This window comes from Pantoea sp. GABEPS69, assembly GCF_045780835.1.
Taxonomy (GTDB): Bacteria; Pseudomonadota; Gammaproteobacteria; order Enterobacterales; family Enterobacteriaceae; genus Pantoea; species Pantoea septica.
In genome coordinates this window covers 3,167,678-3,225,348 of record NZ_CP118618.1, presented here as the reverse complement: position 1 = coordinate 3,225,348, position 57,671 = coordinate 3,167,678, and the positions used below count along the sequence as shown (strand labels likewise).

49 protein-coding genes and 3 tRNA genes (2 of these 52 running past the window's edge) are annotated in these 57,671 nt (G+C 61.1%); 33 read left to right on the top strand and 19 right to left on the bottom strand.

The annotated features are described in order from the left end of the window. Window positions 1-423 carry the 5' portion of a peptidoglycan meso-diaminopimelic acid protein amidase gene (dpaA, locus tag PVE98_RS15810; protein ID WP_033752847.1) on the bottom strand. Its footprint begins 324 nt before the window's first position, so only the first 423 of its 747 coding nucleotides appear in the window; the start codon lies at window positions 421-423; its stop codon lies off the left edge, out of view. Between the two features lie 309 nt (window positions 424-732). On the opposite strand from dpaA, the gene dinB reads away from it, so the two are divergent. Beyond that, on the top strand, window positions 733-1,764 hold the full coding sequence (gene dinB / locus PVE98_RS15805) for a DNA polymerase IV (protein ID WP_033752901.1): 1,032 nt from the start codon (window positions 733-735) through the stop codon (window positions 1,762-1,764). A 184-nt stretch (window positions 1,765-1,948) separates the two neighbouring features. Here dinB and PVE98_RS15800 read toward each other — a convergent pair whose 3' ends face one another. From PVE98_RS15800 to mutH, 4 genes are all read right to left on the bottom strand, one after another. Next, on the bottom strand, window positions 1,949-2,989 hold the full coding sequence (locus tag PVE98_RS15800; protein WP_096072633.1) for an NADP(H)-dependent aldo-keto reductase: 1,041 nt from the start codon (window positions 2,987-2,989) through the stop codon (window positions 1,949-1,951). Between the two features lie 140 nt (window positions 2,990-3,129). Next, the gene (locus PVE98_RS15795; protein ID WP_033752845.1) at window positions 3,130-3,348 is read right to left on the bottom strand and encodes a YgdI/YgdR family lipoprotein; all 219 of its coding nucleotides are present in this window, start codon (window positions 3,346-3,348) and stop codon (window positions 3,130-3,132) included. A gap of 161 nt (window positions 3,349-3,509) precedes the next feature. Beyond that, the gene (locus tag PVE98_RS15790) at window positions 3,510-4,220 is read right to left on the bottom strand and encodes a TerC family protein (protein ID WP_033752844.1); all 711 of its coding nucleotides are present in this window, start codon (window positions 4,218-4,220) and stop codon (window positions 3,510-3,512) included. A gap of 60 nt (window positions 4,221-4,280) precedes the next feature. Next, entirely contained in the window at window positions 4,281-4,958 is a 678-nt protein-coding gene (gene mutH / locus PVE98_RS15785; protein ID WP_096072634.1) for a DNA mismatch repair endonuclease MutH, read from the bottom strand. 686 nt (window positions 4,959-5,644) lie between these two features. On the opposite strand from mutH, the gene rppH reads away from it, so the two are divergent. The 12 genes from rppH (at window position 5,645) to recD (ending at window position 23,948) form a co-directional block, all read left to right on the top strand. Next, entirely contained in the window at window positions 5,645-6,175 is a 531-nt protein-coding gene (rppH, locus tag PVE98_RS15780) for an RNA pyrophosphohydrolase (RefSeq protein ID WP_033752842.1), read from the top strand. An 11-nt stretch (window positions 6,176-6,186) separates the two neighbouring features. Further along, window positions 6,187-8,433 carry a phosphoenolpyruvate--protein phosphotransferase gene (ptsP, locus tag PVE98_RS15775; RefSeq protein WP_096072635.1) on the top strand — a complete coding sequence of 749 codons (2,247 nt, stop codon included), beginning with the start codon at window positions 6,187-6,189 and terminating at the stop codon, window positions 8,431-8,433. A gap of 119 nt (window positions 8,434-8,552) precedes the next feature. Beyond that, a complete protein-coding gene (gene lgt, locus PVE98_RS15770) occupies window positions 8,553-9,434 on the top strand; it encodes a prolipoprotein diacylglyceryl transferase (protein WP_033752900.1) in 882 nt (293 codons plus the stop codon). After that, the gene (gene thyA / locus PVE98_RS15765) at window positions 9,431-10,225 is read left to right on the top strand and encodes a thymidylate synthase (protein ID WP_048785758.1); all 795 of its coding nucleotides are present in this window, start codon (window positions 9,431-9,433) and stop codon (window positions 10,223-10,225) included. The genes lgt and thyA overlap by 4 nt, the downstream gene beginning before the upstream one ends. A gap of 187 nt (window positions 10,226-10,412) precedes the next feature. Then, window positions 10,413-10,883: a prepilin peptidase-dependent protein gene (locus tag PVE98_RS15760; protein WP_033752839.1), complete on the top strand. Its 471-nt coding sequence runs from the start codon at window positions 10,413-10,415 to the stop codon at window positions 10,881-10,883. Beyond that, window positions 10,874-11,407 (top strand): prepilin peptidase-dependent protein, encoded by a 534-nt coding sequence (locus PVE98_RS15755; protein WP_033752838.1) that lies wholly within the window; start codon window positions 10,874-10,876, stop codon window positions 11,405-11,407. The genes PVE98_RS15760 and PVE98_RS15755 overlap by 10 nt, the downstream gene beginning before the upstream one ends. After that, entirely contained in the window at window positions 11,404-11,802 is a 399-nt protein-coding gene (locus tag PVE98_RS15750; RefSeq protein WP_033752837.1) for a DUF2509 family protein, read from the top strand. The genes PVE98_RS15755 and PVE98_RS15750 overlap by 4 nt, the downstream gene beginning before the upstream one ends. 124 nt (window positions 11,803-11,926) lie before the next feature. Further along, window positions 11,927-12,088, top strand: coding sequence for a hypothetical protein (locus PVE98_RS15745; protein ID WP_407568598.1), 162 nt, complete (start codon window positions 11,927-11,929; stop codon window positions 12,086-12,088). Window positions 12,089-12,190: 102 nt separating this feature from the next. After that, the gene (recC, locus tag PVE98_RS15740) at window positions 12,191-15,568 is read left to right on the top strand and encodes an exodeoxyribonuclease V subunit gamma (protein WP_096072637.1); all 3,378 of its coding nucleotides are present in this window, start codon (window positions 12,191-12,193) and stop codon (window positions 15,566-15,568) included. A 117-nt stretch (window positions 15,569-15,685) separates the two neighbouring features. Continuing rightward, window positions 15,686-18,577, top strand: coding sequence for a pitrilysin (gene ptrA, locus PVE98_RS15735; protein WP_096072638.1), 2,892 nt, complete (start codon window positions 15,686-15,688; stop codon window positions 18,575-18,577). Beyond that, window positions 18,574-22,110, top strand: a complete 3,537-nt coding sequence (recB, locus tag PVE98_RS15730; protein WP_096072639.1) for an exodeoxyribonuclease V subunit beta — start codon at window positions 18,574-18,576, stop codon at window positions 22,108-22,110. Before ptrA ends, recB begins: the two co-directional genes overlap by 4 nt. Further along, complete coding sequence (gene recD, locus PVE98_RS15725) at window positions 22,107-23,948, top strand: exodeoxyribonuclease V subunit alpha (protein ID WP_333620579.1); 1,842 nt, start codon at window positions 22,107-22,109, stop codon at window positions 23,946-23,948. Before recB ends, recD begins: the two co-directional genes overlap by 4 nt. Window positions 23,949-24,203: 255 nt before the next feature. On the opposite strand, the gene argA is transcribed toward recD, so the two are convergent. Beyond that, window positions 24,204-25,532 carry an amino-acid N-acetyltransferase gene (gene argA / locus PVE98_RS15720; RefSeq protein ID WP_033752832.1) on the bottom strand — a complete coding sequence of 443 codons (1,329 nt, stop codon included), beginning with the start codon at window positions 25,530-25,532 and terminating at the stop codon, window positions 24,204-24,206. Between the two features lie 231 nt (window positions 25,533-25,763). Here argA and amiC point away from each other — a divergent pair, with 231 nt between their 5' ends. After that, complete coding sequence (gene amiC, locus PVE98_RS15715; RefSeq protein WP_048781348.1) at window positions 25,764-27,002, top strand: N-acetylmuramoyl-L-alanine amidase AmiC; 1,239 nt, start codon at window positions 25,764-25,766, stop codon at window positions 27,000-27,002. A gap of 82 nt (window positions 27,003-27,084) precedes the next feature. On the opposite strand, the gene PVE98_RS15710 is transcribed toward amiC, so the two are convergent. From PVE98_RS15710 to PVE98_RS15700, 3 genes are all read right to left on the bottom strand, one after another. Further along, window positions 27,085-27,161 (bottom strand) — tRNA-Met (locus tag PVE98_RS15710). A 50-nt stretch (window positions 27,162-27,211) separates the two neighbouring features. Further along, window positions 27,212-27,288: transfer RNA gene (locus tag PVE98_RS15705), tRNA-Met, on the bottom strand. Between the two features lie 51 nt (window positions 27,289-27,339). After that, window positions 27,340-27,416: transfer RNA gene (locus PVE98_RS15700), tRNA-Met, on the bottom strand. A 206-nt stretch (window positions 27,417-27,622) separates the two neighbouring features. On the opposite strand from PVE98_RS15700, the gene mltA reads away from it, so the two are divergent. After that, entirely contained in the window at window positions 27,623-28,774 is a 1,152-nt protein-coding gene (mltA, locus tag PVE98_RS15695; protein ID WP_033752830.1) for a murein transglycosylase A, read from the top strand. 45 nt (window positions 28,775-28,819) lie between these two features. Beyond that, a complete protein-coding gene (tcdA, locus tag PVE98_RS15690) occupies window positions 28,820-29,623 on the top strand; it encodes a tRNA cyclic N6-threonylcarbamoyladenosine(37) synthase TcdA (RefSeq protein WP_333620578.1) in 804 nt (267 codons plus the stop codon). A gap of 4 nt (window positions 29,624-29,627) precedes the next feature. Here tcdA and csdE read toward each other — a convergent pair whose 3' ends face one another. Together csdE and csdA are read right to left on the bottom strand one after the other, a co-directional pair. After that, window positions 29,628-30,077, bottom strand: coding sequence for a cysteine desulfurase sulfur acceptor subunit CsdE (gene csdE / locus PVE98_RS15685; RefSeq protein WP_033752828.1), 450 nt, complete (start codon window positions 30,075-30,077; stop codon window positions 29,628-29,630). Continuing rightward, window positions 30,074-31,288, bottom strand: coding sequence for a cysteine desulfurase CsdA (csdA, locus tag PVE98_RS15680; protein ID WP_096072643.1), 1,215 nt, complete (start codon window positions 31,286-31,288; stop codon window positions 30,074-30,076). Before csdA ends, csdE begins: the two co-directional genes overlap by 4 nt. Before the next feature lie 196 nt (window positions 31,289-31,484). Here csdA and PVE98_RS15675 point away from each other — a divergent pair, with 196 nt between their 5' ends. The 4 genes from PVE98_RS15675 (at window position 31,485) to rlmM (ending at window position 34,514) form a co-directional block, all read left to right on the top strand. Then, window positions 31,485-31,706, top strand: coding sequence for a YgdI/YgdR family lipoprotein (locus PVE98_RS15675; RefSeq protein ID WP_033752826.1), 222 nt, complete (start codon window positions 31,485-31,487; stop codon window positions 31,704-31,706). 351 nt (window positions 31,707-32,057) lie between these two features. Further along, on the top strand, window positions 32,058-32,975 hold the full coding sequence (locus PVE98_RS15670; RefSeq protein WP_033752825.1) for a transcriptional regulator GcvA: 918 nt from the start codon (window positions 32,058-32,060) through the stop codon (window positions 32,973-32,975). A 50-nt stretch (window positions 32,976-33,025) separates the two neighbouring features. Continuing rightward, window positions 33,026-33,421: a DUF423 domain-containing protein gene (locus PVE98_RS15665; RefSeq protein WP_033752824.1), complete on the top strand. Its 396-nt coding sequence runs from the start codon at window positions 33,026-33,028 to the stop codon at window positions 33,419-33,421. Next, the gene (gene rlmM, locus PVE98_RS15660) at window positions 33,414-34,514 is read left to right on the top strand and encodes a 23S rRNA (cytidine(2498)-2'-O)-methyltransferase RlmM (RefSeq protein ID WP_096072644.1); all 1,101 of its coding nucleotides are present in this window, start codon (window positions 33,414-33,416) and stop codon (window positions 34,512-34,514) included. The genes PVE98_RS15665 and rlmM overlap by 8 nt, the downstream gene beginning before the upstream one ends. A 3-nt stretch (window positions 34,515-34,517) precedes the next feature. Here the strand turns inward: rlmM and xni are convergent, their stop codons facing one another. The 3 genes from xni to queF all read right to left on the bottom strand — a co-directional run bounded on the left by xni (window position 34,518) and on the right by queF (window position 37,711). Continuing rightward, window positions 34,518-35,294: a flap endonuclease Xni gene (xni, locus tag PVE98_RS15655; protein ID WP_096072645.1), complete on the bottom strand. Its 777-nt coding sequence runs from the start codon at window positions 35,292-35,294 to the stop codon at window positions 34,518-34,520. A gap of 40 nt (window positions 35,295-35,334) precedes the next feature. Continuing rightward, on the bottom strand, window positions 35,335-36,696 hold the full coding sequence (gene ppnN / locus PVE98_RS15650) for a nucleotide 5'-monophosphate nucleosidase PpnN (RefSeq protein ID WP_033752821.1): 1,362 nt from the start codon (window positions 36,694-36,696) through the stop codon (window positions 35,335-35,337). Between the two features lie 169 nt (window positions 36,697-36,865). Beyond that, on the bottom strand, window positions 36,866-37,711 hold the full coding sequence (queF, locus tag PVE98_RS15645; protein WP_096072646.1) for an NADPH-dependent 7-cyano-7-deazaguanine reductase QueF: 846 nt from the start codon (window positions 37,709-37,711) through the stop codon (window positions 36,866-36,868). 65 nt (window positions 37,712-37,776) lie between these two features. Between queF and syd the strand changes: the two genes are divergently transcribed. The 4 genes from syd to PVE98_RS15625 all read left to right on the top strand — a co-directional run bounded on the left by syd (window position 37,777) and on the right by PVE98_RS15625 (window position 40,470). After that, entirely contained in the window at window positions 37,777-38,340 is a 564-nt protein-coding gene (gene syd, locus PVE98_RS15640) for a SecY-interacting protein (protein WP_033752819.1), read from the top strand. A 572-nt stretch (window positions 38,341-38,912) separates the two neighbouring features. Then, the gene (locus tag PVE98_RS15635; protein WP_096072648.1) at window positions 38,913-39,236 is read left to right on the top strand and encodes a YqcC family protein; all 324 of its coding nucleotides are present in this window, start codon (window positions 38,913-38,915) and stop codon (window positions 39,234-39,236) included. Continuing rightward, window positions 39,236-40,012, top strand: coding sequence for a tRNA pseudouridine(65) synthase TruC (gene truC / locus PVE98_RS15630; protein ID WP_096072649.1), 777 nt, complete (start codon window positions 39,236-39,238; stop codon window positions 40,010-40,012). Before PVE98_RS15635 ends, truC begins: the two co-directional genes overlap by 1 nt. Window positions 40,013-40,023: 11 nt before the next feature. Then, on the top strand, window positions 40,024-40,470 hold the full coding sequence (locus tag PVE98_RS15625) for a flavodoxin (RefSeq protein WP_313620461.1): 447 nt from the start codon (window positions 40,024-40,026) through the stop codon (window positions 40,468-40,470). A 38-nt stretch (window positions 40,471-40,508) separates the two neighbouring features. Here the strand turns inward: PVE98_RS15625 and garD are convergent, their stop codons facing one another. Further along, window positions 40,509-42,068 (bottom strand): galactarate dehydratase, encoded by a 1,560-nt coding sequence (gene garD / locus PVE98_RS15620; RefSeq protein WP_033752815.1) that lies wholly within the window; start codon window positions 42,066-42,068, stop codon window positions 40,509-40,511. Window positions 42,069-42,642: 574 nt separating this feature from the next. Between garD and PVE98_RS15615 the strand changes: the two genes are divergently transcribed. The 6 genes from PVE98_RS15615 to PVE98_RS15590 all read left to right on the top strand — a co-directional run bounded on the left by PVE98_RS15615 (window position 42,643) and on the right by PVE98_RS15590 (window position 49,629). Next, window positions 42,643-43,989, top strand: a complete 1,347-nt coding sequence (locus PVE98_RS15615; protein WP_033752814.1) for an MFS transporter — start codon at window positions 42,643-42,645, stop codon at window positions 43,987-43,989. 9 nt (window positions 43,990-43,998) lie between these two features. Next, the gene (locus PVE98_RS15610; RefSeq protein WP_096072650.1) at window positions 43,999-45,345 is read left to right on the top strand and encodes an enolase C-terminal domain-like protein; all 1,347 of its coding nucleotides are present in this window, start codon (window positions 43,999-44,001) and stop codon (window positions 45,343-45,345) included. Window positions 45,346-45,355: 10 nt separating this feature from the next. Beyond that, complete coding sequence (gene gudD / locus PVE98_RS15605) at window positions 45,356-46,687, top strand: glucarate dehydratase (protein WP_033752812.1); 1,332 nt, start codon at window positions 45,356-45,358, stop codon at window positions 46,685-46,687. 44 nt (window positions 46,688-46,731) lie between these two features. Next, a complete protein-coding gene (gene garL / locus PVE98_RS15600) occupies window positions 46,732-47,502 on the top strand; it encodes a 2-dehydro-3-deoxyglucarate aldolase (RefSeq protein WP_033752898.1) in 771 nt (256 codons plus the stop codon). 19 nt (window positions 47,503-47,521) lie between these two features. Further along, window positions 47,522-48,406, top strand: a complete 885-nt coding sequence (gene garR / locus PVE98_RS15595; RefSeq protein ID WP_033752811.1) for a 2-hydroxy-3-oxopropionate reductase — start codon at window positions 47,522-47,524, stop codon at window positions 48,404-48,406. An 80-nt stretch (window positions 48,407-48,486) separates the two neighbouring features. Continuing rightward, window positions 48,487-49,629: a glycerate kinase gene (locus PVE98_RS15590; RefSeq protein WP_096072651.1), complete on the top strand. Its 1,143-nt coding sequence runs from the start codon at window positions 48,487-48,489 to the stop codon at window positions 49,627-49,629. A gap of 196 nt (window positions 49,630-49,825) precedes the next feature. Here the strand turns inward: PVE98_RS15590 and PVE98_RS15585 are convergent, their stop codons facing one another. The 4 genes from PVE98_RS15585 to pepD all read right to left on the bottom strand — a co-directional run bounded on the left by PVE98_RS15585 (window position 49,826) and on the right by pepD (window position 55,135). Further along, a complete protein-coding gene (locus tag PVE98_RS15585) occupies window positions 49,826-50,890 on the bottom strand; it encodes a sugar ABC transporter substrate-binding protein (protein ID WP_096072652.1) in 1,065 nt (354 codons plus the stop codon). A gap of 24 nt (window positions 50,891-50,914) precedes the next feature. After that, a complete protein-coding gene (locus PVE98_RS15580) occupies window positions 50,915-51,913 on the bottom strand; it encodes an ABC transporter permease (protein WP_096072653.1) in 999 nt (332 codons plus the stop codon). Continuing rightward, on the bottom strand, window positions 51,910-53,418 hold the full coding sequence (locus tag PVE98_RS15575) for a sugar ABC transporter ATP-binding protein (protein ID WP_096072654.1): 1,509 nt from the start codon (window positions 53,416-53,418) through the stop codon (window positions 51,910-51,912). Before PVE98_RS15575 ends, PVE98_RS15580 begins: the two co-directional genes overlap by 4 nt. A 259-nt stretch (window positions 53,419-53,677) precedes the next feature. Beyond that, on the bottom strand, window positions 53,678-55,135 hold the full coding sequence (gene pepD, locus PVE98_RS15570) for a beta-Ala-His dipeptidase (protein ID WP_096072655.1): 1,458 nt from the start codon (window positions 55,133-55,135) through the stop codon (window positions 53,678-53,680). A 253-nt stretch (window positions 55,136-55,388) separates the two neighbouring features. Here pepD and gpt point away from each other — a divergent pair, with 253 nt between their 5' ends. The 3 genes from gpt to crl all read left to right on the top strand — a co-directional run. Beyond that, window positions 55,389-55,850, top strand: coding sequence for a xanthine phosphoribosyltransferase (gene gpt, locus PVE98_RS15565; RefSeq protein WP_033752804.1), 462 nt, complete (start codon window positions 55,389-55,391; stop codon window positions 55,848-55,850). Window positions 55,851-56,026: 176 nt separating this feature from the next. Then, window positions 56,027-57,274, top strand: a complete 1,248-nt coding sequence (gene frsA, locus PVE98_RS15560) for an esterase FrsA (RefSeq protein ID WP_033752803.1) — start codon at window positions 56,027-56,029, stop codon at window positions 57,272-57,274. A gap of 58 nt (window positions 57,275-57,332) precedes the next feature. Then, window positions 57,333-57,671: the 5' portion of a sigma factor-binding protein Crl gene (crl, locus tag PVE98_RS15555; protein WP_033752802.1), read on the top strand. Its footprint extends 60 nt past the window's final position; 339 of the gene's 399 nt are visible here — the first part of the coding sequence; it begins with the start codon at window positions 57,333-57,335; its stop codon lies off the right edge, out of view.

Below are 57,671 nucleotides of genomic sequence, written 5' to 3'. Positions count from 1 at the left end.
CGACTTACAGTCGCCGTGGATCATCAGATAGTTGCCGGTGTAGGCATGCTCGCGATCGTACTGGTTAGGAAAACCGACGTTGATAGCGCGATAAAAACGGCTGTCGGGCTTCAGCTGGTTGAGCCTCACGCTGTAAAAGCCTTCCGGGCTTTTAAAATCCCCTTCGCGGCGCTTCGGGCCGAGGCCGCCGGAGAAATTACAGATGCGATAGGTATCAAGCAGGCGAAATTCGTTGCCGATTTTGCCATAGAGCTCCAGCGTGCGTTCTTCCTTAAAAATCTGCAGATAGACCGGGGTACCGAGTAGCTGTTTCTTTAATTCTTTACTCACCGGCGTCGACACTGGCTGCGTCGGCTCGGGAGTCATTGCCATGCTGAGGGCTGGCATCAAAATCATCGCAAACAGAAGTGCGATTTTGCCCATGCTGTGTATACCTTGAGTGAAGAGAACGATGACGCGAGACGCGTCTCAGACTTGCATTATCGGAAAACTCCGCTACCGCAGCGCAACATTAGCATTGTCTGTTTTTTTATCAAGACGTCGCCAGGTAAATTCGCGTTTTCCTCAAGGTATGACGGCCAGAAATTTGTAAACTTTAGTGGCGACGGATGTTAAATCCGCTTTTCAGGCGCGCCTGACGCGGCGGCGCTTTGGCATCTGTACATCTATACAGTATCATAAGGCGTGACGGAAAGCGGATGGCGGGCAAGCGTGAAAATCATACATGTCGATATGGACTGCTTCTATGCAGCGGTGGAGATGCGCGACAATCCGTCGCTGCGCGATATCCCCATCGCCATTGGCGGCAGCCGCGAACGGCGCGGCGTGATCAGCACCGCCAACTATCCGGCGCGCAAATTCGGCGTACGCAGCGCGATGCCCACCGCCATGGCGCTGAAGCTCTGTCCGCATCTGAAGCTGCTGCCGGGGCGCTTCGACGCCTATAAAGAGGCGTCGCAGCAGATCCGCGAAATTTTCCTGCGCTATACCCCCTTGATCGAGCCGCTGTCGCTGGACGAAGCCTATCTCGACGTCACCGACAGCCCGCACTGCCACGGCTCCGCCACGCTGATCGCCCGCGAGATCCGCGGCACTATTCAGCGCGAGACGGGGCTGACCGCCTCGGCCGGCATCGCGCCGATTAAGTTCCTCGCGAAAATCGCCTCCGATCTCAACAAGCCCGACGGCCAGTACGTTATTACGCCGCAGGAGATGCCTGATTTTCTGCTGTCGCTTCCGCTGGCGAAGATCCCGGGCGTCGGCAAGGTGGCGACGAAAAAGCTCGAGGAGATGGGACTGCATACCTGCGCCGACGTGCAGAAAGCGGACGTGGCGCAGCTGCTCAAGCGCTTCGGCAAGTTTGGCCGCGTGCTGTGGGAGCGCAGCCACGGCATCGACGAGCGCGGCGTGGTGGTGGAGCGCGAACGCAAGTCCGTTGGCGTCGAGCGCACGCTGGCGGAAGATATTCACAGCTGGGAAGCCTGCCTGGAGATTATTGATTTTCTCTATGCGGAGCTGGAGCGCCGCCTGACGCAGGTTCGGCCCGACAGGCAAATCGCGCGGCAGGGCGTGAAGCTCAAGTTCAATGATTTCCAGCTGACGACGCAGGAGCATATCTGGCCGGAGCTGAACAAAGAGGATTTGATCGCGGTGGCGCGCAAAACCTGGGATGAGCGCCGCGCCGGACGCGGCGTGCGACTGGTGGGATTGCACGTTACGCTGCTCGATCCGCAGCTTGAGCGACAGCTGCTGCTGGGGTTGTAGTCAGACAGGGCACCTGAACTGAGCCTTACAGACCGCAAAGTGTTGGAAAAGCAGGTCGCCAGGCCTGAAGAGCAAAGCGTCCCGCAACAGGGATGTTGCGGGACGAGCGAGCATGGATGCGTAAAGCGACTTTGCGATCGGGCCTGGCGACCTGCGCAGACGCTAGTCTAACAGACGACGGCTCTTAAGGCGCCGGATAGGTGTAACGGCGGTGAATCGCCTCGATCCCTTCCAGAACTTCAGCATCCAGCGTCAGGTTGAAGCTGTCGATATTGATCTTCAGCTGCTCCATCGTTGTTGCGCCCAGCAGGGTGCTGGCGACGAACGGCTGCTGACGCACATAGGCCAGCGCCATCTGCGACGGATCCAGACGATGCTTCTGCGCCAGCGCCACATATTCCGCAATCGCCAGCTGCGACTGCTCGCCGCTGTAGCGCGTAAAGCGGCTGAACAGCGTGTTGCGCGCGCCGGCCGGTTTCGCGCCGTTCAGATACTTGCCGCTCAGGGTGCCGAAAGCGAGACTGGAGTAAGCCAGCAGCTCAACCCCTTCATGCTGGCTGATTTCCGCCAGGCCCACTTCAAAGCTGCGGTTCAGCAGGCTGTAGGGATTCTGAATGGTCACGATGCGCGGCAGCTCATGCTTCTCCGCCAGCTGCAGATAGCGCATCACGCCCCAGGCCGTTTCGTTCGACACGCCGATATAGCGAATTTTGCCGGCGCGCACCTGCTCGGTCAGCGCTTCCAGCGTCTCCAGCAGCGTGACGGGAATTGTGGTCTCGCTGTACTGATAGCCCAGCTTGCCGAAATAGTTGGTCTGGCGCTGTGGCCAGTGCAGCTGATAAAGGTCGAGGTAGTCGGTATTCAGGCGCTTCAGGCTGGCGTCCAGCGCCTCGCGGATATTTTTGCGGTCCAGCGCCTGGTTCGGGCGAATCGAGGCATCTGCGCCGCGCGACGGACCCGCGACCTTGCTGGCGAGGATCACTTTATCGCGGCTGCCGCGCGCCTTCAGCCAGCTGCCGATATACTGTTCGGTTAAACCCTGGGTTTCCGGGCGCGGCGGCACCGGGTACATTTCAGCGGTATCGATAAAGTTAATGCCGCTGGCGAGGGCGAAATCGAGCTGCTGGTGGGCGTCGGCTTCGCTATTCTGTTCACCAAACGTCATGGTTCCCAACCCCAGCTGACTCACTTCCAGCGTGCTATGGGGGATGCGGTGATAATGCATAGCCGTCTTCCTTATTTTTATGGAATGTAATGGTGTGTCCTGTGGGACTATAGCGCGTGAATCAGCGGGGAAGGAAGTGGGGAAAATCGGGGAAATCACCTGTCCGGGCAAATTGCGGGACAGGTGAGCTGAAATGGCACTTAACGCTCAATAATGGTCGACACTTCGTCGCCATTTATCTGCACTTCATGGCCTGACTGATCGGTATATTTCACCAGACCGGTCTCTTTATCGATGGTCGGCTTGCCTTCCGTCATAATCATCTGGCCGTTTTTCGTTGCCATTACATAATCTGAACTGCATCCGCTCAGTGTCACGGCGGCAAAAATCAACACTGCTACGCCTGCCAACTCTCTCATCACGCTTATTCCTCTCACTCCCGTCAGCCAGTGGACCGCATCGCCCCGTCAGAAGCCACGCAGCATCAACTGCAAAAAGTGTAGTAATAAATGGTTTTGGCGCTTTGCGTTATCGCATGAATCTGAAAATAAAAGGGCGACCTGAGGCCGCCCTTGACATCTTACGCCGCGCTTTTCTTAGCGCGCATCAGGTTCAGACACTCGACGGCCATCGAGAAGAACATGGCGAAATAAATGTAACCTTTTGGTACATGCACCGCGAAACTCTCCAGAATCAGGGTAAAACCCACCAGAATCAGAAAAGAGAGGGCGAGCATTTTGATCGAAGGATGGCGATCGACAAACTCGCCGATGGCGCGCGCGGCGAACATCATCATCAGCACGGCGATCACTACCGCCGCCATCATAATAAAGAGATGATCGGAAAGGCCGACGGCGGTAATCACCGAGTCCAGGCTAAAGATGATATCCAGCAGCATGATTTGCACGATAGCGCCGAAAAAGGAGTGCACGTTGGTCTTGTGCTCCTCTTCGCCGCCTTCGATGGTTTCATGGATCTCCATGCTCGATTTCCACAGCAGAAACAGACCGCCGCCAAGCAGGATCAGATCGCGCCAGGAGAAGGCGTGATCGAGCAGGGTAAACAGCGGATGGGTCAGACGTGCGACCCAGGCGATAGAGGCCAGCAGGGCGAGACGCATCAGCATGGCGCCCATCAGGCCGAGACGACGCGCGCTGGCCTGCTGATGTTTAGGCAGTTTCGCCACCACCAGCGACAGGAAAATAATATTATCAATACCCAGAACCACTTCGAGGATGGTCAGCGTGCCCAGCGCCAGCCAGGCGTTGGGATCGGTTATCCACTCAAACATGCGCACACTCAATCTTAAACGAAAAGTAAACGGCGATTATACGCATCCGCTTTGATGAACTTACAGTAAAAAATGACGCGCCAGCAGCGGCGCGGTGAAGCTCTTTTTCAGGTAAAAACCGCGCGGCAGCGTCATAATCGGCTCGCCGTGTTCGCCGATGCCTTCGGTCAACGCCCTGCTGTTGGCGGCTTTCGGCCGGATCTGCAGCCAGGCGCCGTGGCGCGCGGTAATGCGTTCAACCTGGCCCAGCACGATCATATCCATCAGCTCCTCCCAGTCCTGGCGCAGCATGCGATCTTCCTCTTCGCTCGGGCTCCACAGCAGCGGCGCGCCGACGCGACGCTGGGCGAGAGGAATGGCGCGATCGCCCTCCACCGGGATCCACAGCACGCGCGCCAGTTTATGGCGCACGTGGCTCGTCTCCCAAGTCACGCCGCTGTTGCCGGTCAGCGGCGCCACGCAGACAAAGGTGGTTTCCAGCGGTTTGCCCTGCGCGTCGACAGGGATGGTTTTGAGTTCAATGCCGAGATGGGCGAAATCCTGCTCCGCCTTACTGCCTGCGCTGGCGCCCAGATAACGCTCCAGCAGCATGCCGACCCAGCCTTTATCGCGTTTCAGATCGGCCGGCATCGGCAGGCTGGCCTGCTCGGCCAGGGCCGCCAGCGACTGGCCCGCCAGCGCATGGGCGCGCGCCAGGAGAACGGCTTCATTTTCGGGCGGGGTAGGCAGCTGGAACATAACGAATACTCTGTTGGTTAAAAAATAGACAACTTTTCTCCTGCAAACTTTTCCCACAGCGGCGTCAGGAGAAAGGGCGCTGATAATAGCATGATTCCGCATGCTTTTTTAATTACGCGCCGTGCCGGCTTGCCACAGCCGTACAAGGTTATCCCGGACTGACGGCAATAATGAACAGGATCTTCGCCTGAGTTATCCACAGATCGGTGGGATAACCCCGCTGCACTCGCGCTACTGGTTCCATTTACAGCCTTGACTTTAGTGAAAAAGGCGCTTTTTTATCCAGTGGTGAGCAAGTTTACTGCATTGTCTGTGGATAAAAACGACGTCGCTTGATCTTTAACCAGCTAAAACGCTTTCGCGCCTTCCACCGCAAATGTGGCTGTTTTTATTCTGAATAAGAGTCGATTAATTTGCTGTTTTTAAACTATAAAAATCATTTTTCACTATGCGGGGCTGATAAGGGACGCAAAAGTTTATTCAGCTAATTCCCGTGTTCTGCACAAAGCTATCCACAGAAAACGTGAATAAGATCGCCTCTTTGCCGCCTTAATTGTTTATAACTCTGGCCAATGCTGTGAGTTATCCAGGTGTGGTGCCGCGTTCTTCCCGGCAATCCAGTGGTTTACCGCCTGTAAGGAGTGTGAAACAATCAGGCTATTCAAATTTAGCTTTGAGGTAGTCCAGTGATCGATGATGATGGCTACCGCCCGAATGTTGGTATCGTAATCTGTAACAGGCAAGGACAAGTGTTGTGGGCCAGGCGCTTTGGACAGCACTCCTGGCAGTTTCCTCAGGGAGGCATCAATCCGGGTGAAACCGCCGAACAGGCGATGTATCGCGAACTGTTCGAAGAAGTTGGTTTACACCGTAAAGATGTTCGAATACTTGCATCTACCCGAAACTGGTTGCGCTACAAATTGCCAAAACGTTTGGTGCGTTGGGACACAAAGCCGGTGTGTATCGGCCAGAAACAAAAGTGGTTTCTTCTGCAGTTGATGAGCAGTGACGCGGATATCAATGTGCAACACAGCAGCACGCCGGAGTTCGACGGCTGGCGCTGGGTGAGCTTCTGGTATCCGGTGCGTCAGGTTGTCTCCTTTAAACGCGACGTCTATCGTCGCGTGATGAAGGAATTCGCTGGCGTGGTAATGTCGATGCAGGAGAGTGCGGGGCAGCAGCGCAGCGCGCCAGCCCATCGACGGAAAAGAGGATAGGCCACGCCCTTATGCTCACTCAGTTGCGCGAAATAGTAGAAAAGGTGGCGGGCGCGCCGCGGCTTAACGACGCGCTCGACATCCTGGTCAATGAGATCTGCCTGGCGATGGACACGGAAGTGTGCTCTGTTTATCTCGCGGATCACGATCACCATTGCTACTACCTGATGGCCACGCGCGGCCTGAAAAAACCGCGCGGGCGCACCGTTACGCTGGCGTTCGACGAAGGGATCGTCGGCCTGGTGGGGCGGCTCGCCGAACCCATCAACCTTGCGGATGCGCAAAGCCACCCCAGCTTCAAATATATTCCCGCCGTTAAAGAAGAGCGCTATCGCTCCTTCCTTGGCGTGCCGATCATCAGCCGCCGGCAGCTGCTGGGCGTGCTGGTGGTGCAGCAGCGCGAACACCGACAGTTCGACGAGAGCGAAGAGTCCTTCCTGGTCACGCTGGCGACGCAGATGGCGACCCTACTGTCGCAGTCGCAGCTCGGCCAGCTGTTCGGCCAGTTCCGCCAGACGCGGGTGCGCGCTATCGCCGCCGCGCCAGGCGTCGCCGTCGCCCCGGGCTGGGTCGACGAAACGCAGCCGCTGCTGGATCAGGTCTCCGCCGCCTCGACGCTCGATGTGCAGCGCGAACGCGAACGCCTGGTGCTGGCGATGAGCGAAGCCGCCAGCGAATTCCGCCGCTTCAGCAAACGTTTCGCCGCCGGCGTGCAGAAAGAGAGCGCGGCGATCTTCGATCTTTACTCCCACCTGTTGACCGATGCCCGCCTGAAAAAAGATCTGTTTGACGAGATCGAGCAGGGATCGGTCGCCGAATGGGCGGTCAAAAAGGTCATCGAAAAATTCGCCGCCCAGTTTGCTAGCCTGAGCGACAGCTACCTGCGCGAGCGCGCGGGCGATCTGCGCGTGCTGGGCCAGCGCCTGCTGTTTCATCTCGATGACTCGCTGGTCGGTACCAATGCCTGGCCGGAACGTTTTGTGCTGGTGGCCGACGAGCTCACCGCCACCACGCTGGCGGAGCTGCCGCACGAGCGGCTGGCGGGCATCGTGGTGCGCGACGGCGCCGCGAACTCGCACGCCGCGATCCTGACGCGCGCCATGGGCATTCCCACGGTGATGGGCGCCGATATCCTGCCTGCGCAGCTCAATAAACGTCTGCTGATCGTCGACGGCTACCGCGGCGAGTTGTTAATCGATCCCGAACCGGTGCTGGTGCAGGAGTATCAGCGCCTGATCAGCGAAGAGAACGCGCTGAGCAAAATGGCGGAAGGGGTGGTCGATCAGCCGGGCGAGCTGAAAAGCGGCGAGCGCATCCAGGTGATGCTTAACGCTGGCCTCAGCCCGGAGCATGAACAGACGCTCGACAGCTGGGTAGACGGCATCGGCCTCTACCGCACCGAAATTCCCTTTATGCTGCAGAACGGCTTCCCGTCCGAAGAGGAGCAGGTGGCGCAGTATCAGGGCATGCTGCAGCTGTTTCACAACAAGCCGGTCACGCTGCGCACGCTGGACGTCGGCGCCGATAAACAGCTGCCATATATGCCAATCAGCGAAGAGAATCCCTGCCTCGGCTGGCGCGGCATTCGCCTGACGCTCGATCAGCCGGAAATTTTTCTGGTGCAGGTGCGCGCAATGCTGCGCGCCAACGTCGCCTCAGGCAACCTCAGCATTCTGCTGCCGATGATCAGCCATATCGACGAGATCGACGACGCGGTGCGGCTGATCCAGCGCGCCGGACGCGAAGTGGAAGAGATGCTGGGCTACGTGATCCCCAAACCGCGCATCGGCGTGATGATCGAAGTGCCGTCGATGCTGTTTATGATCCCGCAGCTGCAGTCGCGCGTCGATTTCGTTTCGGTCGGCACCAACGATCTGACCCAGTATTTGATGGCGGTGGATCGCAACAACACGCGCGTCGCCAACCTTTACGATCCGCTGCATCCCGCGATGCTGCGCGCGCTGCAGGCGATCGCCACCGAAGCCCGTCTGGCGAATCTCGAACTCTGTCTTTGTGGTGAAATGGCGGGCGATCCGATGTGCGTCGCGCTGCTGGTGGGGCTTGGCTATCACCATCTCAGCATGAACGGCAAGAACGTACCGCGCGTAAAATATCTGCTGCGCCATCTGGATAAAGAAGAGACGCAAAAGCTGAGCGAGCAAGGTCTGAGCGCGCACACCGCGTCGGAGGTCCGCCATCTGGTCGCCGCCTTTATGGAGCGGCGCGGGCTGGGTGGCCTGATCCGCGGCGGGCGCTAGGCGTTATCCTCGTTTACATTTACGCTGCTCTGTAAAAAAGCAGGCTGTGCTATCATGCGCAGCCTTTAACATATCCGCCTGGCGCCCCTTTTTCAGGGCTGAAAATTGAATGGTGAATGATGAATAACGGCTATATCGCATTTCCGCAGTTCGATCCGGTGATCTTCTCTATCGGACCGGTTTCGCTGCACTGGTACGGACTGATGTACCTCGTCGGCTTTATTTTTGCCATGTGGCTGGCGGTGCGCCGCGCCAACAAACCCGGCAGCGGCTGGAAAAAAGAGGAGGTTGAAAACCTGCTCTATGCTGGCTTCCTCGGCGTCTTCCTCGGCGGCCGCATCGGCTACGTGCTCTTCTATAACCTGCCGCTGTTTCTGGACAATCCGCTCTATCTGTTCAAAGTCTGGGATGGCGGCATGTCGTTCCACGGCGGTCTGATCGGCGTTATCGTGGTGATGCTGATCTTCGCGCGCCGCACCAAACGCACCTTTTTCCAGGTCTCTGACTTTATCGCGCCGCTGATTCCGTTCGGCCTCGGCGCAGGCCGTCTCGGCAACTTTATCAACGGCGAACTGTGGGGCCGCGTGGCGCCTGATTTCAAATTCGCCATGCTCTTCCCCGGCTCGCGCAGCGAAGATGTGGCGCTGGCGGCGAATAACCCGGGCTACCAGGATCTGCTGAACACCTACGGCGTGCTGCCGCGTCATCCGTCCCAGCTCTATGAACTGATGCTGGAAGGCGTAGTGCTGTTTATTATTCTCAACCTGTTTATTCGCAAACCGCGTCCGATGGGCAGCGTCTCCGGCCTGTTCCTCATCGGCTACGGCGCGTTTCGCATTATCGTTGAATTCTTCCGTCAGCCGGATGCGCAGCTCGGCCTGTTCGAGGGCGGCGTCAGTATGGGGCAGATCCTCTCCATTCCGATGATCCTGGCGGGCATTATCATGATGGTCTGGGCGTATCGTCGTCGCCCGCAGCAACACACTCGAGAGGTAAAATGAAACAGTATCTGGACCTGATGCAACACGTGCTGAACCACGGCACGCCGAAATCTGACCGTACCGGCACCGGCACGCTGTCGATTTTCGGCCACCAGATGCGTTTCAACCTGCAGGACGGCTTTCCGCTGGTGACCACGAAAAAAGTGCATTTGCGCTCAATCATTCACGAGCTGCTGTGGTTTCTGAAAGGCGAGACCAATATCCGCTATCTGAAAGAGAACAAGGTCACTATCTGGGACGAGTGGGCGGATGAAAACGGCGACCTTGGTCCGGTTTACGGCAAACAGTGGCGCAGCTGGGGTAGCGCGCGCGGCGAAGAGATCGACCAGATTGCGAAGGTTATCGAGCAGCTGAAACGCGATCCCGATTCGCGCCGTATTATCGTCTCGGCGTGGAACGTCGGCGAGCTGGACGAGATGGCGCTGGCGCCGTGCCACGCGTTCTTCCAGTTCTACGTGGCGGACGGCAAACTCTCCTGCCAGCTCTATCAGCGCTCCTGCGATATCTTCCTCGGCCTGCCGTTCAATATCGCCAGCTATGCGCTGCTGGTGCATATGGTGGCGCAGCAGTGCGATCTGCAGGTCGGCGATTTCGTCTGGACCGGCGGCGACACGCACCTCTACAGCAACCATCTGGAGCAGGCGCGCCTGCAGCTGACGCGCGAGCCGCGCGCGCTGCCGAAGCTGGTGATTAAGCGCAAGCCCGACTCGATCTTCGACTACTGCTTCGAGGATTTCGAGATCGAAGGCTACGATCCTCATCCCGCCATTAAGGCGCCGGTCGCGGTGTAACATCCCGACCTGCGGTAACAAAGCCCCGGCGTAGCCCTGCTCGCCGGGGCTTTTTTTATCCAGCTTTTGCGCCTTCTGTCGCATTTCCTTGTGGTCACCTGCAACCCGCCCATTTTTGCTGTAAAGCGGCGCGCATGCCCGGCCAGCACCGCTGGCGACGGCACGCGTGGCGCGGCAGAGTAGCGCCATGAAAAAGAGAACAGACCAGGGTTTTACGCTGCCGGAACTGCTGTTCGTGCTGGTTATCGTCGGCATCCTCAGCCTCGGCGCGCTGCAGGGCTGGCAGCGTTGGCAGCAGCGACAGCAGCTGCGCGAGACCGCGCAACAGCTGCAGGGCTTTTTACAGCGTCTGCGCGCCCAGGCCAACTGGCAGAACCAGGATCGCGCGCTCTGGCTGATACCGGGCGAGCGCGGCTGTCTGGGCAGCGGCCCGAAACCCGAGGGCCGCTGCGCGCGCGGCGGGCGGCTGCGGTTCGTCGCGCCTTATCCCGGCGTTAGCCTGACTGCGCTGCGCGGCGAGCCGGGCTTTTACGGCCGCCGCAACATGGCGAAGGCGGGCAGCCTGGAGTTCGGCAACGCCAGCGGCAGGCTGCGGCTGATTATCTCAGCGCGCGCGCGCATTCGTCTCTGCCAGCCGGAGGAGCAGGGATGCGACTGAAGATGGCGGGATTCAGCCTGCTGGAGATGCTGGTGGCGATGGCCGTTAGCGCCGTGCTGATGCTGAGCGCGGGACGCTTTTTACCGCTGCTGATCGGAGAGAGTCTGCGCCTGCAGCAACGCGTTCAGCTACGGGAAGATCTGCAGCAGCTGATGCAGACGCTGGAAAAAGCGGTGCGCCGCGCCGGCTACTGCAACGGCGAGTGCAGCGGGACGGCGCTCAGCCTTTCCACCGGCTGCCTGCTGCTGCGCTGGGACGACAACAGCAACGGAAGATGGGAAGGCGTGAGCCACAGCGAAAGCGATTACTACGGCTTTCGGCTGCGGCAAAAGCAGCTGGAAACTCAACGCGGCGTGGACGGCTGCGGCGGCACCGGCTGGGAACGGCTGACCGATCCCGCCTTTCTCACTATTGAGCAGTTCAGCGTCGAACGCGCGGGCGCGCTGATTAAGCTGCGGCTGGCCGGTCGCGCCGGTCGCTGGCTGGAAACGCTGGAAAGCTGGATAGAGGGCGAAAATCTGTGAATCAACAAGGCAACAGCGCGCTGGGCATGGTGCTGACGATCCTGCTGGCAGGCAGCCTGACGCTGCACGCCAGCCGGGAACGGCTGGAGCAGAGCATGTCACTGGTGGCCGACGAGCGGCAGCACTATCGCGATTTCTGGGCGGCGCAGTCGGCGCTGCAGTGGGGGCTGACGCTGAGCTGGACGACGCCGCAGGGCTGTCAGCAGGCGCCGGAGCAGGGCTGGCAAAGCTGTTTGCAGAAGGTAAACGATGAGCGAGCGTTACTTACAGGCCGCGCGGCGGCGAGCGAACTGGCGCTGCGGCGCTGGGTGGCGAGGGAAGGGAGCCGGATCAGGCCGCTGCCGCACGGCTGGATCGACTACTGCCCGCTGGCCGCGGCAACGCTCTGCCTGTAGGCAGCACGGGTTCAGCCTGCCGGAAGCGCTGTTCGCGCTGCTGCTGCTGGCGACGAGCGTCAGCGCGCTGCTGCAGTATCATCGCGCTCTGACGCAGGGCTTCAACCAGCAGTGGCAGCAGCGCGTGGCGGCGCGCGTCGCCGCTCAGCGTCTGATAGGCCACGAGGTCGCGGGCTGGCGTACTTCGCTGCAACGCAGCGGCGCCGTCTCGACCTGCACGCTGGAGCGCGCCGAGGTTAGTGGACCTTACGAGGCGCACGCCATGCTGACGCGTTTACGTTGCTGAGAGGCAAAAGCGCCCCCATGCTATGGGCAACCCCGGCGATACGCGGTAGAGTGACCAGTCTGCCGCTTTGCCGCGCCAGACAGTGTCACCACAGGAGTTTTCATGTTTCACGTTTATCACTCAAACCAGCTCGATGTTCTGAAGATTCTCGCGGCAGCGGTGATAGAACATGATCCCCTTAGCGATCCCTTCGCCGCTGAAACCGTGCTGGTGCAGAGTCCCGGCATGGCGCAGTGGCTGCAGATGGAGCTGGCGCACACCTTCGGCATCGCCGCCAATATCGACTTCCCGCTTCCCGCCTCCTTTATCTGGGATATGTTCGTGCGCGTACTGCCGGATATTCCCGCCGAAAGCGCCTTTACTAAAGCCAGCATGAGCTGGAAGCTGATGCATCGCCTGCCGACCCTGCTGACCGAAGAGGCCTTTGTTTCGCTGCGCCACTATCTGCACGACGACAGCGACAAGCGCAAGCTGTTCCAGCTCTGCTCACGCGTCGCCGATCTCTTCGACCAGTATCTGGTCTATCGCGCCGACTGGCTGAATCGCTGGGAGCAGGGCGAGCTGGTGGAAGGACTGGGCGATGCGCAGCTGTGGCAGTCGGCGCTGTGGCGCGACCTGGTGGCCTACACCGAGGCGCTGGGTCAGCCGAAATGGCACCGCGCCAATCTCTACGCGCGCTTTATTCAGACGCTGGAGCGAGCCGAGCATGCGCCGCCCAGTCTGCCGAAGCGCGTCTTTATCTGCGGCATCTCCGCCTTGCCGCCGGTCTATCTCCAGGCGCTGCAGGCGCTGGGCCGCCATATCGATATTCATCTGCTGTTTACTAATCCCTGCCGCGATTACTGGGGCGATATTCAGGACTACGCCTTCCTGGCGAAGCTGCAGAGCCGCCAGCGTCGTCGCCTCGACAGCGAAGAGGCGCGCGATCTCTTCAGCGATCCGCTCGACGCGCCGGCGCGCTTCAACGCCGAAGGGGAACAGCAGCTCAGCAACCCGCTGCTGGCCTCCTGGGGCAAGCTGGGCCGCGACAATCTTTTTCTGCTGAGTCAGATGGACGAGGCAGATGACGTCGACGCCTTCGTCGAGGTCGAGGAAGACAACCTGCTGCACGCCATGCAGCACGACCTGCTGCATCTGCAGGATAACGCGGTGCTGGGGCTAAACGCGGAAGAGCTCGCCTGGAGCGGCAGCAAGCGTCTGCTCGATCCCGACGATCGATCGATTAGCGTGCAGATCTGCCACAGCGCCCAGCGCGAAGTGGAAGTCTTGCAGGATCATTTGCTGGCGATGATGGAGGCGGATCCCGGTCTTAAACCGCGCGATGTTATCGTGATGGTGGCCGATATCGACAGCTACGCTCCCTTTATTCAGGCGGTCTTCGCTAACGCGCCCGCCGATCGCTATCTGCCCTTCTCTATCTCCGATCGCCGCGCCAGCCAGGCGCATCCGGCGATATTCGCCTTTCTCAGCCTGCTGGCGCTGCCGGACAGTCGCTTTGCGGCGGAAGATGTGCTGGCGCTTCTGGAGGTGCCGGCGCTGGCGAACCGATTTTCGGTGGATGAGAGCGGCCTGCGCCTGCTGCGCCGCTGGGTAGACGAGTCGGGCGTGCGCTGGGGACTGGACGACGACAGCGCCGAAGCCCTGGCGCTGCCGGTCACCGGCCAGCACACCTGGCGCTTCGGCCTGGAGCGCATGCTGCTGGGCTATGCGATGGAGAGCCATCACGGCGACTGGCAGGGCATTCTGCCCTACGACGAGTCGAGCGGCCTGGTCGGCGAGCTGGCTGGCCACCTGGCGGAGCTGCTGATGCGGCTGAACCACTGGCGCGCGCGGCTCAGCGAATCCCGTCCGCTGGAAGGCTGGCTGCCGCTTTGTCGGGAAATGATCAACGACTTCTTCCACGGTGACGCCGAAGCGGAAGCCGCGCTGCTACTGGTTGAAGAGCAGTGGAAACAGCTGATCGAATATGGCCAGGCGGCGCGTTATGAGGCGGCTATTCCGGTGACGCTGCTGCGCGACGATCTGCGCGCGCGTCTCGATCAGCAGCGTATCAGCCAGCGCTTTCTCGCCGGTCAGATTAACTTCTGCACGCTGATGCCGATGCGTTCGATTCCCTTCCGCGTGGTCTGCCTGCTCGGCATGAACGACGGCGTTTATCCCCGCACGCTGCCGGCGCCGGGCTTCGACCTGATGCAGCAGCAGACGCGCAAAGGCGATCGCAGCCGACGCGACGACGACCGCTATCTGTTTCTCGAGGCGCTGCTTTCTGCGCAGGATCGGCTCTATATCAGCTATATCGGCCGCGCCATTCAGGATAATACGGAACGCTATCCCTCGGTGCTGGTCACAGAGCTGCTGGATTACATCGGCCAGAGCTTCTGTCTGCCTGGCGACGAAGCGAAGGAGCTGGACGAGAGCGCGCAGCGCGTACAGCGCCATATTCAGCATCTTCACAGCCGCATGCCGTTCGCCGCCGAGAATTTTCACCCGCAGTCGCGCTGCCACAGCTTTGCGCGCGAATGGCTGCCCGCCGCGCAGGGAAAAGGCGAGGCGCAGCCCGACTTTGTGCAGCCGCTGCCGCTGGCGGAGATGGAATCGGTCTCCTGCGAGCAGTTCCTGCGCTTCTGGCGGCATCCGGTGCGCGCCTGGTTTCATCAGCGGCTCGGCGTCGCCTTCTGGCTGGAAGAGACGGAGCTGTCGGACAACGAGCCTTTCGCGCTCGACAGCCTGGAGCGCTACCAGATCAACGCCGAGCTGCTGAACGCGCTGGTGGAGGGCGAAGATACGCAGCGTCTTTACGCTCTGCATCGCGCGGCAGGCAACCTGCCTTACGGCGCGTTCGGCGAGCTGTTCTGGCAGGCGCAGCAGGAGGAGATGCAAGAGGTGGCGGCGGCGGTCATCGAGCAGCGCAGCGAAGGCGACAGCTGGGAAGTCACTCTGCCGCTCGGCGGCGTCACGCTGACCGGCTGGCTGACGCAGGTCCAGCGTGACGGCCTGCTGCGCTGGCGTCCAGGGGTGCTGAACATGAACGACGGCCTGCTGCTCTGGCTGGAGCACCTTATCTACTGCGCGCTGGGCGGCGACGGGGAAAGCCGCATGATGGGCAGAGAAAACAGCCGCTGGCGCTTTGCGGCGGTGGCGCAGCCGGAGGCGGAGGCGATGCTGACGCGCTATATGCAGGGCTATCAGCAAGGCATGTCGCAACCGCTGCTGCTGCTCAACAAGAGCGGCGGCGCCTGGCTGACGGCAAGTTACGACAAAAAAACGCAGCAGCTGCTGCTGGATGAAGCGACCCAGGTCAAAGCGCGCAATCGCCTGCTGCAGGCCTGGACGGGCGGCTATCAGCAGGAAGGCGAGGGCGGCGATCCCTACCTGCAGCGGCTCTGTCGCGTATTGAACGAGGCGCAGATAGCGCAAATCACCGAGGCTGCGCAGCGCTGGTATCTGCCGGTGTTGCAGGCTCACCTGGATGATGAATAGCAAGCGGCGCGACGAGCTCTGACGCGTCGACGCCCGATAACAAGGTATGTCAGTTTGCACCATTTTCGGCTGCGCCTGCCTGGCAGCGCAGTTTCAAGGGTAACAGAAGGGGTTTACATGCGTAGATACGCTCGCTGGATAGCGGCGCTGATGTTGAGCCTGGCGGCCTGCGCCGCGCTGGCGCAAGCCGCGACGGGCTGGACGCCGGTCAATGAAACCATTCGCAAAAGCGAAAAAGATACGCGCCAGTATCAGGCCATCAGGCTCGATAACGGCCTGACCGTGCTGCTGGTTTCCGACGCGCAGGCGCCGAAGTCGCTGGCGGCGCTTACGCTGCCTATCGGTTCGCTGGACGACCCGGATCAACAGCTCGGGCTGGCGCACTTTCTCGAGCATATGGTGCTGATGGGATCGCAGCGTTATCCACAGCCGGACAATCTGGCGGAGTTCCTGAAAAAGCATGGCGGCAGCCACAACGCCAGCACCGCTTCCTACCGCACCGCCTTCTACCTTGAGGTGGAAAACGATGCGCTGGAGCCGGCGGTGGATCGTATGGCGGACGCGCTGGCCGCGCCGCTGCTCGATCCGGTCAACGCCGATCGCGAACGCAACGCCGTCAACGCCGAGCTGACGATGGCGCGCTCGCGCGACGGTCTGCGTATGGCCCAGGTCGGCGCGGAGACGCTTAATCCGGCGCATCCCGGCTCGCGCTTCTCCGGCGGCAACCTCGACACGCTAAAGGATAAGCCGGACAGCAAGCTGCTCGACGCGCTGTCGACGTTCTACCATACCCACTACTCCGCCAACCTGATGAAGGCGGTGCTCTACAGCAATAAACCGCTGCCGGAGATGGCGCAGATCGCCGCCAACACCTTTGGCCGCATCGCGAATCACGACGCGACGGTTCCCGCTATCGACGTGCCTGTGGTGACCGAGGCGCAGCAGGGCATCGTGATCCACTACGTTCCGGCGCAGCCGCGCAAGCAGCTGAAGATTGAGTTCCGCATCGCCAATAACAGCGATCGCTTCCGCAGCAAGACCGATACGCTGATCGGCTACCTGATCGGCAACCGCAGCAAAAACACCCTGGCCGACTGGCTGCAAAAGAGGGGGCTGGCGGACGGCGTCAATGCCGGCGCCGATCCGATGAGCGAGCGCAGCAGCGGCGTCTTCGCCATTACCGCCTCGCTCACCGACAAAGGGCTGGCGCAGCGCGACGAGGTGGTGGCGGCCATTTTCAGCTACATCGCCATGCTGCGCGAGCAGGGCATCGACAAACGCTACTTTGACGAAGTCTCGCACGTGCTGGCGCTCGATTTTCGCTATCCCTCGCTGACGCGCGATATGGATTACATCGAGTGGCTGGCGGACACCATGCTGCGCGTGCCGGTAGAGCATATGCTGGACGCGCCATACCTGGCCGACGACTATGATGCCGCCGCCATTAAAGCGCGCCTCGACGAGATGACGCCGCAGCATGCGCGTATCTGGTATATCAGCTCGCAGGAGCCGCACAACAAAGAGGCCTACTTCGTCAACGCGCCCTATCAGGTCGATCGCATCAGCGACCAGACCTTCGCCGACTGGCGCCAGCGCGCCAGCCAGATCCAGCTCTCGATGCCGACGCTGAATCCCTATATTCCTGACGATTTCACCCTGATCCCGCAGGATGGCAAAAGCTACAGCCATCCGGTCGCGCTGCCCAACGACTTCGGCATGCCGATCTACTGGATGCCGAGCCGTTTTTACGCCAGCGAGCCGAAAGCCTCGGTGACGCTGGCGCTGCGCAACCAGCACGCCATCAGCGATGCGCGTCAGCAGGTGCTGTTCGGCCTCAACGACTATCTCTCCAGCCTGGCGCTGGATGAGCTTAACTCGCAGGCGTCGGTCGGCGGCATCAGCTTCTCCACCAGCGAAAACGACGGGCTGGTCTTCAGCGCCAGCGGCTTTACCCAGCGGCTGCCGACGCTGCTGAAAAAACTGGTGGAAGGCTATGCCACCTTCCAGCCTACGCCGCAGCAGCTGGAGCAGGCGAAATCCTGGTATCTCGATCAGCTGGACGCGGCGGACAAGGGCAAGGCGTTCGAACTGGCGATCCAGCCGATGCAGATGCTGTCGCAGCTCCCCTATACGCAGCGCGAGACGCGCCGCGCGCTGGTAAAGGCGATCGCTCTCGACGAGGTAGTGGCGTATCGCGACAATCTGATCCATCATGCGACGCCTGAACTGCTGGCGGTGGGCAACCTCAGCGCCGAAAGCGTGACCCAGCTTGGCCGCGAGCTGAAGCAGCAGATGCAGACGCAGGGCACGCAGCTCTGGCGCAGCAACTACGTCTCTTTCGCTAAGCCGGTAAAAGCCAACCTGCAGAAAGCGGGCAGCAGCACCGATTCGGCGCTGGCGGCGCTCTACGTGCCGCTCGGCTACGACGAATATCAGGGCATGGCGAACAGTTCGATGCTGAGCCAGATCGTGCAGCCCTGGTTCTACAACCAGCTGCGCACCGAAGAGCAGCTGGGCTATGCGGTGTTCGCTTTCCAGATGCCGATCGGCCGTCAGTGGGGCATCGGCTTCCTGCTGCAGAGCAACAGCAAGCAGCCCGCCTATCTGCTGCAGCGCTATCAGGCCTTCTATCCGCAGGCGGAGAAACGGCTGCGCGCCATGCCGCAGGAGGACTTCGCGCAGTATCAGCAGGCGATGATCAACCAGCTGAAGCAGCGGCCGCAGACCCTTGACGAAGAGGCGTCGCGCTATAGTCGCGACTTCGATCGCCAGAACTACGCCTTCGATACGCGGCAGAAGGTCATCGCGCAGATCCAGCAGCTGACGCCGGACGCGCTGGCAGACTTCTTCCATCGCGCCGTACTGCAGAAAGAGGGCATGGTGATGACGTCGCAGATTGCTGGCAACAGCGCGGATAAAGCGGCTTTTGCCCAGCTGCCCGGCTGGAAAACCTGGAATGAGGTGGCGAAACTGCAGCAGTCGCTACCGGTTAAGAGTGAGACGCAATGAGTTACCCTGAATCGCTGAATCCGTTGACGCTGCCGCTGCGCGGCGAGCGTCTGATCGAGGCTTCGGCGGGCACCGGCAAAACCTTTACCATCGGCGTGCTCTATCTGCGCCTGCTGTTAGGGTTGGGCGGCGAAAACAGCTACAGCCGTCCGCTGTCGGTGGAAGAAATACTGGTGGTGACCTTTACCGAGGCCGCCACCGCCGAACTGCGCGGGCGCATCCGCGAAAATATCCACGAGCTGCGCCTGGCCTGCGTGCGCGGCGCGAGCGGCAATCCGATGCTGGCGCTTCTGCTGGAGCAGATTGACGATCTCTCGCAGGCCGCTTCGCTGCTGCTGGCGGCGGAGCGTCAGATGGACGAAGCGGCGATCTTCACCATTCACGGCTTCTGCCAGCGCATGCTTAACCTGAACGCCTTCGAGTCCGGCATGCTGTTCGAGCAGGAGCTGATAGAGGACGAGGCGGCGCTGTTTAAGCAGGCGACCGCGGATTTCTGGCGACGCCACTGCTATCCGCTGACGCTGGATGTGGCGCGCGCCATCGTCGCCGAGTGGAACGGACCAGAGAGTTTGCTGACGACGCTGCGGCCCTGGCTGCAGGGCGAATCGCCGCGGCTGAAACGGCCGCCGACCGACGATGAAACCCTGGCGACGCGCCACGCCGCCAACCTGGCGCGCATCAGCGAGATGAAGCGCCAGTGGCAGGCGGTAAGCGACGAAGTCGAAGGCATCGTCAGCCAGTCCGGCGTGGATAAGCGCAGCTACAGCAGCAAATATCTGCCGCTCTGGGTGGCGAAAATCACCCAGTGGGCCAACAGCGAAACAACCGACTATCTCTTCCCGAAAGAGCTGGAGCGTTTCGCCCAGCGCGTGCTGGTAGAGAAGACCAAAAAAGGCGAGCCGCCGCAGCATCCGCTGTTCCAGGCGGTAGAGGCGTTTCTCGCCGAGCCGCTGTCGCTGCGCGATCTGGTTATCGCCCGCGCGCTGGTGGAAGTGCGCGACGCGGTGCGTAGAGAGAAGCGCCTGCGCGCGCTGCTCGGCTTCGACGATCTGCTGAGTCGTCTCGACGAGGCGCTGCAGCAGCCGGGCGGCGCGCTGCTGGCCGACACCATTCGCGCCCGCTATCCGGTGGCGCTGATTGACGAATTTCAGGATACCGATCCGCAGCAGTATCGGATTTTCCGCACGCTCTATCTGAACCAGCCCGAGCTGGCGCTGCTGCTGATCGGCGACCCCAAACAGGCGATCTACGCCTTTCGCGGCGCGGATATCTTTACCTATTTACGCGCCCGCAGCGAGGTCGCCGCGCACTATACGCTCGATACCAACTGGCGATCGTCACCGGGCATGGTGCAGAGCGTGAACCGTCTTTTCGCCCGCATGGATTCGCCGTTTCTCTTCGAGGCGATTCCGTTTCTGCCGGTTCATCCCGCCGCGCCGAATCAGCAGCTAACGCTGGTGAAAGATGCGCAGCCGCAGCCGGCGCTGCGCTTCTGGCTGCAGCCCGGCGACGGCGTCGGCGTCAGCGACTATCAGCAGTTTATGGCGCAGCAGTGCGCCGCCGATATCAGCCGCTGGCTGGTCGCTGGCCAGCAGGGGCGCGCGCTGCTGGGCAAAGGCGATAATCTGCGGCCGGTGCAGGCGTCCGATATCACCGTGCTGGTGCGCAGCCGCAATGAGGCGGGGCTGATCCGCGACGCGCTGAACGGGCTGTCGATTCCATCGGTCTATCTCTCTAACCGCGACAGCGTCTACACCACGCCCGAAGCGCGCGAGCTGCTGTGGCTGCTGCAGGCGGTGCAGGCGCCGGAGCAGGAGCGGCTGCTGCGCAGCGCGCTGGCCACCTCCATCTTCGCCATTGACGCCGCCTCGCTGGATACGCTAAGCCAGAACGAGCGCGAGTGGGATGCGCTGGTCGAGCAGTTCGCCGGCTGGCAGCAGCTCTGGCACCAGCGCGGCGTGCTGCCGATGCTGCGCGACGTCATGAATCAGCGGCAGCTGGCGGAAAATATGCTCGCCTCGGAGAACGGCGAGCGCAGGCTCACTGACCTGATGCATCTGGGCGAGCTGTTGCAGGAGGCGTCGACCCACCTCGACAGCCCGCATGCGCTGGTGCGCTTTCTCGCGCAGCAGATCGCCCGGCCCAATAGCCAGGCGGCGGAGCAGCAGCTGCGGCTCGAGAGCGATCGCCACCTGGTGCAGATTGTCACTATCCACAAATCCAAAGGCTTGCAGTATCCGCTGGTGTGGCTGCCTTTCGCCGCCGGCTTTCGCGAGGCGGCCAGCGCGCTCTATCACGATCGGGAGAGCTTCGCGACGCTGCTCGACGTGCAGGGCGATGAAGAGAGTCTGGCGCTGGCCGAGCAGGAGCGTCTGGCGGAAGATCTGCGCCTGCTTTACGTCGCCTTAACCCGCTCGGTGTTTCACTGCAGCGTCGGCATTGCGCCGCTGTTTAAGGGCGCGCGCAAAAAAGAGGGCGACAGCGATCTGCACAAGAGCGCGCTGGGCTATCTGGTGCAGCAGGGCGAAAGCGGCGACGCCGACCGCCTGCGCGCCTGCCTGGCGACGCTGGCGGATGCGGACACCGAGGTGCTGCGCGACGATCTGATCCCCGGCGAAAACTGGCGCGAACAGGCGCAGCCCGACGATGCGCTCAGCAGTCGTCAGGTGACGCGCGACCTGCGCGACGCCTGGCGCGTTACCAGCTATTCCGGGCTTCAGCAGCACAGCAGTTCGCCGCTGCTGGAGGCGATGCCCACGTTCGATATCGACGCCGCGGGCGAAGAGGGCGGCGAGGCGGAGAGCGCCCTGACGCCGCATCACTTTCCGCGCGGCGCCGCGCCGGGCACCTTTCTGCACGGCCTGTTTGAATCGATCGATTTTACCCGGCCGCCGGACAGGACGCTGCTGGAAACGCAGCTGGAGCAGAACGGCTATCCGCCGCACTGGCTGCCGGTGCTGGAAGCCTGGATCGCGCGCGTGCTGCACACGCCGCTTAATCGCGACGGCCTGACGCTGGGCGCGCTGCAAAACCAGGACCGGCTGGTGGAGATGGCTTTTTATCTGCCGCTGGAGCGCATGCTGAACGCTTCGGAGCTGGATGCGCTGATGCGCCAGCACGATACGCTGTCGGCGCGCGCGCCGAAGCTGGAGTTCCACCAGGTGCAGGGCATGCTGAAGGGCTTTATCGATCTGGTGTTTCGCTGGAACGGTCAATATTATCTGCTGGATTACAAATCCAACTGGCTTGGCGACAGCGAAGCGGCCTATACCCCGGAGGCGATGGCGCAGGCGATGGTGGATCACCGCTACGATTTGCAGTACCAGCTCTACACGCTGGCGCTGCATCGCTATCTGCAGCATCGCCTGCCCGATTACGATTATCAGCGCCACTTTGGCGGCGTGTTTTATCTGTTTTTACGCGGCGTCGATGGCAGTTCGCCGCAAAACGGCATCTTTACCGCGCGTCCGTCGGCCTCTTTCGTCGCCGGACTGGACGCGCTGTTTCGTCGCCCGAAAGAGGAGGAAGTATGACGGAAATAGTGTCATTGCTCGATCAGGCGGTAGAGAAACGTCTGCTGCGGTCGCTCGATCTTCAGTTCGCGCGGCTGCTGGCCGACGCCTCGCAGCCGGCATGGCTGCTGGCGGCCGCCTGCGTCAGCGCCGAAGCGGGCGATGGTCACGTCTGCCTGCCGCTGGCGCACCTGACCCCCGAGACGCTGTTCGCCGGACGCCATCCCGAACTGGCGCAGGCGCTATGGCGCGCAGCGGGCGCGCCGTCGTGCTGGAAAACGGCGCTCGCCGGCTGGCCTGCGCTGAGCGACGGCGGCATCGCCACGCCGCTGGTGCTCAATCATGAGCGGCTCTATCTGCATCGTCTGTGGCAAAGCGAAGGTCGGGTGGCGCACTTTTTCACCCGGCAGGCGGAGATGGCGGAGATGGATGTCGCCGCCGCGCAGAACGTGCTGAGCGCGCTGTTCGGCGATCGGCCCGACGACTGGCAAAAAATCGCCGCCGCCGTGGCGCTGACGCGCAAAACCGCCGTGATTTCCGGCGGCCCCGGCACCGGAAAAACCACCACCGTGGCGAAGCTGCTGGCGGCGTTGATCCGCCTCAGCCGCAGCAATCTGCGTATCCAGCTGGCGGCGCCGACCGGCAAAGCGGCGGCGCGCCTCACTGAATCCCTCGGTCAGGCGCTGCAGGCGCTGTCGGTCAGCGACGAAGAGCGGGCGCGTTTTCCCAGCGAAGCGACGACGCTGCACCGTCTGCTGGGCGCGCAGCCCGATACGCAGCGGCTGCGCTATCACGCCGCCAACCGGCTTCATCTCGACGTGCTGGTGGTGGACGAGGCCTCGATGGTCGATCTTACGATGATGGCGAAGCTTATCGCCGCGCTGCCCGACCATGCGCGCGTGATTTTCCTCGGCGATCGCGATCAGCTGGCGTCGGTAGAAGCGGGCGCGGTGCTGGGCGATATCTGCCGCTGCGCGGAAACGGGCTACAGCCTGTCGCGCGCGCAGCAGCTCGCGGCATTGACCCAGTGCGCTCTCGACGGCGCGGATGACGCGGGCGCGCCCGACGTGCGCGACAGCATCTGTCTGCTGCGCAAAAGCTACCGCTTTGATGCGACGTCGGGCATCGGCCAGCTGGCGCGGGCGGTCAATCTCGGCGACGCGCGCGCCGTCGAGTCGGTGATTAACGCCGCCTTTGAGGATATCGATTTTCAGGCGCTGCAGAGCGGCGAGGCCTATCAGACGATGCTCGACGCCGTCGCGGAAGGCTACCGGCCTTTCCTGAAGCTAGTGCAGGCGCGCGCGCCGGTGGAGGAGATTCTGCTGGCCTTCAGCCACTATCAGCTGCTTTGCGCCCTGCGCGACGGGCCGTTCGGCGTGCAAGGGCTGAACCAGCGCATCGAGCAGCGCCTGGTGCAGCTACAGCGCATCCGGCGGCCGGCGATCGGCAGCCGCTGGTATGCGGGACGGCCGGTGATGGTGACGCGCAACGACAGCGCGCTGGGGCTGTTCAACGGCGATATCGGCATTACCCTGCGCGATGCGGAAAACCAGCTGAAGGTCTTTTTCCCGCTGCCGGACGGGTCGGTGAAGGCGGTGCAGCCGAGTCGTCTGCCGCCGCACGATACCGCCTGGGCGATGACGGTGCATAAGTCGCAGGGATCGGAGTTCGAGCATACCGCGCTGGTAATGCCGGCGCAGTTCTCGCCGGTGCTGACGCGCGAGCTGGTCTATACCGCCATTACCCGCGCGCGCAAGCGGCTGACGCTCTACAGCGAACCCGCGGTGTTTCAGCGCGCGGTACAGCTGCAAACTCAACGCCGCAGCGGGCTGGTGGAAAGGCTAAGTCTGGTGAGCTAACCGGTTTCAGCCGCAAACGGCTCGGTACGTCACTGCGCAGGCTACTGGGGCTGCGGAACAAAGCGTCCCGCGACAGGGACAAAAACGCCGGGAGCGTTTTTGAACAGCGCAAAGCGCTGGCCCGTTTACGGGCGCACCTCAGGGACGAGGTGCGTATGTGTGCGGGCCGAGCGAGCATGGATGCCTTGAGCGACTTTGTGGAGCAGCCCCTGTTGCCTGCGCCTACTCGGTTATTTAGCCTGGAACGGCTTTCAATCAGGTCAGGTCCGCCATCAGCACCTTTGAGCGCCGCTGGTAGTTATACATCTGCTTTTTGCTCTCCGGCAGCGACTCGATATCCACCGGCGTAAAGCCGCGCTCCTGAAACCAGTGAATGCTGCGCGTGGTCAGCACGAACAGCTTCTCCAGCCCCATCTGCCGCGCCTGAAGCGCGACGCGCTGCAGCAGCATCTCGCCGCGCGACGAGCTGCGATAGTCGGGATGCACCGCTACGCAGGCCATCTCGCCGATTTTCTCATCCATAAACGGGTAGAGCGCCGCGCAGGCGATGGTCAGATTGTCGCGAATAATAATGGTGAACTTGTCGATCTCCATCTCCAGCTGCTCGCGCGAGCGACGCACCAGAATGCCCTGCTGCTCCAGCGGGCGAATAAGCTCCAGGATACCGCCGATGTCGTTAATGGTGGCGCGGCGGATCTGCTCGCTCGACTCCATCACAATCTGCGTGCCGATACCGTCGCGCGAGAAGAGCTCCTGCAACAGCGCGCCATCTTCCTGGTAGCTAATCAGATGGCTGCGGCGCACGCCGCTGCGGCAGGCCTTCACCGCGCCGCGCAGGAAGCGCACCGTGCCGGAAAGGTAGTCGCCGTCGCTCTCCATCTCGTCGATGCGCGCCTGCGCGTCGTTCGGGAACAGCTCAGAGATAATGGTGCCGTCGCGGCGGGTTACGCCCTGCTCGGAGCAGAAGCCGATCATCTTCTCCGCCTTCAGCTTAATCGCCAGCTGGGTGGCGACCTCTTCCGACGTCAGATTAAAACTCTCGCCGGTCACGGAGACCGCCACCGGACCGAGCAGCACAATCGCATCGTTATCCAGCTGCCGATGAATCGCCTCTTCGTCAATGCGGCGAATGCGTCCGCTGTGGCAATAATCGACGCCGTCGTCCACGCCCAGCGGCTGCGCGATAATAAAGTTGCCGCTGACCACGTTGATATGCGCGCCCTGCAGCGGCGTGTTGTTCAGGCTCATTGAGAGTCGCGCCGTGATGTCGAGCTGCAGCCGTCCCGCCGCCTGCTTCACCAGCTCCAGCGACTGCGCGTCAGTCACGCGGGTATATTTGTGGTAAACCGGCTCCAGCTGGTTCGCCGCCAGGCTGGCGTCGATCTGCGGACGCGCGCCATAGACCACCACCAGGCGAATGCCGAGACTGTGCAGCAGGCCGATATCGTTAACGATGCTGGAGAAGTTCTCATGCTCAATCGCTTCGCCGCCCAGCATGATGACAAAGGTCTTGTCCCGGTGGGCATTGATATAGGGAACGGTGTGGCGAAAACCCTGAACCAGCTCAGTACTACGTTCCTTCACGGCAAACCTCAATGAATGATTATTCGTAATTTTTGTATTTTTATTCTTTTAGGGCGCTATTTGCAAGCGTTAAACCTGACGTAAATTTACGTTTTTTCGGGTGCGCTCGCTGCTAAGAGCCTGCATTATTTAGCTTTTCCTGGATGACTTCGCCAAAGGGATGGGCTAAAGTTTTCAGCGCCGTTTATTAAAGTGGCGCTTTTTTAGACAGAACAGAGCAGCTGGAGCGGCATGTCAGAATCAAATCCCCTAATTTCCCGTAGAAGGCTCCTGCAGGGAACCGGCGCATTATTGCTGCTGAGCGTCAGCCGCACAGGCCTGGCGGCAAAAAACCATATCGTCGCGGTACGCATCTGGCCATCTTCGACCTATTCGCGCATGACGCTGGAGTCCAGCGTGCCGCTTCACTATAAGCAGTTCGCGCTTTCGCATCCGGATCGGCTGGTTATCGATATCGAGAATATGCATCTTAATCCGGTGCTGAAGGGTGTCGACAAGCTGGTGCGCGTCAACGATCCCTTTATTAAAAACGCGCGGGTCGGACAGTTCGACGCCAATACCGTGCGCATCGTGCTGGAGCTGAAGCGCAACGTCGCGCCGAAAACCTTTACCCTGGCGCCGGTGGCCGGCATCAAACACCGGCTGGTGGTGGATCTCTATCCGAGCCAGGAGAGCGCTGAAGACGATCCGCTGCTGGCGCTGCTCAAGGATTACAACAAGGGCGATCTGGAGCGTAACGAGCCGGCGAGCGCGCCGCTGCCCGGCAAGGCGGGGCGCGATCGGCCGATGATCGTGATGATCGATCCAGGGCACGGCGGCGAAGATCCCGGCGCGCACGGCAAATACAAAACGCGTGAAAAAGATATCGTGCTGAAGATGGGGCGACGGCTCAAGGCGCTGATCGACAAAGAGCCGAATATGAAGGCCTATATGACGCGCAACGAGGATGTGTTTATTCCGCTGCGGGTTCGGGTGGCGAAAGCGCGCAAGCAGCGCGCCGATCTCTTTGTCTCGATACACGCCGACGCCTTTACCAGCCGCAGCGCGCGCGGCTCCTCGGTGTTCGCGCTCTCCACCAAAGGCGCCACTTCGGCGGCGGCGCGTTTCCTGGCGCAAACGCAGAACGAATCGGATCTTATCGGCGGGGTCAGCAAGAGCGGCGATCGCTATCTCGATCACACCATGCTGGATATGGTGCAGCGCCAGACCATTCACGATAGCCTGGCGTTCGGCAAAGAGGTGCTGCATCGTATGGGGCGCATCAACCATCTGCATAAACGCACCGTCGATCAGGCGGGCTTCGCGGTGCTGAAGGCGCCGGATATTCCATCGATTCTGGTGGAAACCGCCTTTATCAGCAACGTTGAGGAGGAGCGCAAGCTACGCACCAGCCGCTATCAGCAGCAGGTGGCGGAGGCAATTTTCCATGGCATAAAGGCTTACTTCGACAAGGGCGGGGCGCGACGCTAAAGCGAGGAGAAGGGATGGCGCAGGCCGTCCCGGTTTCACACGGCACAAAAACAAAAAAGCACCCTTTCAGGTGCTTAAATGTTGGTTGCGGGAGCCGGATTTGAACCGACGACCTTCGGGTTATGAGCCCGACGAGCTACCAGGCTGCTCCATCCCGCGTCCGTAGTGCGCATTGCGTCTTTTTCACATTGTCTCTTCAAAAGAAGAGTTGGTTGCGGGAGCCGGATTTGAACCGACGACCTTCGGGTTATGAGCCCGACGAGCTACCAGGCTGCTCCATCCCGCGTCCGTAGTGCGCATTGCGTCTTTTTTCACATTGTCTCTTCAAAAGAAGAGTTGGTTGCGGGAGCCGGATTTGAACCGACGACCTTCGGGTTATGAGCCCGACGAGCTACCAGGCTGCTCCATCCCGCGTCCGTGGATGCGCACTATACCTCCTGGAGCTGATGATGCAACCCCTTTTTAGCGCGAAGCGTCAAATTAGGGATTGTTTGCTGAATATTTTCTCCATCTGGCTAATTATCACACAGCCGCGCGCGCGGAAGGGGCAGGCGGATTTCAATCTGCCAGACGCTTTGCTATCGTCGCGGGGCGAACACTGATGAATAAAAGAGACGGCGATGAATAAAGGACACTGGGCGAAGTACGCACTTACTGGTGCAATGTTTGCGCTGCTGGCGGGTTGTAGCTCGAAGCCGACCGATCGCGGGCAGCAATATAAAGACGGCAAGCTGGAACAGCCGCTGGCGCTGGTTAACCAGCCTAATGCCAAAGGCCGACCGGTGAACGGCAGAGACTTCGGCGAGCAGGTGCGGCAGATCCAGTCCGCCTCTTCCGCCCTGTATGGACGCCACACTGGCACCTACAGCGCGATTGAAAGCTGGCTGATGGCAGGCGCCGATACGCGTCAGCTGCGCCAGTTCGGCCTGAACGCCTTTCAGATGGAAGGCACCGACAACTACGGCAACGTGCAGTTTACCGGCTACTACACGCCGGTGGTGCAGGCGCGCTATACGCGTCAGGGCGAATTCCAGTACCCCATCTACCGCATGCCGCCGCGCAAGCGCGGCGCGAAGCTGCCGAGCCGCGCCTCTATCTATAGCGGCGCGCTGGACGAACGCTACGTTATCGGCTGGAGCAATTCGCTGATCGATAACTTTATTATGGACGTGCAGGGCAGCGGCTACGTCGACTACGGCGACGGCCGTCCGATGACCTTCTTCGGCTACGGCGGCAAAAATGGCTGGGCCTATCACAGCATCGGCAAAGAGCTGATCGATCGCGGCGAGGTGAAGCGCGAGGATATGTCGATGCAGGCGATTCGCGACTGGGCGGCGTCGCACTCTGAGCAGGAGGTGCGCGCGCTGCTGGAAACCAACCCGTCGTTTGTCTTCTTCAAGCCGGAACCTTATACCCCGGTGCGCGGCGCCAGCGCGGTGCCGCTGGTGGCGAAGGCCTCTGTGGCGTCGGACCGTTCGCTGATCCCGGCGGGAACCGCGCTGCTGGCGGAAGTGCCGCAGCTCAACGAAAAAGGCAAGTTCAACGGTAAGTATGAGATGCGCCTGATGGTGGCGCTGGACGTCGGCGGGGCCATCAAGGGCCAGCACTTTGACATCTATCAGGGCATTGGGCCCGACGCGGCGCACCTGGCGGGCTTCTATAACCATTACGGCCGCGTCTGGGTGCTGAAGGCTGCGCCGGGCGCCGGACAGCCGCTGTTCAGCAACCCGCAAAACGGCGATAATGGCTCTCTGTTACTGGGTTCAAACTGATTTCTCGGCGGGCCGCGCGGCCCGCACGAGGCGACAAGGTTAATTATGAGTGTGGTTAACGACGCCTGGCGTCAGCGTTTTGGCGGCACGGCACGTCTTTATGGGCAGGATGCGCTGTCGCGTTTCGCCGCGGCGCACTTCTGCGTGATCGGCATCGGCGGCGTCGGCTCCTGGGCGGCGGAAGCGCTGGTGCGCACCGGCATCGGCAAAATTACCCTGATCGATATGGACGATGTCTGCATCACCAATACCAATCGGCAGATCCACGCGCTGAACGGCAACGTCGGCAAGGCGAAAACCGAGGTGATGGCTGAGCGGCTGCGCGCCATCAATCCCGACTGCGAGGTGATCTGCATCGACGACTTCATCACGCCGGACAACACCGCCGAGCTGATGGCGGCGGGCTACGACTACGTGATTGACGCCATCGACAGCGTGCGTCCGAAGGCGGCGCTGATCGCCTGGTGCCGCCGCAACAAGATCCCGCTGATCACCACCGGCGGCGCGGGCGGCCAGATCGATCCGACTCAGATCCGGGTGGCCGATCTGGCGAAGACGATTCAGGATCCGCTGGCGGCCAAGCTGCGCGAGCGGCTGAAGGCGCTCGGTGTGGTGAAAAACAGCAAAGGCAAGCTGGGCGTCGACTGCGTCTTCTCGACCGAAGCGCTGATGTATCCGCAGCCGGACGGCAGCGTCTGCGCCGCGCGTAGCACCGCTGAAGGGCCGAAAAGAATGGATTGCGAAGCGGGATTCGGCGCGGCCACCATGGTGACCGCCACCTTCGGCTTTGTCGCCGTTTCCCATGCGCTGAAGAAGTTTCTGGCGCGCGCGGCGCGTCAGGCGGCGTAGAACCTCAGGCGCGCGCCGCGCGTGCGGCCTGATGTACCGCCTCCGCCAGCGCTTTCAGTCCGCTGCTGCGCGAGGCGCTGAGCTGGGCGCGCAGCCCCAGTTCGTCAAACAGCTGCAGCGGATCGTCCGCCAGCAGCGCCTGCGGCGTTTTTCCCTCCACGGCGGTCAGCAGCACCGCCAGCAGACCACGCACGATGCGGCCTTCGCTGTCGCCGTAGAAATGCAGCGTGCCGTCGTGGCGCAGCTGGCTGCCGAGCCAGACGCGGTTTTCGCAGCCGGTCAGCTCGATATCGGCCGTTTTCAGCGCCTCCGGCAGAGCAGGCAGCTGACGGCTGAGCTGGATCAGCTGGCGATAGCGATCCTCCCACTGCTGAAAATGGGCAAACTTCTCTTTCAGGCCGTCCAGGGTAATCAGATCGCCAAACGGGTGCGGGCCAGTCAGAGCCTGACTCATGCTTCCTCCTCAGAGAGCAGATCGAGCGCGGTGTAGACGGCGCGCGTCAGCGCGTCGACATCCTGTAAATTATTATAGGGCGCGAAAGAGACGCGCAGCGTGCCGCTCACGCCCAGCGCTGCCATTAGCGGCTGCGCGCAGTGCTGGCCGGCGCGCAGCGCAATGCCCTGTTCCGCCAGCAGCGTGACGATGTCGCTGTGGTGCACGCCCGCGAAATCAAACGCCAGCACGCTCGTCCGGCCCGCGCGGTAGCTGCGAAAACCGGGAAACTCGCCCAACTGCTCTTCAGCCAGGCTGGCAAGCTGCTGGCTCCACATCTCCGCTTTCAACCGGTCGTGCTGCTCAAACCAGCTTAGCGCGGCGCTCAGTCCCACTACGCCCGCCACGTTCGGCGTGCCGGCCTCGAAGCGCCAGGGCGCGGGCTGCGGCGTGAAACCGTTAAAATCGACGTGGGTCAGCATCTTACCGCCGCCTTGCCACGGCGACATCTCTTCCAGCAGCTCGGCTTTGCCATAGAGCGCGCCGATGCCGGTCGGGCCGTAGACTTTATGGGCGGAGAAGGCGTAGAAGTCGATATCCAGCGCCTGCACGTCGGTTGGGCAGTGCGCCACGCCCTGCGCGCCGTCAACCATCACTTTCGCGCCGACGCCGTGCGCCAGCGCGATCGCCTGCGCCAGATCGGGACAGCCGCCGGTGACGTTGGACATCTGGCCGATCGCCAGCAGCCGGGTGCGCGCGTTAAGCAGCGACGGCAGCAGCGCGATATCCGGCAGGCGATCGGCGCCGACAGGCCATTTCACCACCTTCGCGCCGCGCGCCTGCGCCGCCATCAGCCAGGGCACCAGATTGGCGTGATGCTCCGCCTCGCTCACCAGGATCTCGTCGCCGGCCTTCAGCCGCGGCAATAGCCAGCCGTTGGCGACCAGATTGATCGCCTCCGTGGTGCCGCGCGTCCAGACGATCTGGTGGCCGTGCGCCGCATTCAGCAGGCGCGCCACCTGATGCCGTGCCTGTTCATAACGTTCGGTAAGCTGACGCGCCGCGCCATACTGGCTGCGATGCACGGTGCCGCCGCTCAGGCTGTAAAACTGTTGCGTGGTATCAATCACCACCTGAGGCTTGAGCGTCGTGGCGGCGCTGTCGAGATAAACACCGGCGACGCTCAGCGCGGGAAACTGCTGGCGGAAGGCGGTGGGATTGAATGCGGTCATGCTTTGTCTCGTCATACAAATAAACAGGGCCAGATCAAAAGCCTGGCTCTCTCCTGGCAAAGCTGTAAAAGCGCGTTATGCTGATTAATGCAAGGTTTAAACCAAAACCCGCACAAGGAGCAACCTTCTTTAGTCGATTTGACTAAGGTTAGCCAACGCGGGCGGTTTGATGCAATCATCTACAAGGAGATAGAAAATGAAAAAACTTTCAGCAGTGCTGGCTGTCTGCGCTATGGCTTTTACTCTGGCCGCATGTTCAAGCAATTATGTTATGCATACCAACGATGGTCGCACCATTGTCTCAGAAGGTAAGCCTTCAGTAGACAGCGATACCGGTATGATCAGCTATAAAGACGCTAACGGCAACAAGCAGCAGATTAACCGCTCCGACGTCAAAGAGATGGTTGAGATGCAGTAAGCGCTTCGGCGTCTGCTGCAGGCAAAAAAAAAGCACCGCAATTTGCGGTGCTATTCAAAATCACTATGGACAGACAGGGTAAATCTACAGGAATTAAAAGCTTGATCTGCAAGCGTCAGATCAAAATGCAAACACAACATCACGACCACAAGCCAAAAGCTTCCCGGAAATCTGCGAACTCACTCACAAATCCTGAAATCTTTTCGTTCCGGCTCAGGAAGTGCGGCAACTATAGGTATTTGCTGGAGCTTCCTCAACGGACAATTTATAATGCCTCGGATTACTAAAACTAATATGTGACCGCTTTTTATAAGCGCACCTATATTGCCCCTGATCCGAGCACGGAAAACCATGTCGAAACGCCTTCCTCCTCTTAATGCACTCCGCGTGTTTGACGCTGCGGCGCGTCATCTCAGCTTTACCAAAGCCGCCGAAGAGCTGTTCGTCACCCAGGCAGCCGTCAGTCATCAGATAAAATCGCTGGAAGATTTTCTGGGACTTAAGCTGTTTCGCCGGAGAAATCGTTCGCTGCTGCTGACGGAAGAGGGGCAAAGCTACTATCTCGATATCAAAGAGATTTTCACCGCGCTCAATGACGCGACGCGCAAACTTCAGGCGCGTAGCGCGAAGGGCGCCTTAACCGTCAGCCTGCTACCCAGCTTCGCCATTCAGTGGCTGGTGCCGCGGCTCTCTAGCTTTAATATGGCTTATCCGGGCATCGACGTGCGTATTCAGGCGGTGGACCGCGATGAAGAGAAGCTGGCCGACGACGTCGACGTGGCGATTTTCTACGGCCGCGGCAACTGGCCGGGACTGCGAGTGGAAAAACTTTACGCCGAATATCTGCTGCCGGTCTGTTCGCCCGCGCTGATGACCGGCGACAATCCGTTGAAAACGCCAATGGATCTGTCGCGCTTCACGCTGCTGCATGACGCTTCGCGGCGCGACTGGCAATCCTATATCCGGCAGCTAGGCTTGCAGCATATTAACGTCCAGCAGGGGCCGATTTTCAGCCACAGCGCCATGGTGCTGCAGGCCGCGATCCATGGCCAAGGCGTGGCGCTGGCGAACAACGTAATGGCGCAGAGCGAAATCGAAGCGGGTCGCTTGATCTGTCCGTTCAACGACGTGCTGGTAAGTAAAAACGCTTTTTATCTGGTTTGTCATGACAGCCAGGCAGAACTGGGTAAAATAGCCGCCTTTCGACAGTGGATCATCGCGAAAGCCGCCAGCGAACAAGAAAAATTCCGCTTTCGCTACGATCACTAACTAATTGATTTCTGTAGCCTGATGTACAGATGCACCTTGAGGATAGTCAGATGTCCAGTCGTGCCATGTTTATTTTTGCCGCCATCAGCGGGTTTTTGCTGGTGGCGTTTGGCGCTTTTGGCGCCCACGTTTTAAGCCGTTCTCTGGGGCCAACGGAAATGGCCTGGATCCATACCGGGCTAGAGTATCAGGCTTACCATACGCTGGCGGTCATCGGCCTGGGCGCCGCGATGCTGCGCCGCGCTAATCTCTGGTTTTACTGGAGCAGCGCCTTTCTGGCCCTCGGCGTCGTGCTGTTCAGCGGCAGCCTCTACTCTCTGGCGCTGTCGCATTTGAAGTTTTGGGTTTTTGTTACGCCGGTCGGCGGCCTCTGTTTCCTGGTCGGCTGGTTTCTGATGTTGATTGGCGCGCTGCGTCTTAAACGAAAGGCAGATCGCCATGAATAAAGTTTTACTCTATTGCCGTCCCGGGTTTGAAAAAGAGTGCGCCGCGGAAATCGCCGCCTGCGCCGCCGAGCGTGAAATCTACGGTTTCCCGCGGGTTAAAGAGAACAGCGGCTATGTGCTGTTCGAGTGCTATCAGCACGAAGATGCCGACCGCCTGGCGCGCGATCTGCCTTTCGATACGCTGATCTTCGCCCGCCAGATGCTGGTGGTCGGCGAGCTGCTGAAAGATCTGCCGCCGGACGATCGCATTGCGCCGATTGTCGGCATACTGACCGGCGTGGTGGAGAAGGGCGGCGAACTGCGCGTCGAGGTGCCGGATACTAACGAAGCGAAAGAGCTGACGAAGTTTTGCCGCAAGTTTACCGTGCCGCTGCGCGCCAGCCTGCGCGAAGCGGGGATCCTGCTCAACTACGAAAGCCTGAAGCGACCCGTGGTGCACGTCTTCTTTATCGCGCCTGGCGCCTGCTACGTCGGCTACTCTGTCGTCGGCAACAATTCGCCGTTCTATATGGGCATTCCGCGCCTGAAATTCCCGGCCGATGCGCCGAGCCGCTCGACCCTGAAGCTGGAGGAGGCGTTTCACGTCTTTATTCCCGCCGACGAGTGGGACGAGCGCCTGGCGGGCGGCATGCACGCGGTCGATCTCGGCGCCTGTCCCGGCGGCTGGACCTATCAGCTGGTGAAGCGCAGCATGTGGGTTGACGCGGTGGATAACGGTCCGATGGCGCCGAGCCTGATGGATACCGGGCAGGTCACCCACTGCCGCGAGGACGGCTTTAAGTTTCGCCCGACGCGCAACAATAACGACTGGCTGGTGTGCGACATGGTAGAGAAGCCGGTGCGCGTCGCCAGCCTGATGACCGAATGGCTGGTCAACGGCTGGTGCCGTGAGGCGATCTTTAACCTCAAGCTGCCGATGAAAAAGCGCTACGAAGAGGTGACGCAGAACCTGGCGATGATCGACGAGGCGCTGAAGGCGCAGGGCATCAACGCGCAGATCCGCGCCCGTCAGCTCTATCACGACCGCGAAGAGGTCACGGTGCATATTCGCCGCATCTGGGGCGCCATACCGGGCCGCCGCGACGAACGTTAAGCCTCAGGCCGGGCGCTGCGGCGCCTGGCCTTCGTAGCGCAGCGTTTTCAGATTCCCCTGCAGCACCAAATCCTGCTTCAGCATTGCAACCTGTCGGCTGATTAAGGCGGACTCGCGCCCGGCCTCCAGCTTCGCGCGCCACTTCTCCGGCACCTCGTCGAGCTGCGCATAGATCGCCTCCAGCGTACCAAACGTCTGCAGCAGCGTTTTCGCGCTTTTCGGGCCGATGCCCGCCACGCCGGGGATCTTGCTGCTGCTGATGCCGCACAGCCCCCAGTAATCGGGCAGGCGCTGCGGCGCGACGCCAAACTCATTTTCGATAAAAGGCAGATCCAGCCAGCGCTTTTGAAAGTAGTCGCGGATGCGGATCTGCGGCGCCAGCAGCTGACAGTAGCCTTTGTCGGTAGAGACGATGGTCGCCTGATGGCCCGCCTGCGCCATTTTTACCGCCAGCGTAGCGGCCAGGTCGTCCGCTTCATCCGCCTCGGCGATCCAGCAGCTAACGCCGACCCGGCGAAACGCCTCCTGCAGCGCGGGCAGTTCGGCATGCAGATCCTCCGGCATCGGCGGTCGGCCGCTTTTATAGTCCGGCAGCAGCTGATGCCGCCAGCCCTGGTGACGCTGTTCGCTGTCGAATACCGCCACAACGTGGGTCGGCTGCGTATGCCCCAGAAGCTGGCGCAGCGCCGCGACGCAACCCTCGACGCAGGGCGATCCCTGTACTGCGTGCAGACGACGTATCAGATTGAGCGCGTCCACGATAAGAAGGTGAAATGACATAAGCTAAACGGCAGCCCGAGAGGACTGCCTTCCTTGCGGTTTATTTAATGATTTCGTAGCAGGGGATATAGGCGGTGCCCGGCAGCTTCATGCGGTGCTGAGCGACGAAGCCCTGCAGCAATTCATCCATGCGGCGCATAATGTCCGGCTCGCCGTGCAGCTTATAGGGCCCTTTTTCGCGGATTTCCCGTATGCCGATCTCTTTCACGTTCCCGGCGACAATGCCGGAGAAGGCGCGACGCAGATCCGCCGCCAGCTGCTCTGCCGGCTGGCTGGTGTAGAGATTGAGGTTGGCCATATTTTCATGGGTCGGCAGAAACGGCTTCTGCAGATCGGGCGAGATGCGAATCGACCAGTTGAAGCTGTAGGCGTCGCCGGTTTCGCGGCGATATTCCTTCACCTGCGGCATCGCTTTCTTCATCAGGCGCGCCACTTCAGCGGCGTCGTCGATAATGATCTTATAGTGACGACGGGCCGCTTCGCCCAGCGTGTTGACGATAAAATCGTCCAGCACGTGGAAGTAGTCGGCGCTTTCCTGCGGGCCGGTAAGGATCAGCGGTAGCACCTGCTCCTGGTTCTGCGGGTTCATCATAATGCCCAGCAGGTAGAGCAGCTCTTCCGCCGTACCCACGCCGCCCGGGAAAATAATGATGCCGTGCGCAATGCGCACAAAGGCTTCCAGGCGTTTTTCGATATCCGGCATGATGATGAGTTCGTTCACCAGCGGATTCGGCGGCTCGGCGGCGATAATCGACGGCTCGGTCAGGCCGATAAAGCGGCTGTCGCGGTAGCGCTGCTGCGCATGGCCTACCGCCGCGCCTTTCATCGGCGCCTCCATCACGCCCGGCCCGCAGCCGGTGCAGATATTCAGCTCGCGCAGGCCCAGCTGGGTGCCGACGTTGCGGCAGTACTGATACTCCACCGCGTTGATGGAGTGGCCGCCCCAGCAGACCACGGTATTCGGGTATTCCCCAATGTGCAGCGCGCGGGCGTTGCGCAGAATAGAGAAAACCTGGTTGGTGATATGCGCCGAATCATCCGGCGGCGCCTCTTCCATGCCGGCGATCGCCAGCTGGCCGTTAACAAACAGAATGTCGCGCAGCACGGCGAACAGGTTGGCCTGCAGCGAACGGATAATGCGTCCGTCGACAAACGCCTCTTCCGGCGGATTGATCAGTTCCAGCTTGACGCCGCGCTCGCGGCGCAGCACGTTGATGTCGAAATTTTCAAAGCGGGAAAGCAGTTCGTGGCTGCTGTCGGTCTGGCTGCCTGAATTCAGGACGGCAAGGGAGCAGTTGCGAAACAGCTGGTAAAGGTCGCTGCTCGCGGTGCGCTTGAGCATGTCCACTTCCAGCTGAGAGAGCAGATCCATCGAGCCAAGAGGGCTGATATGCGTAATCAAATGAACTCCGTTACACCCGCCTGGGTGACTAATGACACCGCCGTTGCGGTGGCGAAAATCCCTGGTCGGCGATCCTCCGATCGCCGCCTTCACCAGAGTGCCTTGTCGACCCTCAATGCTCAAGGGGAACGCAACCTCTGACGCGCAGGCTGCGAGAGGCTTCGCAAAGCTACTGACGCGCCAGACGGGAATATCCCGGCGTAAAAGGCACGTTGCTGCGCCACGGATTGATATCCAGGCCGCCGCGGCGCGTGTAGCGCGCATAGACGGTAAGCTGCTGCGGCTGGCAGAAGCGCAGCAGATCGTTAAAGATGCGCTCTACGCACTGCTCGTGAAACTCATTGTGCTGGCGGAAAGAGATGAGGTAGCGCAGCAGCGCTTCGCGGTCGATGCGCGGGCCTTTGTAGCGGATCATCACCGAACCCCAGTCGGGCTGATTGGTGATCAAACAGTTGGATTTCAGCAGATGGCTGACCAGCGTCTCTTCCACGACTTCGCCGCCCGCCGCACCGGCAAGGTAGTCGGCATTAAAGCTGTAGTCCGTGATGGCGATATCCTGCTCGTCGATGCAGTAACCGCTAAACTGACCGATGGGCTGGCCTTCGATTTCGCTCAGGCGGAACAGCGCGACGCTCACCTCGCCCTGCGCGCAGGCGCTGAGGTCGCGCTCCAGCGTCTGGCGCACGTCGCCCCAGTTGGCGAAGCGCGTCTGGTTAAAGCTGTTAAGGTAGAGCTTAAAGCTCTTCGACTCGATAAGATGTTCGCTGGTGGCGTTCAGCACCACTTCGCCCAGCGCCACCTGCGGCACGCCCTTGCTGTTAAGCCAGGAGAGTTCGTAAAGCGTCCAGATATCCGCGCCGGTAAAGGGCAGGGAATCGGGCGTCAGACCCAGCGGCGCGCGGTTCAGGCTGCGCGGTACCGCCTGCAGCAGTCTGGGCTCGTATTGATCGTGATAGGCTGTGGGTTTGCCCAGGGTCAGGTTGCTCAGCGCCTGATCCTTTTCATATAAAGACATAGCGGTTACCCGTGATACAAAACAAAGTGGATAAGTGTAACCCATCAGACGTGAGAAAAAGAGTAATGCAACAGACTGTGGATGCCCTGCGCGAATTTACCGCCCGTTACTGCGACGCCTGGCAACAGCGCACCGGCCACGCGCCCGCTAGCCAGGCGCTTTATGGCGTGCCGTCGCCCTGCATTATCGCCACCCAGGCTGATGAGGTATGGTGGCAGCCGCAGCCCTTTACCTTGCCCGCTACGCTGGAAGCGGTGGAGCGCGCGCTGGAGATCACGCTTCAGGAGGATATCGCCGCCTTTTACACCGCGCAGTTCGCGGGCGATATGACGGCGCGCTGTGCGCACCTTGAGCTGACGCTGCTGCAGGTCTGGAGCGAAGAGGATTTTTTGCGGCTGCAGGAGAATCTGATCGGGCATCTGATCATGAAGCGCCGCCTGAAACAGACGCCGACGCTGTTTATCGCCGCCACCGAATCGGAGCAGGAGATCGTCTCGATTTGCAACCTGACCGGCGAGGTGATTCTTGAACAGCCCGGTACCAAAAAACGCGAAATTCTGGCGGAAAATGCTCAGATATTTCTTAAGAATTTACAGGTGGTTATACCGGGCTTTGCAGATAATCGCTAGTTACCTTGTGAGATATCTCTTACATGTGCTGTGAGAGATTGGCATTTCTCTCAAGGGACATCCAGAAGTCTGCAATGTAAAAATATTGTGAATCATTGACTTAATGGCATTACTCCTAAATCTGGTCTATAAACAAATAATGTAACGCTGTTTAGTACCTTGTTTATTCAGCGGCCTCTGCCAGAATAGTCAGCAGTTGGCAGGAAGCCAGAGGATTGAAGATAGCGTCAGGATACGTCATGCCAGGAGGCGGGACCGTAACGGAGTTTACGTCACACGGAAGGCTTCAGGATGAAGCAGGATACTCAGGAGAGAGTCAGGGACACCTCCAGGAAGGAGAACGAGAGCCGTACATGATGCGCGGCGGGCCTGGAAGCCAAAGGAATTATCAGGACGATAAGCGCAGGATGGCGCACAGGAAAAGTTGTCACGGATGAGGCAGGGAGCATCAAAGTAGCGGGAAAGCTGCAAACGAACCGGGAGCACTGTTTTAACAGTGCTCCCTTTTTTTGCGCCCGCGTCCGGCGGTGGTATGCTTGCGGCCCGAATTTACCGCTCGCTGGAGGTGGCCTATGACCCCTTTACTGTTACAACGGCTGGAGCAGCTCGAAACGCTGCTGCGCGATCACCATCACTGGCAGGAAACGCCCCCGTCCGCCAGCGCGCTCGCCAGCAGCCAGCCTTTCTGTCTCGACACGCTGGAGCCGCTCGAATGGCTGCAGTGGGTTCTCATTCCGCGTATGCGGGCGCTTATCGCCGCGCAGCAGCCGCTGCCGCAAAATTTCGCTATCGCCCCCTATTTTGAAGTCGCGCTGACCGCCGCCACGCCGGGCCATGCGCCGATTCTGCACAGCCTGACCCAGCTCGACGCGCTGTTTATGGACGATCCCGCCTGATGCTGGAGATTATCTATCAGGATGAATGGCTGGTGGCGGTCAATAAACCCGCCGGCTGGCTGGTACATCGCAGCTGGCTGGATCGCAAAGAGAAGGTGGTGGTGATGCAGACCGTGCGCGACCAGATCGGCCAGCACGTCTTTACCGCGCATCGGCTCGACCGTCCGACCTCCGGCGTGCTGCTGATGGGCCTCTCCAGCGACGTCGGGCGCCTGCTGTCGCAGCAGTTCGAGCAGCATCAGATGCGTAAAACCTACCACGCGGTGACGCGCGGCTGGCTGCAGGAGAGCGGAACGCTCGACTATCCGCTGGTGGAAGAGCTGGACAAGATCGCCGATAAGTTCGCCACGGAAGCGCGCGCGCCGCAGCCTGCGGTGACCGACTATCAGGCGCTGGCCTGGGCGGAAATGCCGGTGGCGATTGGCCGCTATCCGAGCGCGCGCTACAGCCTGATGCAGCTCTCGCCGCGTACGGGCCGCAAGCATCAGCTGCGCCGCCATATGGCGCATCTGCGTCACCCGATTATCGGCGACACCACTCACGGCGATCTGCGGCAAAATCGCGGCGCGGCGCAGCATTTCGGCGCCGACCGCCTGATGCTGCACGCCAGCAGCCTGGCGCTGACGCACCCGGTGACCGGCGAACCGCTGGTGATCCGCGCCAGACTGGATGCGGTTTGGCACCGGCTGGCCTGCGAGTTCGGCTGGCAGGCAGCGTTCGCCGCCGCAGGGCTTGAGTTTGCCGCCGCGGCAGGCGAGGATAGCACCTCAGCTTAAGGAGCAGGCACATGGCGAAGATTGGCATTTTTGTAGGTACGGTATACGGCAACGCGCTGCTGGTGGCGGAAGAGGCGCAGCCGGTTTTACAGGCGCAAGGGCACGAGGTTGCGGTCTATGACGATCCGACGTTAGCGCAGTGGCAAAACTACAGCAGCGACGTCGCGCTGGTGATCACCTCGACCATCGGCCAAGGCAATTTCCCTGACAACATCGCCGCGCTTTATCACGACGTGAAAGATAAGCTGGGCTATCAGCCGACGCTACGTTACGGCGTCATCGCGCTCGGCGACAGCAGCTACGACCACTTTTGCGGTGCGGGCAAAACCTTTGACGCGCTGTTGCAGGAGCAGGGCGCGCAGCGCGTCGGCGAGGTACTGCTGGTAGACGCAACCGAAGATCCTGAGCCGGAGACGGTCACTTCGCCCTGGGTTGAGGCCTGGGGAAAACAGCTGTGAGTTAATCGCGCGCTGCCGCAGCGCAGCGCGCGCCCTTATCAGGTCACCGGCGCCGGATTGAACACCGCCAGCTGATTGCGAATGCCCCAGCGATCCGACCAGGTTTGCTGGCGGCCGCTGGCGATATCCAGAATCAGGTGGAAGAGTCGCCAGCCGACCTGCTCGATAGTCTCTTCGCCCGTGGCGATAGTGCCGGCGTTGATATCCATCAGGTCGTGCCAGCGATCGGCCAGCGCGTTGCGCGTCGCCATCTTGATCACCGGAATCGCCGCCAGGCCATAAGGCGTGCCGCGTCCGGTGGTAAAGACCTGCAGCGTAATGCCCGACGCCATCTGCTGAGTGCCGCAGACGAAATCGCTGGCGGGCGTGGCGGCGTAAATCAGCCCGCGCCGCGTCGGCCGCTGGCCTGGCGACAGTACTTCGACAATGGCGCTGCGGCCCGACTTGGCGATCGATCCCAGCGCTTTTTCCACCACGTTCGCCAGTCCGCCCTTTTTATTGCCGGGCGAAGGGTTGGCGCTGCGGTCGGTCTGGCCCTGATCGAGATAGTCGTCATACCACGCCATCTCTTCCAGCAGCCGCTTGCCCACCTCTTCATTAACGGCGCGCGGCGTCAGCAGATGAATAGCGTCGCGCACTTCGGTCACTTCGGAAAACATCACCGTCGCGCCGCAGCGCACCAGCAGATCGGAGGCGAAGCCCACGGCGGGATTGGCGGTCACGCCGGAAAAGGCGTCGCTGCCGCCGCACTGCGTGCCGACAATCAGCGCGGAGGCGGGGCAGGTTTCGCGCTGGCGGCGGTTGAGGCGCTCAAGGTGCCTTTTCGCCACGCTCAAGATCTCTTCCACCATCGCACCGAAGCCGATATGGCGCTCATCCTGCAACCGTACAATGTCGCTATCGTCCAGCGAGATCGCCTGTACGTCGCTGGTGCCGGTCAGCAGACGCTCGGGCTGCAGCTTCTCGCAGCCCAGGCTCACCACCATGATTTCGCCGCCGAAGTTGGCATTCAGCGCCAGGTTATGAATGGTGCGGATCGGCACTACCGCCGCCGGCGCGTTAATCGCCACGCCGCAGCCGTAAAGGTGATTCAGCGCCACGACGCCATCGACATTCGGGTAGTTCGGCAGCAGGTCGCGCTCGATAATCTGCACCACATAGTCCACCACGCCCGCCACGCAGTGCACGCTGGTGGTAATGCCGAGCAGGTTGCGCGTGCCGACGCTGCCGTCCGCGTTGCGGTAGCCTTCGAAGGTGTAGCCTTCCAGCGGCGGCAGCTCGGGCGGCACATTAGTCGCCAGCGGCAGGCTGGCGAGCGGCGGCGCTTCAGGCAGCGCCACCAGCGACTCGTCGATCCAGCCGCCTTGCGCGATATCGCGCAGCGCATAGCCGATCACTTCGCCATAGCGGAGGATGGGCGCGCCCTGCGGAATGGCAGCAAGCGCCACTTTATGCCCTTGCGGCACATGCTCCGTCAGCGTTAGCCCGTCGGGAAAGGTCGTGCCTGCCGGCAGTCCCTGGTTGTTGACCACGATAGCGACATTGTCATCTTCATGGACTTTGATATAAAGCGGCGGCTCATTGAGAATTCGGTTCATCGCTCACCTTCCAGTCATGCATACGCAAGTCATTAATAAAGTGCCTTCGCAGGCGAGAGCCTGCCTGCAGGCCAGGTCATCAGTCTGGCGCGCCGTACGTGGCGGCGCGTTATCGTTCTTCATGTCGCACATCGGATTTGCCAGCCTTAGTATATGAATGCGGGTTGCTCGCCGCATTGTGCAACTGTCCGGCATTTACACCCATTTCCGCTGCTTTTTGGTTCGCTTTTCCAAAATCAAGTGAAGAGTCTCACAAAGGCGCCGACCTTCGCTTAATTAATCGCCATTTCGGACGGGAAAAACCGGGTTCCGTGAAGCGCGCCGCAGTCGGCTGTGCAACTGCCAGACAATGCGTGCATTAGCGGCTTAATTGTCAGGCGTTCTTCCAGTGCCTCCGCCTTTTGTCATTCCTATACTGGCTTTCGTTATACGACGTTAGGTTATTCGTCACGACGCACTATCGGTTTGCCCCTATAAAAAATCGCCGTGTTTAACCCGACTTCTCTCTGATACCCAACGCGATGTGTATGCAGTCAGAGCGAATGTAGCGAACGCTATATTTCAGGAGTGCATCATGAATAGTTACAGCCAGACGGCGGAAGCGGTGCAGAAGCGCACCAACGCCCGCTACTGGATCGTGGTGATGTTGTTTATCGTCACCTCGTTCAATTACGGCGACCGCGCCACCATTTCCATCGCCGGTTCCGCCATGTCGAAAGATATCGGCCTCGACTCGGTCGGACTGGGCTACATCTTCTCGGCGTTCTCGTGGGCCTACGTTATCGGCCAGATCCCAGGCGGCTGGCTGCTGGACCGCTTTGGATCAAAACGCGTCTACTTCTGGAGTATCTTCCTCTGGTCGCTTTTTACTCTGCTGCAGGGCTTTGTCGATATCTTCAGCGGCTATGGCATTGTGGTTTCACTGTTTCTGCTGCGCTTTATGGTCGGTCTGGCAGAAGCGCCATCCTTCCCAGGTAACAGCCGTATCGTCGCGGCCTGGTTCCCGGCGCAGGAGCGCGGCACCGCGGTGGCGATTTTCAACTCCGCGCAATATTTCGCTACGGTAATTTTTGCGCCGATTATGGGCTGGCTGGTATCAGAAGTGGGCTGGGCGCATGTGTTCTGGTTTATGGGCGGTCTCGGCATCATCCTCAGCTTTATCTGGCTGAAAGTGATCCACGATCCCAACGACCATCCTGGCGTGAATAAAGCCGAGCTGGAGTATATGGAGCAGGGCGGCGCGTTGATCAATATGGATGCGAAAAAGGCGCAGCAGAAAGTGAGCTGGGATGAGAAGTGGTTCCAGATCAAGCAGCTGCTCTCCTCGCGCATGATGCTGGGCATCTATCTCGGCCAGTACTGCGTCAACGCGCTCACCTACTTCTTTATCACCTGGTTCCCGGTCTATCTGGTGCAGGCGCGCGGCATGTCGATTCTGAAAGCGGGGATGATCGCTTCGATTCCCGCGGTGTGCGGCTTTCTCGGCGGCGTGCTGGGCGGCGTCATCTCCGATTACCTGATGCGTAAAACCGGTTCGCTCAACATCGCGCGCAAAACGCCTATCGTGCTCGGCATGCTGCTCTCTATCAGCATGGTGATGTGCAACTACAGCGACACCGAATGGGTGGTGGTGTTCTTCATGGCGCTCGCCTTCTTCGGCAAAGGCATTGGCGCGCTGGGCTGGGCGGTGATGGCGGATACCGCGCCGAAAGAGATCAGCGGCCTGAGCGGCGGCCTGTTCAATATGTTCGGCAACTTTTCCGGCATCGTCACGCCTATCGCTATCGGCTACATCATCGCCACCAGCGGCTCGTTTGAAGGCGCGCTGATCTATGTCGGCATCCATGCGTTCGTCGCCGCGTTCAGCTTCCTGGTGATTGCGGGCGATATCAAACGTATCGAACTGAAACCGCGGACATAAGGAGGGAATATGTCTACGCAAAGCTCACCGGTGATTACCCGCATGCAGGTGATCCCGGTCGCCGGATACGACAGCATGCTGCTGAATATCGGCGGCGCGCATAACGCCTGCTTTACCCGCAATATCGTGGTGCTGACCGACAGCGCCGGACATACCGGTGTCGGCGAAGCGCCGGGCGGCGACACCATCTACCAGACGCTGGTCGAGGCGATCCCGCAGGTCGAAGGCCAGCAGGTGGCGCGCATGAACCGGCTGGTGCAGCAGGTGCACAAAGGCAACCAGTCGGCCGATTTCGACACCTTCGGCAAAGGCGCCTGGACCTTCGAGCTGCGCGTCAACGCGGTCGCCGCGCTGGAGGCGGCGCTGCTCGACCTGCTCGGCCAGTGCCTCGGTGTGCCGGTGGCGGAGCTGCTCGGTCCCGGCCAGCAGCGCGACGAGGTGACGGTGCTGGGCTATCTCTTCTATATCGGCGACCGCCGCAAAACCGATCTGCCCTACCAGAGCGGCGAGAACGGCGACCACGACTGGTATCGCCTGCGCCATCAGGAGGCGCTGACGCCCGACGCGGTGGTGCGTCTGGCGGAGGCGGCGCAGGACAAATATGGTTTTAAGGATTTCAAACTCAAAGGCGGCGTGCTGCCGGGCGAGCAGGAGATTGAATCCGCAGCGGCGCTGAAGCGGCGCTTTCCAGACGCGCGCATTACCGTCGATCCCAACGGCGCATGGACGCTGGACGAGGCGATCCGCCTCTGCAAAGGCATGGGCGAGGTGCTGACCTACGCGGAGGATCCGTGCGGCGCCGAGCAGGGCTATTCCGGCCGCGAGGTGATGGCGGAGTTCCGCCGCGCCACCGGGCTGCCGGTCGCCACCAATATGATCGCCACCAACTGGCGCGAGATGAACCACGCGGTGATGCTCAACGCGGTCGATATTCCGCTGGCCGATCCGCACTTCTGGACGCTGAGCGGCGCGGTGCGCGTGGCGCAGCTCTGCGACGAGTGGGGCCTCACCTGGGGCTGCCACTCCAATAACCACTTCGATATTTCGCTGGCGATGTTTACCCACGTCGGCGCAGCGGCGCCGGGCAATCCGACCGCGCTTGATACCCACTGGATCTGGCAGGAGGGCGACCAGCGCCTGACCAAACAGCCGCTACAGATCCGCAACGGCAAAATCGCCGTGCCCGATGCGCCGGGGCTCGGCGTCGAGCTGGACTGGGATCGGCTGCGCCAGGCCAACGACCTCTTTAAATCGCTGCCGGCGGGCGCGCGTAACGACGCCACCGCCATGCAGTATCTGATTCCCGGTTGGACGTTCGACCGCAAGCGCCCGGCATTCGGCCGCGCCACAGTGTAAGGAGCAGGAGATGAGTTCGACACCGAAAGTCACAGCGATGCAGGTTATTCCGGTAGCCGGATACGACAGCATGTTGCTCAACCTGAGCGGCGCGCACGCGCCTTTTTTCACCCGCAATATCGTGATTATCAAGGATAACGCGGGCCATACCGGCGTTGGCGAAATCCCCGGCGGCGAGAAAATCCGCCAGACGCTGGAAGATGCGGCGGCGCTGGTGATCGGCAAAACGGTGGGCGAGTACAAAAACGTACTCAGCCTGGTGCGCAGCACCTTCGCCGACCGCGATTCGTCGGGACGCGGCAGCCAGACCTTTGACCTGCGCACCACCATTCACGTGGTCACCGGCATCGAGGCGGCGCTGCTCGACCTGCTGGGTCAGCATCTGCAGGTCAACGTCGCTACGCTGCTGGGCGACGGACAGCAGCGCGACCGCGTTGAGATGCTCGGCTACCTGTTCTACATCGGCGACCGTAAAAAGACGGCGCTCCCCTACCAGAACCAGGAAGATGAGGCCTGCGACTGGTATCGCCTGCGCCACGAAGAGGCGCTGACGCCGGAAGCGGTGGTGCGGCTGGCCGAGGCGGCGTACGACAAGTACGGCTTCAACGACTTCAAGCTCAAGGGCGGCGTGCTGCGCGGCGGCGAAGAGGCGGAAGCGGTGACGGCGCTGGCGAAGCGCTTTCCAGAGGCACGCATTACGCTCGATCCCAACGGCGCCTGGTCGCTCAACGAGGCGATCCTGCTCGGCAAGCAGCTGAAAGGGGTGCTGGCCTATGCGGAAGATCCGTGCGGCGCCGAGCAGGGCTATTCCGGCCGCGAGGTGATGGCGGAGTTCCGCCGCGCCACCGGGCTGCCGACCGCCACCAATATGATCGCCACCGACTGGCGGCAGATGGGCCACACGCTGTCGCTGCAGTCGGTCGATATTCCGCTGGCCGATCCGCACTTCTGGACCATGCAGGGCTCGGTGCGCGTGGCGCAGATGTGCCACGACTTCGGCCTGACATGGGGCTCGCACTCCAACAACCATTTCGACGTCTCGCTGGCGATGTTCACCCACGTCGCGGCCGCCGCGCCAGGCGCTATCACCGCCATCGACACCCACTGGATCTGGCAGGAGGGCAACCAGCGCCTGACCAAAGAGCCGCTGCAGATCAAAGGCGGCATGGTGCAGGTGCCACAGAAGCCGGGGCTGGGCGTCGAGCTGGATATGGATCAGGTTATGCAGGCCAACGCGCTCTATCAAAAACATGGACTGGGCGCGCGCGACGATGCGCAGGCGATGCAGTTCCTCGTGCCGAACTGGACCTTCGACAATAAACGTCCCTGTCTGGTGCGCTAACTTTTAGCTCCCTGCGGGGAGCAGTTGTAACGGGAGAAGAGATGATGAGTAACACAGCCTGGCCGAATGCATTTCGCCGTCGTCTGCTGGCAGGAGAAACCCTGATCGGCAGCTGGTGCGCGCTGGCGAACCCTATTACCACCGAAGTGCTCGGCCTGGCCGGTTTCGACTGGCTGGTACTGGACGGCGAACATGCGCCCAACGACATTACCACCTTCGTGCCGCAGCTGATGGCGCTCAAAGGCAGCGTCAGCGCGCCGGTGGTGCGTCCGCCCTGCAACGAACCGGTGATCATCAAGCGCCTGCTGGATATCGGCTTCTACAACTTCCTGATCCCGTTTGTGGAAACGGAAGAGGAGGCGCTGCGCGCCGTGGCCTCGACCCGCTATCCGCCCGCTGGCATTCGCGGCGTCTCGGTGTCACACCGCAGCAATATGTACGGCACGCTGCCCGACTACAACGCCACGGTGAACGACAACATTACGGTGCTGGTGCAGATTGAAACCCAGCAGGCGGTCGACAATATCGACGCCATCGCTGCGGTAGAGGGCGTCGACGGCATCTTTGTCGGGCCGGGCGATCTTTCCGCCGCGCTCGGCTATCTCGGCCAGCCTGCGCACCCAGAGGTGCTCAAGGTGATTAAGCATGTCTTCGAACGCGCCAAAGCGGCGGGCAAGCCGAGCGGCATCCTCGCGCCGGTCGAAGCGGACGCGCGCCGCTATCTCGAATGGGGCGCCAGCTTCGTGGCGGTAGGCAGCGACTTAGGCGTCTTCCGCAACGCGACTCAGGCGCTGTGCGACAAATTTAAGAAGTAACTGACGAAGGGGAAAGGCAATGAAAATTGGATTTATCGGCCTCGGCATCATGGGCAAACCGATGAGTAAAAATCTGGTGAAAGCCGGTTATTCTCTGGTGGTGCGCGATAACAACGCCAGCAACGAAGCGGAACTGACCGCGCTGGGCGCTACCGTAGCGAAAACAGCGAAAGAGGTGGCCGAGCAAGTTGACGTGGTGATCACCATGGTGCCCAACTCGCCGCAGGTGAAAGAGGTTTGCTTGGGCGAAAACGGCATTATCGACGGCGCGAAGCCGGGCCTGATCGTCATCGATATGAGCTCTATCGCGCCGCTCGCCAGCCGCGAGGTGCATGACGCGCTGGCAGAGAAGGGCATCAAAATGCTCGACGCGCCGGTGAGCGGCGGCGAGCCGAAAGCGATCGAAGGCACGCTTTCCGTAATGGTGGGCGGCGATAAAGAGATCTTCGATCGCTGCTACGACATCATGAAGGCGATGGCGGGATCGGTGGTGCACACCGGCGATATCGGCGCGGGCAACGTCACCAAGCTGGCGAACCAGGTGATCGTGGCGCTCAATATCGCGGCGATGTCGGAAGCGCTGTCGCTGGCGACCAAGGCGGGCGTTAATCCCGAGCTGGTCTATCAGGCGATCCGCGGCGGACTGGCCGGCAGCACCGTGCTCGACGCCAAAGCGCCGATGGTGCTGGATCGCAACTTCAAGCCGGGCTTCCGCATCGACCTGCATATCAAGGATCTGGCCAACGCGCTCGATACCTCGCACGGCATCGGCGCCCATCTTCCGCTCACCGCCGCGGTGATGGAGATGATGCAGGCGCTGCGCAACGACGGCCAGGGCAACGCCGACCATAGCGCGCTCGCCTGCTATTATGAAAAATTAGCCAAAGTTGAGATAACCCGTTAATGCGTCGCGGCGGTCGGCGCGGCCGCCGCACTGCGCCATCGCGGATGATGAATCATCTATCAACAGCGCCTGGATTGCCTATGAAAATCGTAATCGCACCGGATTCATACAAAGAGAGTTTATCCGCCTCAGGCGTGGCAACCGCGATTGAAGCGGGCTTCCGCGAGATTTTTCCTGACGCCACTTACGTGAAGATACCGGTTGCCGACGGCGGCGAAGGCACGGTTGAGGCGATGGTGGCGGCCACGGCGGGGAGTATCGTCAACCTGCGCGTAACCGGACCGCTCGGCGCGCCGGTGGACGCCTTCTACGGCCTCTCCGGCGACGCAAGCACCGCCTTTATCGAAATGGCGGCCGCCAGCGGGCTGGAGTTGGTGCCCGCCGCGCAGCGCGATCCCCTGACCACCACTTCGTTCGGCACCGGCGAGCTGATCAAGAGCGCGCTGGATAAAGGCGTCGGGCATATCATTATCGGCATCGGCGGCAGCGCCACCAACGACGGCGGCGCGGGCATGATGCAGGCGCTGGGCGCGCGGCTGCTCGATGCGCAGCAGAACGAGATCGGCTTCGGCGGCGGCGCGCTGCCGGCACTGACAGAAATTGATATCAGCGGACTGGACGCGCGCGTGCGGCAGTGCCGTTTCGAAGTGGCGTGCGACGTGACTAATCCGCTGACCGGCCGCGACGGCGCGTCGGCTATCTTCGGTCCGCAGAAAGGCGCGACGCCGCAGCTGGTGGAGCAGCTGGACAGCGCGCTGGCGCACTATGCGGCGATTATTCAGCGCGATCTCGATATCGACGTGCTGCATATTCCGGGCGGCGGCGCGGCGGGCGGCATGGGCGCGGCGCTGCACGCCTTCTGCCAGGCGGATCTGCGACGCGGCATCGAAATCGTCACCGAGGCGCTCGGGCTGGCGGAGCAGGTCAAAGACGCTTCGCTGGTGATCACCGGCGAAGGGCGCATCGACAGCCAGAGCATCAACGGCAAGGTGCCGATTGGCGTGGCGCAGGTGGCGAAACGGTTTAATAAGCCGGTAATCGGCATTGCCGGCAGCCTGACGGCGGATGTCGGCGTGGTGCATCAGCACGGTCTGGACGCGGTATTCAGCGTGCTCTACAGCATTTGTACGCTGGAAGAGGCGCTGACGAACGCCGAAACCAATCTGCGACTGGCGGCGCGCAATATCGCCGCGACGCTGAAGGTCGGCGGCGTAATGCAATAGAGTAAAAAAGCGGCCATCAGACGGCTAACAAACTTAAAATGTGGATGACATGGATCGAAGAGCAAAGCGTCCCGCGCAAGGGACTGCGCGGGTCGAGCTGTCAGGGATGACGCTTTTTGCGTCTTTGCGATCGAGCCATGTCATCCACATCAGCGCTTTTTCAATAATCTCAAGCGGCCCTCAGGCCGCTTCTGTTTTACTTTTTGTATTTCGCTACCAGCGTCGCGAACCACGGCGCGACGAAATCGTTATTGCCGCCCCAGCCGGGGACGATCTTGTTCAGCGACGCCACGTTAATCGCGCCCTGCTGGCTGTTCAGCTGCTGCTGGGAGATCGAGGCGCCTTTGAAATCGTAGCTGGCGGGCGTGGCTTCGCCGGCGATCTTATTCGCCACCAGGCGCATATTCACCGCGCCGATGGTTTTCGGATCGACCGCCACGGTCTGCACCCAGGGGCTATTCTTCTCGCGCATCAGCTGCAGATCCTGGTTCGAGACGTCGATGCTGTAGAGCTTGATCTCGGTGCGGCCGTTCTCCTGCAGCGCCTTATAGGCCCCCTGGCTAAAGGCGTCCCACGCGCCCCAGATCGCGTCGATCTTACCTTTCGGATACTTCGCCAGAATCGCGCCGATCTTATTGGCGGTATCGCCTTGCACGTCGGAGGAGACCGCGCCGATCGACTCCAGCTGATGAATGCCCGGGTTCTCCTTTAACAGCTTCTCATACACCACCTGACGGCGCTCCATCGCCGGGAAACCGGCGACCCACAGCTTGACGATATTGGCCTTGCCGTTGAAATCCTGAATTAGCTGCCCGAGCGACGCCTGCGCCAGCGAGGCGTCATCCTGCGCGGTGACGGTCACGCCGGGGATCGGCGAATCGACCGGCGTGTCGAACACCGAGACTTTGATGCCGGCGTCGGCGACGCGCTTCACCAGATCGCTGGCGTAGGGCGCTTTGCCGTGCGACAGAATAATGCCGTCATACTTCTGGCTGATCGCCTGATTAACGAAGTCCTGGAAACGTGCGTCGTCGCCGTTGCTGAGAAAGGTGCTGACCTTAAAGCCGAGCTTGCGGCCCTCCTGAATGGCGCCGGCGACAAACTGCGTGGTGTTGTCGTCAGAGCCCAGGTTGCGGATCACCGCGATGCGCACCGGTCCTTCGTGGTTCGCAATGGGCGCCGGCACGGGTACGACGCTATCGGCAAAGGCGCTGGCAGCGAACAGGCTGACGGCCAGCAGAGAGAGCGTTATTTTTTTCATTGTCTTTTTCCTGGTTAATCAGCGCTAGCGGCGCTGAACGTAGGTCATCGCCAGTGCCAGAGCCAGCACCAGTCCTTTAATAATGTCCATGGCGTAATAGGGAACGGAGAGCATCACCAGCCCGTTTTGCAGCACGCCGAGCAGCACCGCGCCCACCAGCGTGCCGAGCGCGTTAGGCTTGCCGGCGCCCGCCAGCGACAGGCCGATCCAGGCGGCCGCTACGGCGTCCATCAGATAACCGCCGCCGGCGTTGACCTGCGACGAGCCGATGCGCGACGCCAGCAGAATGCCGCCCAGACCCGCCAGCAGCGAGGCGATCACATAGGCCAGCACGCGGTAGCGCGTGGTGCGAATGCCGGAGAGGCGCGCCGCTTCCGGGTTGCCGCCCAGCGCATACATGCGACGGCCGTGCGTGGTGAGCGACAGCGCCAGCTGCGCCGCTGCCGTCACCACCAGCATAATAATGACGATCACCGGCACCTGGCCGAGCAGGCCGAAGCCCGCCGGAATCGTCCCTTCCGCCATATCGCCGCTCGGCATCACCATGTTTTCCGTGATCGAACCGCCGAAGCTATAGGTCATCGCTACGCCCTGGATAATAAACAGCGTGGCGAGCGTCGCCAGCATATCGGGAATGCGCAAAATCACGATGAGAAAGGCGTTGAACAGGCCGATCAGCGTACAGAGCGCCAGGGTCAGCGCAATCGCCTCGACGCTGTTCATGCCATACCAGACGAACAGCGAGATCACCAGCGCGTTGGCCAGCGAGGCGGTGGAGCCGACCGAAAGATCGAAGCCGCCGACGGTCAGCGACACCGAGACGCCCACGGCGATCACCGTCACGATGGCAATGGAGCGCAGAATATTGATGATGTTATTGGGTTCCAGAAAACTGTCGGAGGCGATGCCGAAGCCCGCAATCAGCAGGGCGACCGTGATCAGCATGCCCCACTTATAGAGGAAGTCGAACAGTCGATGGCGCAGCGGCGTCGCCGCGGTCAGGGTAATCTCTTTGCTGCTCACGCAGGGGTTCCTCCAGTGGAATAAAGCAGAAGCGTCTCTTCGGTGGCCGCGCGCCCGTCCAGCTCGGCCACGATGCGCCCGTCCCAGAGCACGCAAATTCGGTCGCACAGCCCAACCAGCTCGGAAAATTCGCCGGAGGCGTAAATCACGCCTTTGCCTTCCTGAGCCAGACCGCTAATTAAGCGGAACAGTTCGGTTTTCGCCTTGATATCGACGCCTTTGGTCGGCTCATCGAAAATCAGCACGTCGGCGTGGCTGCGCAGCCACTTGCCGATGGCGATCTTCTGCTGGTTGCCGCCGGAGAGGCGGCGCAGCGGCTGCCCCGGACCAGTGGTGCGTACGTTCAGACGCTGGATCACCGCTTCCGCCCAGCGCCACGCCTGGCGATGGCCGAACAGGCTCCAGCGCGAAAAGCTGCTGTCGGCGCTGACGCTGAGATTCATCGCCACAGGCTCGTCGATAAAAATGCCCTCTTTGCGCCGCTCTTCCGGCACCAGCGCCATGCGCCGGCTCACCGAATCGTGCGGCGAGCGCGGCCGCCACGGCCTGCCGTGCAGTTCGCCGCGCGTTACGCGGCTTTTGCTGGCGCCGAACAGCGCTTTGCACAGCTCGGTTTTGCCCGCGCCCGCCAGCCCGGCGATGCCGAGGATCTCGCCCTGGTGCAGCCGCAGCGAAATATCCTGCAGCAGCCGATCGTCGTGCAGCCCCTCTACCGCCAGCAGCAGCAGCGGCTGCGCGCTGGCGGGACGGCGCGGCGGATAGATATCGGTCAGCTGATGGCCGAGCATCTTCTCGACGATCTGCTCGCCGCTCAGCGCCGCCATCGGGCCGCTCTCGATCAGGCGGCCGTCGCGCAGCACCGTCAGACGGTCGCAGATCGCCTTCAGTTCATGAATGCGGTGCGAGATAAACACCACGCCGATGCCGCTGTTTTGCAGGCGGCGCACCACGGCGAACAGCCGCTCGCTTTCGTGCTGGTCGAGCGGGGCGGTCGGTTCGTCGAGGATCAGAAAGCGGCAGTGGTGCGACAGCGCGCGCGCCAGCAAAATCTGCTGCTTCTCCGCCAGCGTGCAGCGCTCCACCAGTTGGTTTACGTCGATGTTCGCCTCGAGCTGCGCCAGCAGAGCGCGCGCCTGGCGGCGAATGGCGCGCCAGTGAAAGCCGTGTCCCGGCTCGGCCAGCCGATCCAGCAGGATGTTCTCCGCCACGCTGAGCTGAGGCACCAGGGCTACGTCCACCTCCTGCTGCACCAGATGTATGCCGAGTCGTTTCGCGTCGCGCGGGCTGCGTATCGATACCGGCGCGCCGTCCAGCCGGATTTCGCCGCTGTAGTGACTGTGCGCGCCGGCCAGTACCGCCATCAGCGTCGATTTACCCGCGCCGTTAGCGCCGGTCAGCGCATGCACCGAGTGGCCTTCCGCGACGAAATCCACCTGCGTCAGCGCGGCGAATCCGCCGAATGCGAGTGAGATATTGCGCATCTCAAGGCGGTTTAAGGCACTCATTAGCTGAAGCTCTCCTGTTACTGGCTGGCCGCAATTTTTTCCTGAAGTTTCAGGCGCGGCAACAGTCGAAAGCGCATAAGCTAGCACGAAATCTTATTAGCCATCCAGACATCTGGATAGTTTGGCGGCTAAAGCTGGCTCGCCCGATAACGCTGGTGTTTTACAACAGGAAAGGAAAGAGAAGTGGTGTTTTATGCTGGCGCGGCGCGCGGGCATAAAAAAACCAGGCCGAAGCCTGGTTTATCAAAACATGATGCGCTTACTTTGCTGGAATCGCATTCAGCAGGGTAGTGAGCAGTTTCCAGTAAAGGCCAACGCTCTCAATATGCACCTGCTCGTCCGGCGAGTGCGGACCGGTGATGGTCGGGCCGATAGAAACCATATCCATGTTCGGGTAAGGCTTCTTGAACAGGCCGCACTCGAGACCGGCGTGGATCACCTGAATGTTCGGCGTTTTGTCGAACAGCGCGATATAGGTCTGACGGGTCAGCGCCATAATCGGCGAGTTGGCGTCAGGCTGCCAGCCCGGATAGCCGCCTTTCGGTTTGGTCTGCGCGCCAGCCAGCTGGCCGAGGGAGGTCAGCATCTGCACTACGTAGTCGCGGCCGGTGTCGATCAGCGAACGGATCAGGCAGTTAATCTCCGCCTTATCGTGATCCATGGTGACCACGCCGACGTTCAGCGAGGTTTCCACCACGCCTTTCGCCACGTCGGAGTTGCGGATAACGCCGTTCGGCGTGCTATTCAGCAGGTTCAGGAAGCGGTCGCGGCTCTCTGCGCTCAGCGCCTCGCCCTGATGCGCCAGCGGCTCGGTAACGACGTTGATGTTCTTCTCTTTCACGCCGTGCTCGTTTTGCAGCGCCAGCAGGAAGTGCGCCGCGGCTGATTTCAGCGCGTCGACCTTATGGCTCTCGACCGCCAGCGTAGCGAAGGCTTCGCGCGGGATGGCGTTGCGCAGCGTGCCGCCGGTAAAGTCAATCAGACGCAGGTCGAGCTCGGCGGCGTGCGCGGCGAGGAAGCGCGCCAGCAGCTTGTTGGCGTTGCCGAGGCCCATATGGATATCTGCGCCGGAGTGGCCGCCGCGCAGCCCTTTCAGGGTCAGCTTCAGGGTGTCGAAATCAGCCGGAACCGCTTCGCGCGTCAGCGGAAGGGTAGTGATAAAGTCGATGCCGCCGGCGCAGCCCATATAGATCTCGCCTTCCTCTTCCGAGTCGGTGTTGATCAGGATCTCCGCCTGCAGCCAGTTCGGCTGCAGACCGAAGGCGCCGTCCATGCCGGTCTCTTCGGTCATGGTGAGCAGCACTTCCAGCGGGCCGTGGGTCAGGCTGCTGTCGGCCAGCACCGCCAGCGCGGACGCCATGCCGATGCCGTTGTCGGCGCCCAGCGTGGTGCCGCGCGCCTTCACCCATTCGCCATCAATATAGGGCTGAATCGGATCTTTGGTGAAGTCATGGGCAGTGTCGTTGTTTTTCTGCGGCACCATATCGAGGTGCGCCTGCAGCGCCACCGGCGTGCGGTTTTCCATCCCGGCGGTGGCCGGTTTGCGGATCAGGATATTGCCGACCGCGTCGCGCTCGACCCAAAAACCTTGCTCTTTCGCCCAGCCAACAATATAGGTGGCCAGCGCTTCTTCATGAAAAGAGGGGTGCGGAATGGAGCAGATTTTGGCGAAGATATCCCACAGCGGTTGGGGAGAAAGCTGAGACAATTCAGACACGACAGGTCTCCTGTGTCAGTGCGCCGGCCAGGCCGGTGCGCGCGAGTTTCCAGTGAATGGTCGCCGTCAGCGAATCTGACGTGATGGGGCTGAGAATATCACTGTTATCGCCGGGTGCGTACTCAGGCGCGCTAAAAAGCCGCAACCAGTGGTTCGGATGCTGGTTTTTAGCGCTGAGGATCCTTATAATCTCGCGCAACCTTTTTCCCGTTGCACATTTTTAAGCCGATTAAACTGGCTGGGATCGCTATTCATGAGTGAAAAATACGTCGTTACCTGGGACATGCTGCAGATTCATGCCCGCAAACTGGCTCAGCGCCTGCTGCCTGTCGAACAGTGGAAGGGCATTATCGCGGTCAGCCGCGGCGGCCTGGTGCCGGCTTCTCTGCTGGCGCGCGAGCTCGGCATTCGCTATGTCGACACCGTCTGCATCTCCAGCTACGACCACGATCATCAGCGCGAGATGACCGTGCTTAAGCGCGCGGAAGGCGACGGCGAAGGCTTTATCGTCATCGACGACCTGGTGGACACCGGCGGCACCGCGCAGGCGATCCGCGAGATGTATCCCAAGGCGCACTTCGTCACTATCTTCGCTAAGCCGGCAGGCCGCCCGCTGGTGGACGACTACGTGGTGGATATTCCGCAGAACACCTGGATCGAGCAGCCGTGGGACATGGGCGTGGTTTACATTCCGCCTATCGTTAAAGGCGCCTGATCGTTTCGTGTTAACAACGCCCGGCTTGCCGGGCGTTGTGCTTTCTGCCGCCGGCATCCGATAGACGGCGGGTCGCATGGCCTGCCCGCAAAGCGTCCTGCGCTCTTTTGCACCTCGCGCCGCCCCTGACCCTGCAGTACACTTAGCCTCTGCCAGAGCCGTCAGGAGAACCGAGCATGTCGAGCAAAAATCTCAGCGAAGAGTTATTTAAGCCGCACTACAACTACCCCGAAACCTCCTCGCTGGTGCATCGCCAGCATCACGCCCAGGTAGACGTCGAAGCGACGCTGGATGGCAGCAGCCAGCACGGCTGGTATCGCATGCTCAACAAACTGATGTGGACGTGGCGCGGCGTGCCGCCGCAGGAGATCATCGAAGTGCTGGCGCGTATCGCCAACAGCGACCAGCGCCATACCGACGACGCGCTGCTCGACACCGTGATCGGTTTTCGCAGCGGCAACTGGGCGTTTGAGTGGTCGAAGCAGGCGGGCCTCTGGCAGGCGCGCGCGCAGGAAGAGCGCGACGACAGTCTGGCTGGCGAATACTGGCTGCGCGCCTCGCACCTCTTTAGCATGGCCGCCTATCCCTATATCAAAGGCGACGAGCTGGCGGACCAGGCGCAGACGCTGGCGAATCGCGCCTACGAAGAGGCGACGCGTCGACTGCCCGGCGAACTCAAGGCGCTGAGCTTCAATATCGAAGGCGGCAGCCCGATCACCGGCTTTCTGCATATGCCGCCCAACGCCTCGGCGCCATATCCCACCGTGCTGCTGTGCGGCGGCCTCGACTCGCTGCAAAGCGATCACTATCGGCTGTTCCATGACTATCTGGCGCCGCGCGGCATCGCCATGCTGACGCTGGATATGCCGTCGGTGGGCTTCTCGGTGAAGTGGCGACTCAACCAGGACACCAGCTTTCTGCATCAGCAGGTGCTGCGCGACCTGGCGAACGTGCCCTGGATCGATCACCGGCGCGTGGCGGCGTTCGGCTATCGCTTCGGTGCCAACGTCGCGGTGCGGCTCGCCTATCTGGAAGCGCCGCGTCTGCGCGCCGTCGCGACGCTCGGGCCGATGGTGCACAGCCTGCTGACCAGCGCGCAGCAGCAGGACGCCATTCCGGATATGTATATGGATATGCTCGCCAGCCGCCTCGGCATGGCGTTTACCAGCGACAGCGCGCTGCGCACCGAGCTGAATCGCTACTCGCTCAAAGTGCAGGGGCTGCTGGGCCGTCGCACGTCGACGCCGATGCTGGCGGGCTACTGGCCAGACGATCCCTTCGGCCCGGAAGAGGACGCGCGGCTGATCGCCAGCTCCTCCGCCGACGGCAAACTGCTGCCGATCGCCGTCAGGCCGGCGCTGGCGAATTTCGAGCGCGCGCTGAATGAGGTTTGCGACTGGCTGGCAAAGCGGTTACAACAGTAGCTGGCAAATTCACAGCGGTTTGCTTTAATACTAACGGTCAAACTTATGGAGAATTAGCATGACGTTACCGAGTGGTCATCCCCGTAGTCGCCTGCTTAAGCGCTTCACCGAGCTGGGACCGTATATCCGCGAAGGGAAATGTGAAGAAACGCGGTTCTTTTTCGACTGCCTGGCCGCCTGCGTCAATGTCAAACCCGCGCCGGAAAGCCGTGAGTTCTGGGGCTGGTGGATGGAGCTGGACGCGCAGCAAGACCATTTTACCTACGTTTATCATATTGGCCTGTTCGATAAAGATGGCGACTGGTCCGTGGCGAACATCAAGGGAAAAGAGAACGCTCAGAAGGTGGAAGAGACGCTGCGTAACTTCCATACCCGTCTGAAAGCGATGCTGCAGGAG

Coding starts and splice junctions, on each gene's coding strand:
- PVE98_RS15800 (WP_096072633.1), bottom strand. CDS start 2,989: ATGCATTATCACCGCATCCCCCATAGCACGCTGGAAGTGAGTCAGCTG.
- PVE98_RS15610 (WP_096072650.1), top strand. CDS start 43,999: ATGTCTACGCAAAGCTCACCGGTGATTACCCGCATGCAGGTGATCCCG.
- queF (WP_096072646.1), bottom strand. CDS start 37,711: ATGTCTTTATATGAAAAGGATCAGGCGCTGAGCAACCTGACCCTGGGC.
- frsA (WP_033752803.1), top strand. CDS start 56,027: ATGTCGAGCAAAAATCTCAGCGAAGAGTTATTTAAGCCGCACTACAAC.
- garL (WP_033752898.1), top strand. CDS start 46,732: ATGAGTAACACAGCCTGGCCGAATGCATTTCGCCGTCGTCTGCTGGCA.
- xni (WP_096072645.1), bottom strand. CDS start 35,294: ATGTCATTTCACCTTCTTATCGTGGACGCGCTCAATCTGATACGTCGT.
- mltA (WP_033752830.1), top strand. CDS start 27,623: ATGAATAAAGGACACTGGGCGAAGTACGCACTTACTGGTGCAATGTTT.
- recD (WP_333620579.1), top strand. CDS start 22,107: ATGACGGAAATAGTGTCATTGCTCGATCAGGCGGTAGAGAAACGTCTG.
- PVE98_RS15675 (WP_033752826.1), top strand. CDS start 31,485: ATGAAAAAACTTTCAGCAGTGCTGGCTGTCTGCGCTATGGCTTTTACT.
- PVE98_RS15585 (WP_096072652.1), bottom strand. CDS start 50,890: ATGAAAAAAATAACGCTCTCTCTGCTGGCCGTCAGCCTGTTCGCTGCC.
- csdA (WP_096072643.1), bottom strand. CDS start 31,288: ATGACCGCATTCAATCCCACCGCCTTCCGCCAGCAGTTTCCCGCGCTG.
- PVE98_RS15635 (WP_096072648.1), top strand. CDS start 38,913: ATGACCCCTTTACTGTTACAACGGCTGGAGCAGCTCGAAACGCTGCTG.
- dinB (WP_033752901.1), top strand. CDS start 733: ATGGACTGCTTCTATGCAGCGGTGGAGATGCGCGACAATCCGTCGCTG.
- PVE98_RS15670 (WP_033752825.1), top strand. CDS start 32,058: ATGTCGAAACGCCTTCCTCCTCTTAATGCACTCCGCGTGTTTGACGCT.
- ptrA (WP_096072638.1), top strand. CDS start 15,686: ATGCGTAGATACGCTCGCTGGATAGCGGCGCTGATGTTGAGCCTGGCG.
- gudD (WP_033752812.1), top strand. CDS start 45,356: ATGAGTTCGACACCGAAAGTCACAGCGATGCAGGTTATTCCGGTAGCC.
- recC (WP_096072637.1), top strand. CDS start 12,191: ATGTTTCACGTTTATCACTCAAACCAGCTCGATGTTCTGAAGATTCTC.
- PVE98_RS15625 (WP_313620461.1), top strand. CDS start 40,024: ATGGCGAAGATTGGCATTTTTGTAGGTACGGTATACGGCAACGCGCTG.
- recB (WP_096072639.1), top strand. CDS start 18,574: ATGAGTTACCCTGAATCGCTGAATCCGTTGACGCTGCCGCTGCGCGGC.
- PVE98_RS15760 (WP_033752839.1), top strand. CDS start 10,413: ATGAAAAAGAGAACAGACCAGGGTTTTACGCTGCCGGAACTGCTGTTC.
- PVE98_RS15590 (WP_096072651.1), top strand. CDS start 48,487: ATGAAAATCGTAATCGCACCGGATTCATACAAAGAGAGTTTATCCGCC.
- PVE98_RS15575 (WP_096072654.1), bottom strand. CDS start 53,418: ATGAGTGCCTTAAACCGCCTTGAGATGCGCAATATCTCACTCGCATTC.
- PVE98_RS15615 (WP_033752814.1), top strand. CDS start 42,643: ATGAATAGTTACAGCCAGACGGCGGAAGCGGTGCAGAAGCGCACCAAC.
- PVE98_RS15665 (WP_033752824.1), top strand. CDS start 33,026: ATGTCCAGTCGTGCCATGTTTATTTTTGCCGCCATCAGCGGGTTTTTG.
- mutH (WP_096072634.1), bottom strand. CDS start 4,958: ATGTTCCAGCTGCCTACCCCGCCCGAAAATGAAGCCGTTCTCCTGGCG.
- csdE (WP_033752828.1), bottom strand. CDS start 30,077: ATGAGTCAGGCTCTGACTGGCCCGCACCCGTTTGGCGATCTGATTACC.
- lgt (WP_033752900.1), top strand. CDS start 8,553: ATGAATAACGGCTATATCGCATTTCCGCAGTTCGATCCGGTGATCTTC.
- PVE98_RS15790 (WP_033752844.1), bottom strand. CDS start 4,220: ATGTTTGAGTGGATAACCGATCCCAACGCCTGGCTGGCGCTGGGCACG.
- garD (WP_033752815.1), bottom strand. CDS start 42,068: ATGAACCGAATTCTCAATGAGCCGCCGCTTTATATCAAAGTCCATGAA.
- rlmM (WP_096072644.1), top strand. CDS start 33,414: ATGAATAAAGTTTTACTCTATTGCCGTCCCGGGTTTGAAAAAGAGTGC.
- truC (WP_096072649.1), top strand. CDS start 39,236: ATGCTGGAGATTATCTATCAGGATGAATGGCTGGTGGCGGTCAATAAA.
- thyA (WP_048785758.1), top strand. CDS start 9,431: ATGAAACAGTATCTGGACCTGATGCAACACGTGCTGAACCACGGCACG.
- PVE98_RS15755 (WP_033752838.1), top strand. CDS start 10,874: ATGCGACTGAAGATGGCGGGATTCAGCCTGCTGGAGATGCTGGTGGCG.
- ptsP (WP_096072635.1), top strand. CDS start 6,187: ATGCTCACTCAGTTGCGCGAAATAGTAGAAAAGGTGGCGGGCGCGCCG.
- syd (WP_033752819.1), top strand. CDS start 37,777: ATGCAACAGACTGTGGATGCCCTGCGCGAATTTACCGCCCGTTACTGC.
- gpt (WP_033752804.1), top strand. CDS start 55,389: ATGAGTGAAAAATACGTCGTTACCTGGGACATGCTGCAGATTCATGCC.
- PVE98_RS15795 (WP_033752845.1), bottom strand. CDS start 3,348: ATGAGAGAGTTGGCAGGCGTAGCAGTGTTGATTTTTGCCGCCGTGACA.
- tcdA (WP_333620578.1), top strand. CDS start 28,820: ATGAGTGTGGTTAACGACGCCTGGCGTCAGCGTTTTGGCGGCACGGCA.
- garR (WP_033752811.1), top strand. CDS start 47,522: ATGAAAATTGGATTTATCGGCCTCGGCATCATGGGCAAACCGATGAGT.
- amiC (WP_048781348.1), top strand. CDS start 25,764: ATGTCAGAATCAAATCCCCTAATTTCCCGTAGAAGGCTCCTGCAGGGA.